The sequence below is a fragment of the Microbacterium gawkjiense genome (genome assembly GCF_031932225.1).
In the GTDB taxonomy this organism is placed as follows: domain Bacteria; phylum Actinomycetota; class Actinomycetes; order Actinomycetales; family Microbacteriaceae; genus Microbacterium; species Microbacterium gawkjiense.
The window spans coordinates 280,993-337,056 of record NZ_JAUZVV010000002.1; the positions used below are offsets into that span (position 1 = coordinate 280,993).

The 56,064-nt window shown below is 70.1% G+C and carries 50 protein-coding genes and 4 tRNA genes (2 of these 54 cut by a window edge); 34 read left to right on the forward strand and 20 right to left on the reverse strand.

Annotated features, from left to right (window positions below; genetic code table 11):
* The 4 genes in view from glnA (Q9S71_RS09475) to Q9S71_RS09490 are tightly spaced (at most 48 nt apart) and all read left to right on the forward strand, a layout consistent with a single transcriptional unit that may run on beyond the window.
* Window positions 1-631 carry the 3' portion of a type I glutamate--ammonia ligase gene (gene glnA / locus Q9S71_RS09475; protein WP_064002148.1) on the forward strand. The gene continues 707 nt to the left of window position 1, outside the view, so only the last 631 of its 1,338 coding nucleotides appear in the window; its start codon lies beyond the left edge, outside the window; it ends in the stop codon at window positions 629-631.
* 4 nt (window positions 632-635) lie between these two features.
* Window positions 636-3,617: a bifunctional [glutamine synthetase] adenylyltransferase/[glutamine synthetase]-adenylyl-L-tyrosine phosphorylase gene (locus Q9S71_RS09480; protein ID WP_311862000.1), complete on the forward strand. Its 2,982-nt coding sequence runs from the start codon at window positions 636-638 to the stop codon at window positions 3,615-3,617.
* Window positions 3,618-3,644: 27 nt separating this feature from the next.
* Entirely contained in the window at window positions 3,645-4,553 is a 909-nt protein-coding gene (locus Q9S71_RS09485; protein ID WP_311862001.1) for a DUF808 domain-containing protein, read from the forward strand.
* A 48-nt stretch (window positions 4,554-4,601) separates the two neighbouring features.
* Window positions 4,602-4,868, forward strand: coding sequence for a hypothetical protein (locus Q9S71_RS09490; protein ID WP_311862002.1), 267 nt, complete (start codon window positions 4,602-4,604; stop codon window positions 4,866-4,868).
* 63 nt (window positions 4,869-4,931) lie between these two features.
* On the opposite strand, the gene glnA (Q9S71_RS09495) is transcribed toward Q9S71_RS09490, so the two are convergent.
* Window positions 4,932-6,356 (reverse strand): type I glutamate--ammonia ligase, encoded by a 1,425-nt coding sequence (gene glnA, locus Q9S71_RS09495; RefSeq protein ID WP_217531724.1) that lies wholly within the window; start codon window positions 6,354-6,356, stop codon window positions 4,932-4,934.
* A gap of 131 nt (window positions 6,357-6,487) precedes the next feature.
* Between glnA (Q9S71_RS09495) and Q9S71_RS09500 the strand changes: the two genes are divergently transcribed.
* Window positions 6,488-6,916, forward strand: coding sequence for an RDD family protein (locus Q9S71_RS09500; RefSeq protein ID WP_422880352.1), 429 nt, complete (start codon window positions 6,488-6,490; stop codon window positions 6,914-6,916).
* Between the two features lie 9 nt (window positions 6,917-6,925).
* Here the strand turns inward: Q9S71_RS09500 and Q9S71_RS09505 are convergent, their stop codons facing one another.
* A complete protein-coding gene (locus Q9S71_RS09505; protein ID WP_217531720.1) occupies window positions 6,926-7,636 on the reverse strand; it encodes a DUF4191 domain-containing protein in 711 nt (236 codons plus the stop codon).
* Window positions 7,637-7,753: 117 nt separating this feature from the next.
* Here Q9S71_RS09505 and Q9S71_RS09510 point away from each other — a divergent pair, with 117 nt between their 5' ends.
* Complete coding sequence (locus Q9S71_RS09510) at window positions 7,754-9,028, forward strand: hypothetical protein (RefSeq protein ID WP_311862004.1); 1,275 nt, start codon at window positions 7,754-7,756, stop codon at window positions 9,026-9,028.
* 14 nt (window positions 9,029-9,042) lie between these two features.
* On the opposite strand, the gene sucB is transcribed toward Q9S71_RS09510, so the two are convergent.
* The 3 genes from sucB to Q9S71_RS09525 form a co-directional block, all read right to left on the reverse strand.
* Entirely contained in the window at window positions 9,043-10,779 is a 1,737-nt protein-coding gene (sucB, locus tag Q9S71_RS09515; RefSeq protein WP_311862005.1) for a 2-oxoglutarate dehydrogenase, E2 component, dihydrolipoamide succinyltransferase, read from the reverse strand.
* A gap of 63 nt (window positions 10,780-10,842) precedes the next feature.
* Window positions 10,843-12,213, reverse strand: coding sequence for a dihydrolipoyl dehydrogenase (lpdA, locus tag Q9S71_RS09520; protein ID WP_311862006.1), 1,371 nt, complete (start codon window positions 12,211-12,213; stop codon window positions 10,843-10,845).
* Window positions 12,210-13,682, reverse strand: a complete 1,473-nt coding sequence (locus Q9S71_RS09525; protein WP_311862007.1) for a leucyl aminopeptidase — start codon at window positions 13,680-13,682, stop codon at window positions 12,210-12,212. The genes lpdA and Q9S71_RS09525 overlap by 4 nt, the downstream gene beginning before the upstream one ends.
* A gap of 85 nt (window positions 13,683-13,767) precedes the next feature.
* Between Q9S71_RS09525 and Q9S71_RS09530 the strand changes: the two genes are divergently transcribed.
* The 5 genes from Q9S71_RS09530 to Q9S71_RS09550 all read left to right on the forward strand — a co-directional run bounded on the left by Q9S71_RS09530 (window position 13,768) and on the right by Q9S71_RS09550 (window position 19,003).
* Entirely contained in the window at window positions 13,768-14,697 is a 930-nt protein-coding gene (locus tag Q9S71_RS09530) for a proteasome assembly chaperone family protein (RefSeq protein ID WP_064002137.1), read from the forward strand.
* Window positions 14,698-14,919: 222 nt separating this feature from the next.
* The gene (locus Q9S71_RS09535) at window positions 14,920-16,239 is read left to right on the forward strand and encodes an RNA polymerase sigma factor (RefSeq protein ID WP_064002136.1); all 1,320 of its coding nucleotides are present in this window, start codon (window positions 14,920-14,922) and stop codon (window positions 16,237-16,239) included.
* Window positions 16,236-16,940, forward strand: coding sequence for a coenzyme F420-0:L-glutamate ligase (locus Q9S71_RS09540; RefSeq protein WP_064002135.1), 705 nt, complete (start codon window positions 16,236-16,238; stop codon window positions 16,938-16,940). The genes Q9S71_RS09535 and Q9S71_RS09540 overlap by 4 nt, the downstream gene beginning before the upstream one ends.
* A gap of 11 nt (window positions 16,941-16,951) precedes the next feature.
* Window positions 16,952-17,965, forward strand: coding sequence for a sugar-transfer associated ATP-grasp domain-containing protein (locus Q9S71_RS09545; RefSeq protein ID WP_311862009.1), 1,014 nt, complete (start codon window positions 16,952-16,954; stop codon window positions 17,963-17,965).
* A gap of 24 nt (window positions 17,966-17,989) precedes the next feature.
* Complete coding sequence (locus tag Q9S71_RS09550) at window positions 17,990-19,003, forward strand: sugar-transfer associated ATP-grasp domain-containing protein (RefSeq protein WP_311862010.1); 1,014 nt, start codon at window positions 17,990-17,992, stop codon at window positions 19,001-19,003.
* Between the two features lie 61 nt (window positions 19,004-19,064).
* On the opposite strand, the gene Q9S71_RS09555 is transcribed toward Q9S71_RS09550, so the two are convergent.
* Complete coding sequence (locus tag Q9S71_RS09555) at window positions 19,065-19,286, reverse strand: DUF7455 domain-containing protein (RefSeq protein ID WP_018186680.1); 222 nt, start codon at window positions 19,284-19,286, stop codon at window positions 19,065-19,067.
* Between the two features lie 194 nt (window positions 19,287-19,480).
* On the opposite strand from Q9S71_RS09555, the gene Q9S71_RS09560 reads away from it, so the two are divergent.
* Both Q9S71_RS09560 and Q9S71_RS09565 read left to right on the forward strand, forming a co-directional pair.
* Window positions 19,481-21,553: a DNA gyrase/topoisomerase IV subunit B gene (locus Q9S71_RS09560; protein WP_422880353.1), complete on the forward strand. Its 2,073-nt coding sequence runs from the start codon at window positions 19,481-19,483 to the stop codon at window positions 21,551-21,553.
* 31 nt (window positions 21,554-21,584) lie between these two features.
* Window positions 21,585-21,833: a DUF4287 domain-containing protein gene (locus Q9S71_RS09565; protein WP_311862011.1), complete on the forward strand. Its 249-nt coding sequence runs from the start codon at window positions 21,585-21,587 to the stop codon at window positions 21,831-21,833.
* A gap of 1 nt (window position 21,834) precedes the next feature.
* Here the strand turns inward: Q9S71_RS09565 and Q9S71_RS09570 are convergent, their stop codons facing one another.
* From Q9S71_RS09570 to Q9S71_RS09580, 3 genes are read right to left on the reverse strand one after another with little or no spacing between them, the layout of a single operon-like run.
* Entirely contained in the window at window positions 21,835-22,503 is a 669-nt protein-coding gene (locus tag Q9S71_RS09570) for a DUF4166 domain-containing protein (RefSeq protein WP_311862012.1), read from the reverse strand.
* Window positions 22,500-23,108 (reverse strand): SRPBCC family protein, encoded by a 609-nt coding sequence (locus tag Q9S71_RS09575; RefSeq protein ID WP_311862014.1) that lies wholly within the window; start codon window positions 23,106-23,108, stop codon window positions 22,500-22,502. The genes Q9S71_RS09570 and Q9S71_RS09575 overlap by 4 nt, the downstream gene beginning before the upstream one ends.
* A gap of 11 nt (window positions 23,109-23,119) precedes the next feature.
* Window positions 23,120-25,573, reverse strand: a complete 2,454-nt coding sequence (locus Q9S71_RS09580) for a DNA gyrase/topoisomerase IV subunit A (RefSeq protein ID WP_311862015.1) — start codon at window positions 25,571-25,573, stop codon at window positions 23,120-23,122.
* 75 nt (window positions 25,574-25,648) lie between these two features.
* Here Q9S71_RS09580 and Q9S71_RS09585 point away from each other — a divergent pair, with 75 nt between their 5' ends.
* A complete protein-coding gene (locus Q9S71_RS09585; protein WP_311862016.1) occupies window positions 25,649-26,779 on the forward strand; it encodes an alkaline phosphatase family protein in 1,131 nt (376 codons plus the stop codon).
* A gap of 3 nt (window positions 26,780-26,782) precedes the next feature.
* Here the strand turns inward: Q9S71_RS09585 and sepH are convergent, their stop codons facing one another.
* Window positions 26,783-27,805, reverse strand: coding sequence for a septation protein SepH (gene sepH, locus Q9S71_RS09590; protein ID WP_217531700.1), 1,023 nt, complete (start codon window positions 27,803-27,805; stop codon window positions 26,783-26,785).
* A gap of 218 nt (window positions 27,806-28,023) precedes the next feature.
* On the opposite strand from sepH, the gene Q9S71_RS09595 reads away from it, so the two are divergent.
* Window positions 28,024-28,317 carry a DUF4193 domain-containing protein gene (locus tag Q9S71_RS09595; protein ID WP_018186686.1) on the forward strand — a complete coding sequence of 98 codons (294 nt, stop codon included), beginning with the start codon at window positions 28,024-28,026 and terminating at the stop codon, window positions 28,315-28,317.
* Window positions 28,318-28,337: 20 nt separating this feature from the next.
* Here the strand turns inward: Q9S71_RS09595 and Q9S71_RS09600 are convergent, their stop codons facing one another.
* Window positions 28,338-28,808: a DUF3093 domain-containing protein gene (locus Q9S71_RS09600; RefSeq protein ID WP_311862017.1), complete on the reverse strand. Its 471-nt coding sequence runs from the start codon at window positions 28,806-28,808 to the stop codon at window positions 28,338-28,340.
* 12 nt (window positions 28,809-28,820) lie between these two features.
* Between Q9S71_RS09600 and dut the strand changes: the two genes are divergently transcribed.
* The 7 genes from dut (at window position 28,821) to pepN (ending at window position 38,919) form a co-directional block, all read left to right on the forward strand.
* Window positions 28,821-29,270 (forward strand): dUTP diphosphatase, encoded by a 450-nt coding sequence (gene dut, locus Q9S71_RS09605; RefSeq protein WP_311862018.1) that lies wholly within the window; start codon window positions 28,821-28,823, stop codon window positions 29,268-29,270.
* Entirely contained in the window at window positions 29,267-29,851 is a 585-nt protein-coding gene (locus Q9S71_RS09610) for a DUF3710 domain-containing protein (RefSeq protein WP_064002126.1), read from the forward strand. The genes dut and Q9S71_RS09610 overlap by 4 nt, the downstream gene beginning before the upstream one ends.
* A complete protein-coding gene (locus tag Q9S71_RS09615; protein ID WP_217531696.1) occupies window positions 29,848-30,627 on the forward strand; it encodes a DUF3159 domain-containing protein in 780 nt (259 codons plus the stop codon). Before Q9S71_RS09610 ends, Q9S71_RS09615 begins: the two co-directional genes overlap by 4 nt.
* Window positions 30,628-30,669: 42 nt before the next feature.
* Window positions 30,670-31,311: an LON peptidase substrate-binding domain-containing protein gene (locus tag Q9S71_RS09620; protein ID WP_311862019.1), complete on the forward strand. Its 642-nt coding sequence runs from the start codon at window positions 30,670-30,672 to the stop codon at window positions 31,309-31,311.
* A gap of 150 nt (window positions 31,312-31,461) precedes the next feature.
* The gene (locus Q9S71_RS09625; RefSeq protein ID WP_311862021.1) at window positions 31,462-34,326 is read left to right on the forward strand and encodes an aconitate hydratase; all 2,865 of its coding nucleotides are present in this window, start codon (window positions 31,462-31,464) and stop codon (window positions 34,324-34,326) included.
* Window positions 34,327-34,400: 74 nt separating this feature from the next.
* Window positions 34,401-36,368: a 1-deoxy-D-xylulose-5-phosphate synthase gene (gene dxs / locus Q9S71_RS09630; RefSeq protein WP_311862023.1), complete on the forward strand. Its 1,968-nt coding sequence runs from the start codon at window positions 34,401-34,403 to the stop codon at window positions 36,366-36,368.
* 28 nt (window positions 36,369-36,396) lie between these two features.
* Complete coding sequence (pepN, locus tag Q9S71_RS09635; protein WP_311862025.1) at window positions 36,397-38,919, forward strand: aminopeptidase N; 2,523 nt, start codon at window positions 36,397-36,399, stop codon at window positions 38,917-38,919.
* Between the two features lie 56 nt (window positions 38,920-38,975).
* Here the strand turns inward: pepN and Q9S71_RS09640 are convergent, their stop codons facing one another.
* The 4 genes from Q9S71_RS09640 to Q9S71_RS09655 all read right to left on the reverse strand — a co-directional run bounded on the left by Q9S71_RS09640 (window position 38,976) and on the right by Q9S71_RS09655 (window position 44,177).
* Window positions 38,976-41,117 carry a 3-hydroxyacyl-CoA dehydrogenase NAD-binding domain-containing protein gene (locus tag Q9S71_RS09640; protein WP_311862026.1) on the reverse strand — a complete coding sequence of 714 codons (2,142 nt, stop codon included), beginning with the start codon at window positions 41,115-41,117 and terminating at the stop codon, window positions 38,976-38,978.
* A gap of 11 nt (window positions 41,118-41,128) precedes the next feature.
* Window positions 41,129-42,334: a thiolase family protein gene (locus Q9S71_RS09645; RefSeq protein ID WP_064002119.1), complete on the reverse strand. Its 1,206-nt coding sequence runs from the start codon at window positions 42,332-42,334 to the stop codon at window positions 41,129-41,131.
* 72 nt (window positions 42,335-42,406) lie between these two features.
* Window positions 42,407-43,603: a ribonuclease D gene (locus tag Q9S71_RS09650; RefSeq protein WP_311862027.1), complete on the reverse strand. Its 1,197-nt coding sequence runs from the start codon at window positions 43,601-43,603 to the stop codon at window positions 42,407-42,409.
* The gene (locus tag Q9S71_RS09655; RefSeq protein ID WP_311862028.1) at window positions 43,596-44,177 is read right to left on the reverse strand and encodes a DUF3000 domain-containing protein; all 582 of its coding nucleotides are present in this window, start codon (window positions 44,175-44,177) and stop codon (window positions 43,596-43,598) included. The genes Q9S71_RS09650 and Q9S71_RS09655 overlap by 8 nt, the downstream gene beginning before the upstream one ends.
* 25 nt (window positions 44,178-44,202) lie before the next feature.
* Here Q9S71_RS09655 and Q9S71_RS09660 point away from each other — a divergent pair, with 25 nt between their 5' ends.
* Complete coding sequence (locus Q9S71_RS09660) at window positions 44,203-45,423, forward strand: alpha/beta hydrolase family protein (RefSeq protein ID WP_311862029.1); 1,221 nt, start codon at window positions 44,203-44,205, stop codon at window positions 45,421-45,423.
* On the opposite strand, the gene Q9S71_RS09665 is transcribed toward Q9S71_RS09660, so the two are convergent.
* Window positions 45,395-46,099, reverse strand: coding sequence for a dihydrofolate reductase family protein (locus tag Q9S71_RS09665; protein ID WP_311862030.1), 705 nt, complete (start codon window positions 46,097-46,099; stop codon window positions 45,395-45,397). The genes Q9S71_RS09660 and Q9S71_RS09665 overlap by 29 nt on opposite strands.
* A gap of 64 nt (window positions 46,100-46,163) precedes the next feature.
* Here Q9S71_RS09665 and zapE point away from each other — a divergent pair, with 64 nt between their 5' ends.
* The 4 genes from zapE to Q9S71_RS09685 all read left to right on the forward strand — a co-directional run bounded on the left by zapE (window position 46,164) and on the right by Q9S71_RS09685 (window position 49,948).
* Window positions 46,164-47,195, forward strand: a complete 1,032-nt coding sequence (zapE, locus tag Q9S71_RS09670) for a cell division protein ZapE (RefSeq protein ID WP_253034612.1) — start codon at window positions 46,164-46,166, stop codon at window positions 47,193-47,195.
* A gap of 166 nt (window positions 47,196-47,361) precedes the next feature.
* Window positions 47,362-48,630: an ammonium transporter gene (locus tag Q9S71_RS09675; protein ID WP_311862031.1), complete on the forward strand. Its 1,269-nt coding sequence runs from the start codon at window positions 47,362-47,364 to the stop codon at window positions 48,628-48,630.
* 122 nt (window positions 48,631-48,752) lie between these two features.
* Window positions 48,753-49,199 carry a DUF6098 family protein gene (locus Q9S71_RS09680; RefSeq protein ID WP_311862033.1) on the forward strand — a complete coding sequence of 149 codons (447 nt, stop codon included), beginning with the start codon at window positions 48,753-48,755 and terminating at the stop codon, window positions 49,197-49,199.
* Window positions 49,196-49,948 carry an MBL fold metallo-hydrolase gene (locus Q9S71_RS09685; RefSeq protein ID WP_311862034.1) on the forward strand — a complete coding sequence of 251 codons (753 nt, stop codon included), beginning with the start codon at window positions 49,196-49,198 and terminating at the stop codon, window positions 49,946-49,948. The genes Q9S71_RS09680 and Q9S71_RS09685 overlap by 4 nt, the downstream gene beginning before the upstream one ends.
* A gap of 68 nt (window positions 49,949-50,016) precedes the next feature.
* Here the strand turns inward: Q9S71_RS09685 and Q9S71_RS09690 are convergent.
* Window positions 50,017-50,089, reverse strand: a tRNA-Val gene (locus Q9S71_RS09690).
* A 160-nt stretch (window positions 50,090-50,249) separates the two neighbouring features.
* Here Q9S71_RS09690 and Q9S71_RS09695 point away from each other — a divergent pair.
* The 3 genes from Q9S71_RS09695 (at window position 50,250) to Q9S71_RS09705 (ending at window position 50,546) form a co-directional block, all read left to right on the forward strand.
* A tRNA-Gly gene (locus Q9S71_RS09695) sits at window positions 50,250-50,321 on the forward strand.
* A 55-nt stretch (window positions 50,322-50,376) separates the two neighbouring features.
* A tRNA-Cys gene (locus Q9S71_RS09700) sits at window positions 50,377-50,450 on the forward strand.
* Window positions 50,451-50,474: 24 nt separating this feature from the next.
* Window positions 50,475-50,546: transfer RNA gene (locus tag Q9S71_RS09705), tRNA-Val, on the forward strand.
* Window positions 50,547-50,636: 90 nt separating this feature from the next.
* On the opposite strand, the gene Q9S71_RS09710 is transcribed toward Q9S71_RS09705, so the two are convergent.
* Window positions 50,637-50,951 (reverse strand): DUF7882 family protein, encoded by a 315-nt coding sequence (locus Q9S71_RS09710; RefSeq protein ID WP_311283709.1) that lies wholly within the window; start codon window positions 50,949-50,951, stop codon window positions 50,637-50,639.
* A 136-nt stretch (window positions 50,952-51,087) separates the two neighbouring features.
* On the opposite strand from Q9S71_RS09710, the gene Q9S71_RS09715 reads away from it, so the two are divergent.
* The gene (locus Q9S71_RS09715; protein WP_311862036.1) at window positions 51,088-51,438 is read left to right on the forward strand and encodes a YnfA family protein; all 351 of its coding nucleotides are present in this window, start codon (window positions 51,088-51,090) and stop codon (window positions 51,436-51,438) included.
* An 18-nt stretch (window positions 51,439-51,456) separates the two neighbouring features.
* Here the strand turns inward: Q9S71_RS09715 and Q9S71_RS09720 are convergent, their stop codons facing one another.
* The gene (locus Q9S71_RS09720) at window positions 51,457-52,500 is read right to left on the reverse strand and encodes an NAD(P)-dependent alcohol dehydrogenase (protein WP_311862037.1); all 1,044 of its coding nucleotides are present in this window, start codon (window positions 52,498-52,500) and stop codon (window positions 51,457-51,459) included.
* A gap of 76 nt (window positions 52,501-52,576) precedes the next feature.
* Between Q9S71_RS09720 and Q9S71_RS09725 the strand changes: the two genes are divergently transcribed.
* Window positions 52,577-53,089: a glycine cleavage system transcriptional repressor gene (locus Q9S71_RS09725; protein WP_311862038.1), complete on the forward strand. Its 513-nt coding sequence runs from the start codon at window positions 52,577-52,579 to the stop codon at window positions 53,087-53,089.
* 1 nt (window position 53,090) lies between these two features.
* Window positions 53,091-53,747: a DNA alkylation repair protein gene (locus Q9S71_RS09730; protein WP_311862039.1), complete on the forward strand. Its 657-nt coding sequence runs from the start codon at window positions 53,091-53,093 to the stop codon at window positions 53,745-53,747.
* Between the two features lie 2 nt (window positions 53,748-53,749).
* Here Q9S71_RS09730 and Q9S71_RS09735 read toward each other — a convergent pair whose 3' ends face one another.
* A complete protein-coding gene (locus Q9S71_RS09735) occupies window positions 53,750-54,916 on the reverse strand; it encodes an SLC13 family permease (RefSeq protein ID WP_311862040.1) in 1,167 nt (388 codons plus the stop codon).
* A 155-nt stretch (window positions 54,917-55,071) separates the two neighbouring features.
* On the opposite strand from Q9S71_RS09735, the gene thrS reads away from it, so the two are divergent.
* Window positions 55,072-56,064, forward strand: the beginning of a protein-coding gene (gene thrS, locus Q9S71_RS09740) for a threonine--tRNA ligase (RefSeq protein WP_311862041.1). It continues 1,017 nt past the right edge of the window; only the first 993 of its 2,010 coding nucleotides appear in the window; it begins with the start codon at window positions 55,072-55,074; its stop codon lies off the right edge, out of view.

Consider the following 56,064-nt stretch of genomic DNA (forward strand, 5'->3'; position numbering starts at 1 on the left):
CAAGCCGGGCAGCGGCATGCACACGCACATGTCCCTGTTCGAGGGCGACATGAACGCGTTCTACGAGGAGGGCGCGCAGTACCAGCTCTCCAAGACCGGCCGCCAGTTCATCGCCGGCCTCCTGCGCCACGCGAACGAGATCTCGGCCGTCACGAACCAGTTCGTGAACTCCTACAAGCGCCTCTGGGGCGGGGACGAGGCGCCGAGCTTCATCTGCTGGGGCCACAACAACCGCTCCGCGCTCGTGCGGGTGCCGATGTACAAGCCCAACAAGGGCCAGTCGACGCGCGTCGAGTACCGCGCGCTGGACTCCGCCGCCAACCCGTACCTCGCGTACGCGCTCATGCTCGCCGCCGGCCTCAAGGGCATCGAGGAGGAGTACGAGCTCCCGCCCGAGGCCGAGGACAACGTGTGGTCGTTGACGGATGCCGAGCGCCGGGCCCTCGGCTACGGCCCGCTTCCCTCGAGCCTCGACCACGCCCTGGAGTACATGGAGGAGTCCGAGCTCGTCGCCGAGACTCTCGGCGAGCAGGTGTTCAACTACGTGCTGCTGAACAAGCGCCGCGAGTGGCAGGAGTACCGGTCGCAGGTCACCCCGTTCGAGCTGCAGAAGAACCTCGAGATGCTCTGAGGCGATGGCCTCCACCGAGCGACGCGCAGCACTCACCGATCTGGCCCGTGCGGGCTTCTCCGACCTCGAGACATCCTCCGACGCCCTCGACGAGCTGAGCTCCCTCACCGGGATCGACCGCGGCCACCTCGTCGAGAGCGCCCAGCGAGCGGCGGATCCCGACGGCGCGGTGCAGGCCTGCGTGCGGATCGGCCGGCGCGATGCCGCCGCCCTGCGCACCGCCATGGACGACGCGGGCGCGGTGCTGTGGTCGCTGCTCGGTGCCTCGTCGGGGTTCGCGGACTTCTTCCTCCGCCACCCCGAGGAGCTCACCCACCTCGTCGGGGCCGGTCGCATGCTCCCCTCGCCGCAGGCGATGCGGGAGGGGCTGCTCGAGGCGATCGGAGCGGATGCCGACGGTTTCGCGGCGGCATCCGATGAATCCGCGTGGGTCGCCCTGCGCGTCCGCTACCGGCGGATCGTCGCCCTCATCGCGGCGTACGATCTCGCCGCGGACGACGCGACCGACGTCCTGCCCGAGGTCGCGGCCGCTCTCGCCGACGCCGCCGGCGCCGCCCTGGACGCCTCGCTGTGCGCGGCGCGGACGCGCGCGGCGCTCGCGATGTTCCCGCGCGAGCAGGTCGCGGCGACGCGGCTGGCCGTCATCGGGATGGGCAAGACCGGGGCCCGCGAACTGAACTACGTGAGCGACGTCGACGTGATCTTCGTCGCGGGTGTCGTCGACGGCGCCGACCTGGCGGAGGGGCGCGCGATCGACATCGCGACCCGTCTCGCCACCCTCACGATGCGCGGCATCTCGGACGTCGAGATCGAACCGCCGCTGTGGGAGGTCGACCCCAACCTGCGCCCCGAGGGCAAGCAGGGTGCGCTCGTGCGGACCCTCGACTCGCACCTGTCCTACTACGCCCGGTGGGCGAAGAGCTGGGAGTTCCAGGCCCTCCTCAAGGCGCGCCCGCTCGCGGGCGACCTGGCGCTGGGGGAGGAGTACTGCGCGGCCGTGCAGCCGCAGGTGTGGACGAGCAGCGCGCGCGAGAACTTCGTCGACAGCGTGCAGCGGATGCGCGAACGCGTGACGGATCACATCCCCGCCGACGAGGTCGCGCGGCAGTTGAAGCTCGGGCCGGGCGGCATCCGCGACATCGAGTTCACGGTTCAGCTGCTGCAACTGGTCCACGGTCTCGCCGACGAGGGGATCCGGCAGCAGAGCACGCTCGGGGCCCTCGTCGCGCTCGTCGGGGAGGGGTACATCGGACGGACGGATGCCGCGGCCTTCGGCCAGCACTACCGCACCCTCCGGGTCATGGAGCACCGACTGCAGCTGCGCCGCCTGCAGCGCACGCACCTCATGCCGACCACGGACGACGAGCTGCGCGTCCTGGCGCGCGCCACGGGCCTCGCCACCGACGCGGCGGGCATCGGTGCGGTCTGGGAGCGGATCAAGCAGCAGGTACGCGAGATCCACATCCGTCTGTTCTACCGGCCGCTGCTGTCGGCCGTGGCGGCCCTCCCGGCCGAGGAGCAGGGGGCGCTGTCGTCCACGCAGGCGCACGATCGTCTCGCGGCCATCGGCTTCCGCGATCCCGCCGGCACGCTCCGCCACATCGGCGCACTGACGAGCGGACTCAGCCGCAAGGCCACCATCCAACGGCACCTCATGCCGGTGATGATCCGGTGGTTCGCCGACGGCGTCGACCCCGACTACGGGATGATCTCGTTCCGCCGCATCAGCGAACGCCTCGGCGACACGCCGTGGTTCCTCCGCATGCTCCGGGACTCGTCGGGTGCGGCCGAACGGCTCACCCACGTGCTCTCCGGCTCCCGCTATGCCGCCGACCTCATGGAGTGGATCCCCGAGGCGGTCGCGTGGCTGGACTCGTCCGAACAGCTGCGCCCGAGGTCCGGCTTCGCCCTGCAGCAGGAGGCTCGCGCCATCCAGGCCCGTCACGAGTCGATCGGCGACGCGATGCGGTCGGTCCGTGCGCTGCGACGCCGGGAACTGCTGCGTCTCGCCCTCGGCGGCCTGCTCGGCGAGTTGACGATGGCCGAGCTCGCCGACGGTCTCACGTCCATCAGCGAGGTGACGATCCAGGCGACACTGCGGGCCGTCTGGCGGGAGGTCGTGCCCCCCGAGGACGATTCGCTCGATTTCGCGGTGATCGCGATGGGGCGCTTCGGTGGCGGCGAGCTGGGCTTCGGATCGGATGCCGACGTCATGTTCGTCTACGATCCCAACGGTGTGCCGCCCCAGCGCGCCCACGATCTCGCGCTGAAGATCGTGCAGGGTCTGCGCACGCATTCCGAGGACCATCGCGCGCCGTTCGACCTCGACGCGGGGCTGCGGCCCGAGGGCCGGAACGGGCCCATGGCGCGCTCGATCGACGCCTATGCCGAGTACTACCGGCGCTGGTCCCTGTCGTGGGAGGCTCAGGCCCTGCTGCGGGCGAGGGGCGTCGCCGGCAGCGTCAAGCTGATCGCGCGGTTCATGGCGTTGGCGGACGAGGTCCGTTATCCGCTCGATCCCGATCCGCAGGGCCTGCGCGAGATCAAACGCATCAAGGCGCGCGTCGAGAACGAGCGGCTGCCGCAGGGGGCCGACCGGTCGCGTCATCTGAAGCTCGGCCCCGGCGGCCTCAGCGACGTCGAATGGCTCGTGCAGCTGCTCCAGTTGCAGCACGCCGCGCAGGTCGAGGGTCTTCGGACGACGTCAACGACGCAGGCACTCGCGGCAGCGCAGGGCGCCGGATTGATCCCGGATGCCGCAGCCGAGAGGCTGTCGTCCGCCTGGTGGCTCGCGAGTCGCCTCCGTTCGGCGAACACGCTCCTGTCCGGTCAGACGAGCGACGTGCTGCCGAGCGACCGTGGCAAACTCGACGGGATCGGCCGCCTCCTGGAGTATGAACCGCGCTCGGCCACGCAGGTGGAGGAGGATTGGCTGCGGACCGCGCGGCGAGCCCGCCGCGCCTTCGAGAATCTCTTCTACGGCTGAGCGCCGACCCACCGAAAGGCTTCCCCCATGTCCGTTGGACTGCTGGCCGTCGTCGACGACATCCTGAGCGCCGCCCTGAAGGCGTCGTCCAAGACTGCGGGCGTCGTCATCGACGACGCCGCGGTGACCCCGCAGTACGTGCAGGGTGTGACCCCGGCCCGTGAACTGCCGATCGTCGGCAAGATCGCCCTCGGCTCGTTGATCAACAAGTTCCTGATCATCATCCCGATCGCCCTCGTACTGACCGCTTTCGCACCGTGGGTGCTGCCCTACCTCCTGATCCTGGGCGGCGCCTTCCTCTGCTTCGAGGGTGCGGAGAAGGTCCTCGAGTGGTTCGGGTTTCACCTCCACGCGGAGGAGGAGGCGGAGCGCGACGAGAAGAAGCTCGTGCTGGGCGCCGTCCGCACCGACCTCATCCTCTCGAGCGAGATCATGCTCATCTCGCTGGACAGCCTGGAGGAAGGGCTCGGGATCTGGCAGACCCTCGCCATCCTGGCCGTCATCGGATTCATGATGACGCTGCTCGTCTACGGGGCCGTCGCCCTGCTCGTGAAGATCGATGACATCGGTCTGCGGATGGCGAAGAGCCCGGTCAAGCGCGTCCGCCACAACGGCGCCCGCATCGTGCGGTCCATGCCCGCCGTCTTCCGCGGGATCAGCATCCTGGGGACCGTGGCGATGCTGTGGGTCGGTGGACACCTCGTCCTCGAGAACGTGGGCAAGGTCGGATGGCACTGGACGACCGACCTCCTGCACGGCGTCGAGCACCTGCTCGAGGCTGCCGGTCCGGTCGTGGTCTGGGTCGGCGAGACGCTGGTCTCCGCGATCGCCGGCCTTCTCCTCGGCCTCGTGATCGTCGGGGTGATCATGCTCGTCGGCCGGCTCCGCGGAGGCCACAAGGAGCACCGCGACAGTTCGTCCGCTTCCGTTCACTGACCTGTCAAGGGGTCCGGCGGCTGCCGTGCGGGGCCGTACCGTCCAGACATGACGAACGATCAGAACTCCGCTCCGGTCGATCCCACCGAGGCCACCGACACCGCCCACTCGCAGGACGACCAGATCGATCACGACACCGCGTACAGCCCCGGCAGCGAGACCGAGACGCAGCAGAAGCAGGACGAGCACGTCTCCGACGAGGTGGCGGGCGACATCGACGAGGATCAGGTGCAGGTCGCACCGGGCACCGGGGGACCCGACGACGTCGGCGAGGTCGAGGTCGACCCCAAGGACATCAACCTCCCCGGGTTCTGACCCGAGACCGCAGACGCGAAAGGCCCGCCGGCGCGATGCCGGCGGGCCTTCACAGTCGGGAGATCAGACCCCGAAGTACAGCTCGTACTCGAACGGGTGCGGACGCGCCGCGATCGGCTTGATCTCGTTCTCGATCTTGTACTCGATCCACGTCTCGATGAGCTCGGGGGTGAACACGTTGCCCCGCGTCAGGAACTCGTGGTCGGCGCGCAGCGCCTCGAGCGAGTCGAGGAGCGAGTTCGGGACCTGCGGGATGTTCTTGGCTTCCTCAGGGGGAAGCTCGTACAGGTCCTTGTCGACCGGCTCGTGCGGCTCGATGCGGTTGATGATGCCGTCGAGGCCGGCCATCATCTGCGCGGCGAAGGCGAGGTACGGGTTACCGGAGGCATCCGGTGCGCGGAACTCGATGCGCTTGGCCTTCGGGTTCGACCCGGTGATCGGGATGCGGATGGCCGCCGAGCGGTTGCCGGCCGAGTAGACCAGGTTGACCGGCGCCTCGTAGCCCTTGACCAGTCGCTTGTACGAGTTGATCGTCGGGTTGGTGAACGCGAGGACCGCGGGGGCGTGCGCCAGCAGGCCGCCGATGTACCAGCGGGCGGTGTCCGACAGTCCGCCGTAGCCCTTCTCGTCGTAGAAGAGCGGCTTGCCGTCGAGCCACAGCGACTGGTGCGTGTGCATGCCGGAGCCGTTGTCGCCGAAGAGCGGCTTGGGCATGAAGGTCGCGACCTTGCCCCACTGCTCGCAGGTGTTCTTGACGATGTACTTGAACTTCAGGATGTCGTCCGCCGAGTGCACCATGGTGTCGAAGCGGTAGTTGATCTCCTGCTGGCCGCCGGTGCCCACCTCGTGGTGCGAGCGCTCGAGGACGAAACCGGCCTCGATCAGCTTCAGGGTGATGTCGTCACGCAGGTCGGCGGTCTTGTCGACCGGGCTGACCGGGAAGTATCCGCCCTTGTACGGCGTCTTGTTGGCGAGGTTGCCGCCCTCTTCGGCGCGGCCGGTGTTCCAGGCGCCCTCTTCGGAGTCGACGGAGTAGAAGCTCGAGTTCTGCTTCACCTCGTAGCGGACGTCGTCGAAGATGTAGAACTCCGCCTCGGGGGCGAAGAACGCGGTGTCGGCGATGCCGGTCGACGCGAGGTACTTCTCCGCCTTCTTGGCGACCTGACGCGGGTCCTTGTGGTAGATCTCGCCGGTGCGCGGGTTGTAGATGTCGAAGATCATGACGAGCGTCTTCGCCTCGCGGAACTGGTCGAGGTAGGCCGTCGTGACATCCGGGATGAGCTGCATGTCCGACTCGTGGATGTTCGCGAAGCCGCGGATCGAGGAGCCGTCGAAGAGCTGGCCGACCGTGAAGAACTCCTCGTCGACGGTCGAGGCCGGGATGTTGAAGTGCTGCTGCACACCAGGGAGGTCCGTGAAACGGATGTCGAGGAACTTGACGTCCTCGTCCTTGATGAACGCGAGCACCTCGGAAGAATCTTTGAACATGGAGTCTCCAAGATCGGGTGCGTTGTCGTCGCCCGTCGGATCAGGCGCTCCTCGAACCTATCGGGGTGCAGTTGCCCGGCAGTGTCCCCGATGTTTCGAGGATGTTACGCGGTCCGGATTACGCTGAGACGGTGTCATCGACCCTGCCCGACTACCCCGGCGAACGGCTCGGCCGTCCCGCCACCGGCCGCGGCAGCATCGGTCGGCCCGGGCGACGCATCGGCGCCCTGTTCATCGACTACGCGGCGGCGACGGTCCTGGCGACCGCGTTCTTCGGATACGACCAGTTCGCCCTGCCCGAGAAGGCCGGCTGGACGCTGTTCGCGCCGATGATCGTGTTCGCCGCCCTGCAGATCCTGTTCATCCCCACGATCGGCGGGAGTCCGGGTCACCGGATCCTCGGGATGCGGGTGGAGCTGGCGCGGGGCGGATGGCCCGGCCTCTGGCGTCCGATCGTCCGCACAGCACTGCTCGTCGTCGTGCTGCCCGCGGTGATCTGGGACGCCGACCAGCGTGGCCTCCACGACAAGGCGGTCGGAACCGTCCTCGTCCGCGGCTGACGCAGCGGCTTACCGGGGTCGCGGAGCGCGGGCGCGCGTCGGGTCGATGCCCTTGGGGATCGGCAGCGACGTCACCGACTGCGACACCGAGTCGATGCGCTTGACGACGGCCGCGAGGGTGGCGCGATCGACGGTCTTGGGCAGCGCCTTGATGGTCTTGGCGAGCTTGGAGATGTGGACGTCACCCTCGCCGTCGCCGACGTAAAGGACCTCGATGTTGATGCCCGAGGCGACCCGCGCGACCTTCTTGCGCTCGTCGTTCACGAGGCGCGTCAGTCGCCCACGCGCACCCTCTCCGATGATGACGACCCCGCCGCGACCGACGGCCCGGTAGACGGCGTCCTGCGTCCGCGGGTTGACACCCACGGGCATGTCGGACGTCACCCAGCTCCGACCGAGACCGGTCGAGAGGATGTGCCCGGTGGCACCCGGCATCCCGTCGAGCTTCTTGTACATGACCCGGGTCGACAGGCGCGTCAGCAGGATCATCGCGAAGAGGAAGCCCATGAGCAGGCCGCTGACACCCCAGAGGATGACGCTCCAGATCTCCACCGGCGGCACGAGGAAGCCGAGGCCGACGCCCAGGGCGACACCGAGGAGCAGGGCACCGATCAAGGCCCACGGCAACCACCGGAACTCGCTCCGGGTGAACGTGTACAGCGAGCGGATCTGGGAGAAGAATCCGGGGCGCTTCTCAGGTGCGGTACTGCGGGATGCCATGTGCTCAGCCTACCTTCGCGGCCCGCGGACTTCTTCACACGTCGTCGGGCGCGGGCGGCTGTCCACCGGTCGTCGGGGCGCAGCCGATGATGGTGGGCGCGGGCGGAGGGTGGAGGAATGGAACCCGTCGCTCTGGACATCCCGCCGGCGCTGCGCGAGCTCACCGCGGCCGAGGCCCCGTTCGCCGGGGTACTGCGCGCCGGTGACCCGCCGACCGTGTGGGTGGACGCCGCTGCCTTCGGTGCCTCGCCCGCGTGGGCGGCGCACGGGGCCGAGCACCTCCTCGCCCCGATGGACGCCGCGGGGACGCCGGAAGGTTCCCGTGTCGTCCTGCCGCACTGTCCCGTCAGGCTCGACGGGGTGCTGACGGACGGCTCGCCTCCGCCGGGTGTCCTCGTCACGCTGGCGGTCAGCGCCCTCCGAGGCGCACGCGAGGCGGACGGACTCGGTGCCGAGGCCGGACGATGGTGGGTCACAACAGAGGGCAGACCCGTCCTCGCGTTGACCGGCACGCTCGCCTGGCGCGAGGACACCGTCGACCTCCTCCGGCGGGTGGATGCCGCAGACCCGGCGCTGCAGCGAGCACTCGAGAGCGCCGCAGCGGCGATCGGCGACCCCCGGCTTCTGCGGAGAGAGGGCGAAGCGATCGAAGGCGCGTTGTTCGCCGCGGCGGATCCCGAACCGCTTCCGACGGAACGGCGCGAGGACGGGCACCTGCCCAAGAGACGCGAACGCGCCGTGGCTCCTCCGCACGCGAGTGGGAGCGTCGCCGGCACCGTGCGGGACCTGCTCGCGCGCTTGGTGGACGTGGGGGTCGCCGAGCGGGTCGGGCGCGCGTGGGCCGCGGTCGTCCGTCGCACCCGTGCGACGCCGCGCGCGGGTGATCGGCAGGCAGACCGGCCCACGGGGGGACGGCGCCGTGTCCTCCTCGTCGCGGCAGCCGTGGCCACGGCGGTCATCGTCGGGGGCGCCCTGTGGCCGTCAGGGGAGGGGGAGCGCCCGGCAGCGGCGGCCGGCGGGTCCGCTGATCCGACGCGCGCGGCGGCGCCGTCGGCATCCGCCTCTCCGGTGCGCGACGAGGATCCTGCGACGGAGGACGCCGCCCGGTCCGATGAGGGGCCGGCGGAGATCGTCGACGCGGCTCGCGGCCTGGTGGACGCGCTGGCTGCCTGTGGTGACGACGCGTGTCTCGAAAAGCTCTGGGAGGAGCCCGGATCGGCCCGACCGATCGACGCCGCGGGTGGGGACTACGCGGTGGAGGTGGTCGACGAGTACGGCGGTGCCGCGGCCGTCCGGATCGTGACGGCCGAGGTGACCCAGGTGCTCGTCATGGTGCGGGTGGAAAAGCGATGGCTGGTCCGCGAGGTGTACGACCTCGCGGACCAGCCATGATCCCGCTGGGGGTGTCAGACGCCGAGCTGACCCTCGAACTGCGCCGCCTCGAGGCGAGCCTTCACCGCGCTGAGGAAGCGCGCGGCGTCGGCACCGTCGATGACGCGGTGGTCGTAGGACAGCGCCAGGTAGACGTAGGAGCGGACGCTGATCGCGTCCTTCCCGTCGACCGAGACGACTCCGGGACGCTTCACGACGACGCCCGTGCCCAGGATGGCCGACTGCGGCAGGAACACCACGGGGGTGTCGAACAGCGCGCCACGCGAACCGGTGTTGGTGAGCGTGAACGTGCCACCGGCGAGCTCGTCGGGCTTCAGCTTGTTGTTGCGCGTGCGGTCGGCGAGATCAGCGATCTCGTGCGCGATCTGAGCGATGTTCTTGTCGCCCGCGTCACGCAGGACGGGCGTCAGCAGACCCCGCTCGGTGTCGACCGCGATCGAGAGGTTCTCGCTCGCCGGGTAGACGATCTGGTCGCCGTCGACGGTCGCGTTGATGATCGGGAACGCCTTGAGGGCTTCGGCGGCCGCCAGCGCGAAGAACGGCAGGAACGACAGCTTGTCGCCGGTCTTCTCGAGGAACGAGTTCTTCACCGAGTCGCGGTAGTTCGCGAGCTTCGTGACGTCGACCTCGACGACCGTCGTCAGCTGAGCGGTCTGCTGCATCGACTCGACGGCACGGCTGGCGAGCACCTTGCGCAGACGCGACATCGCCTGGGTGGTGCCGCGCAGCGGCGAGACCTCGACGGCGGCGGGCGCCGGCGCGGCGGCAGCGGCCGGTGCGGACTCGGCCTTGGGGGCCTCGGCGGCCTTGAGGACGTCCTCCTTGCGGATGCGTCCACCGACGCCGCTGCCACGCACGTTCGACAGGTCGACGCCGTGCTGCTGGGCGAGCTTGCGCACGAGAGGGGTCACGTAGGTGACGCCCTCGTCGTCCGACGCCGACTCGGCCGGCGCCGGTGCGGCCGGAGCGGGCTGCTCGGCCTTGGGCTGCTCAGCCTTCGGCTCCTCAGCCTTCGGCTCCTCGGCCTTGGACTGCTCGGCGGCGGGCGCCTCGCTCTGGGGCGCCGGGGCCTCGGGGGCCTTCTCCTCGGCGGGTGCCGCGGGGGCCGATTCAGCGGGTGCCGCGGCGGCGCCGGATCCGACGCGGGCCAGGACGGCGCCGACCTCGACGGTCTCGTCCTCCTGGACCAGGATCTCGGTCAGCGTGCCGGCGATGGGCGAGGGGATCTCGGTGTCGACCTTGTCGGTCGAGATCTCGAGGAGGGGCTCGTCGACCGCGACGTCGTCGCCGACCTGCTTGAGCCAGCGCGTGACGGTGCCCTCGGTGACGCTCTCACCGAGCTCGGGGAGGACGACGTCCTTCGCGTCACCGGATGCCGCCGGTGCCGGTGCGGACTCGGCGGGAGTCTCCTGCGGGGCGGGCTCGGCGGGTGCGGACTGCTCGGGCGCGGACTGCTCAGGTGCGGACTCGGCCGGAGCGGACTCGGCGGGCTCGGACTCGGCCGGCGCGGACGAGCCGTCACCGATCTTCGCGAGCACGGCGCCGATCTCGACGGTCTCGTCCTCCTGCACGAGGATCTCCTCGATGACGCCGCTGACGGGCGAGGGGATCTCGGTGTCGACCTTGTCGGTCGAGATCTCCAGGAGTCCTTCATCGGCCTGGACGGAATCACCGACCTTCTTGAGCCAGCGGGTGACCGTTCCCTCGGTGACGCTCTCACCGAGCGCGGGGAGGACCACGGATGTGCTCATGACTGTGTCTCCTTCAAGAAAGTGCGATGTGCTGTCTAGCTTAGTGTCGCCCGTGCGACGGGGTCAGACGGTATGGAGGGGCTTGCCCGCGAGCGCGAGGAACGCCTCGCCGAGGGCTTCGCTCTGGGTCGGATGCGCGTGGACGAACGGTGCGATGTCCTCGGGGTGGGCTTCCCATCCGATCGCGAGCTGCCCCTCGGTGATGAGCTCGCCGACGCGGTCGCCGACGAGGTGCACGCCCACGACGGGGCCGTCGACGATGCGGACGACCTTGGCGAAGCCCGCAGTCCCGAGGATCTCGCTCTTCGCGTTGCCGGCGAGGTTGAACTCGTAGGCCGCGACGCGATCCCCGTGCGCGGCGCGCGCCTGCTCCTCGGTGAGGCCGACCGAGGCGACCTCCGGGTGGGAGTACGACACGCGCGGGATGGTCGATTCGGGGACGGCGACCGGCGCGAGACCGGCGATCCGCTCCGCAACGAAGATGCCCTGCTGGAAGCTGCGGTGCGCGAGCTGGAGCCCGGGGACGATGTCGCCCACGGCCCACACGTGGGGGACCGAGGTCTGCAGGTCGTCGCCCACGACGACGAACCCCCGGTCGCGGGTGACACCTGCCTCGTCCAGGCCCAGGCCGTCGGTGACGGGACCTCGTCCGACCGCCACGAGGACGTAGTCCGCCTCGACGACGGCTCCGTCCGAGAGCGTGACGGCCACGCCGTCCTCGCGCTGCGAGACGCCCTCGCAGCGGGTCGAGAGGGCGGTCCGGATGCCGCGCTTGCGGTACGCGCGTTCGAGGGCCTTGCTCGATGCGGCATCCTCTGCCGGGAGCAGCCGGTCGAGGGCCTCGACGATGAGGACGTCGACGCCGAGCGAACGCCACGCGCTCGCGAACTCGACCCCGATGACCCCGCCGCCCAGGACGACCACCGAGCCGGGGACGGTGTCGAGCGTCAGCGCGGTCTCGCTCGTGAGCACCCGCCCGCCGACCTCGATCCCCGGGAGCGACCTCGTCTGCGAGCCCGTCGCGAGGATGACGTCCGCACCCGCGTACTCGTCCTCGCCGACGATCACGGACCGGTCCGCGCTCAGCCGGCCCTCGCCGGCGACCACGGTGATGCCGCGCGTGGACAGCAGGCTCTGCAGGCCGCGGTACTTCTTGGCGACGATGCCTTCGCGGTAAGCGGTCATCCGCGCCGGATCGAACCCCGTCAGCGAGGCGTTGACGCCGACCGCGGCGGCTTCCCGCACGTGGTCAGCGATCTCCGCGGTGTGGAGGAGCGCCTTGGTCGGCACGCAGCCGCGGTGCAGGCAGGTTCCCCCGACTTTGTCCTTCTCGATGAGGGCGACCTTCTTGCCCAGCTCGCTCGCGCGGATCGCGGCGGCGTACCCGCCGCTGCCGCCGCCCAGGACGACGACGTCGAACTCGTGGCGGCTCATCGGATCTCCGCCTCGAGGAAGGCGAGCAGCGAACGGACCGTCGCCGCCGTGGGTCCCTTGTCGGTCGGGCCGAAGGGCGAGGCCTTGTTCTCGCCGCTGCCCGCGATGTCGAGGTGCACCCACGGGATGCGGGGGGCGTCGGCATCCTCTCCCGTGCGTCCGACGAAGCGGCGCAGGAAGAGTCCGGCGAACATCGTGCCGCCCGCCGGGTCGCCGACCTTGGCGTTGCGGAGGTCCGCGATGGGGGAGTCGAGTTCGTCCTCCATGTGGTCGGGGAGCGGCAGCTGCCATGCGGCCTCACCGGCGGATGCTGCCGCCTCGAGGTAGCGCGCCACGGTCGCGTCGTCGCCCATGACCCCCGTGTGGCGGTTGCCGAGCGCGACGATCACGGCACCCGTGAGCGTCGCGACGTCGACGATGACATCGGGTCGCGTCCGGCTCGCCGCGACGAGCCCGTCGGCGAGGACGAGGCGACCCTCGGCATCCGTGTTGAGGACCTCGACACTCGTCCCGTCGAGCATCCGCAGGACGTCGCCGGGGCGGGTCGCGCGCCCGGAGGGCATGTTGTCGGCGATGCACAGCCACGCGGTCACCGCGATCGGCAGTTCGCGCTGCGCGGCGGCGCGCACCACCGCGAGCGCGGTCGCCGCGCCCGCCATGTCGAACTTCATCCCGACCATGGATGCCGGTGGCTTCAGCGAGAGTCCGCCGGTGTCGAACGTGATCCCCTTGCCCACCAGGGCGATGTGGCGGTCGGCGCCCGCGGGGGCGTAAGTCAGGCGGACGAGGCGCGGCGGACGGTCGGACCCCTTGCCGACGCCCAGGATGCCGCCGTAGCCCTCCGCCGCGAGCTCGGTCTCGTCGAGCACCTCGACGTCGACGGGGAGCCCCGCGACGGCCTCGATGGCGCGCTCGGCGAGATCGGCGGGTCCGAGCCACTCCGCGGGCACGTTGACGAGGTCCTTGACGAGGGCGACGGCGGACCCGGTGACGTCGACCGCGCGCAGATCCTCCGGGTCGACGTCGGCCGACAGGTGCAGGACGACGTGGGAGGCGCGGGTCTTCGCGGACTCGGAGGACTTGTATCCCTCGAAGCGGTATCCGCCGAGGACCGCGCCTTCGGCCGCGGCGCGCCAGTGCGCTTCGGCGTGCGGGAGGGCGACGGCGAGCCGGACGAATCCCGTCGTCGTGCGCACGGCGGCACCGACGGCATCCCGGATCGCCTCGGCCGAGGGCGCAGAGCCGGTCCCCACGACGAAGAGGGGGAGCGCGGTGGACGCGGGGGCGAAGACCCGGGTCGTCGTCCCGGGGGTGCCGCTGAATCCGATGCCGCGGAGGACCTCCTCGACACCCGGCCAGTCCGCGAGGACCGACGCCGCGTCGTCGAGCGGCGGGAGGGCGAGGATGATTGCGTCGGCACCGCCGTCGCGTGCAGGAGAAGTGGACACGGTCAGCTCGGGGTACGGCATGGACTCCATCCTATGGACGGGGCGTTCGCTCAGAGCGGGACGGGTGGCGCGCCGCCTGCTTCGGGCGTGCTCCTACAGTGGAGACATGCCCCTGTCTGGTCCCCTCTACGAGCGCATCACGACGGCGCCGCCCGTGCCCGCGGGCCTTCCGCTGGTCGTCGCGTTGACCGGCTTCACGGATGCCGGTTCCGCGGTCACCCGCGTCGTCGACCACCTCCACACCGAGCTCGACCCGCAACCGGTCATCACCTTCAACCCGGACGTGCTGTTCGACTACCGCGCCCGCCGGCCCCTCATCACCTTCAACGGCGACCACCTCGAGGACTACCAGCCTCCCCGTCTCGACCTCGCGCTGGTCCACGACTCGCTGGGTCAGCCCTTCGTCCTGCTGTCCGGCTACGAGCCCGACTTCGCCTGGGAGGCCTTCGTCGACACCGTCGTCGGACTCGCCGAGGGGCTGCAGGTCCGGTCGGTCACGTGGGTGCACGCGATCCCGATGCCGGTGCCCCACACGCGGCCGCTGGGGACGACGGTCAGCGGCAACCGCGCCGACCTCACCGAGGCGCACTCCGTGTGGAAGCCCCGCACCCAGGTCCCCTCGACCGCCGGGCACCTCCTCGAGTACCGGCTCTCGGATGCCGGTGTCTCGGTGTCCGGGTTCGCCCTGCTGGTGCCGCACTACCTCGCGGAGACGGACTTCCCCGCGGCGGCGATCGCCGCGCTCGACAGCGTCTCCGTCGCGACCGGTCTCGTCTTCGACAGCGACACCCTCCGTGAGGAGAACCGGGAGTACCTCGAGAAGGTGGACGACCAGGTCGCGGCCAGTGAGGAACTAACCGCCATGCTCGGCAACCTCGAGAACCGTTACGACGCTTACATGGCGGGCTCGACGCAGGCCCAGCCGATCATCCACACCGGCGATCTGCCGTCCGCCGACGAGCTGGCCGCCGAGCTCGAGCGGTTCCTCGCGAACCGTCCCTCCGGCGACGACGACCGGCGCCCCGGGCTCGGCTGAGTCGCACCCCGCGCCGCCGTGACAGCATTCCGCCGGGGAATGCGCACAACGTATTCGGTGTTGACACGGGTACGTCCTTCATGCATCCAAGACGTATGAGAGAATGGACGAAATGACCCGTTGTCGGGCCCGTGGAGTCGCTTCCGTGCGAGTCCGGCGGACTTGACAAGGGTCTTACTAGTGTCCGAAACCCGGCGGAGTGCCGTCGGTGAAAGGCGAAACGTGACTTCGAGCACGAGGACCACCCGTACACGCGCGGCCGACACGGTCGACGACGCCGAAGCGGTCGAGCCCGAGGCGGCGACCACCCCGGCGAAGAAGGCTCCGGCTCGCAAGGCCGCGGCGAAGAAGCCGGCCGCGACGAAGGCGTCCCCGGCCAAGGCACGCGCCAAGAAGGCAGCCGACGACGAGGACGAAGACGAAGAAGTCGACGAGGTCGAGATCGACGTCGACGCCGCCGACGACGCCTCGGACGACGACACGAAGAAGGATGCCGAGAAGGCGGACGGCGAGGACGAGGACGAGCCCGCGAAGCCTGCCTTCACCGAGCCGCTCCCGACGGGCGCGATCGTCATCTCGTCCTCGGACGACGACGAGGTCCCGGTCTACTCGACGCAGATCACCGGTGCGACCGCCGACCCGGTCAAGGACTACCTGAAGCAGATCGGTAAGGTCCCGCTCCTCAACGCGGCCGAAGAGGTCGAGCTCGCGATGCGGATCGAGGCGGGCCTGTTCGCCGAGGAGAAGCTGTCGCACATGACGGCGGCCGAGAAGTCGTCGCAGCTCGGTCTCGACCTGCAGTGGGTCGCCCGTGACGGGCAGCGCGCCAAGAGCCACCTGCTCGGCGCGAACCTGCGACTGGTCGTCTCGTTGGCCAAGCGCTACACCGGTCGCGGCATGCAGTTCCTGGACCTCATCCAGGAGGGCAACCTCGGCCTCATCCGTGCCGTCGAGAAGTTCGACTACACCAAGGGCTTCAAGTTCTCGACCTACGCCACCTGGTGGATCCGTCAGGCGATCACCCGCGCGATGGCCGACCAGGCGCGCACGATCCGCATCCCCGTCCATATGGTCGAGGTCATCAACAAGTTGGCCCGCGTGCAGCGGCAGATGCTCCAGGACCTGGGTCGCGAGCCCACGCCCGAGGAGCTCAGCCGCGAGCTCGACATGACGCCCGAGAAGGTCATCGAGGTCCAGAAGTACGGCCGCGAGCCCATCTCGCTCCACACGCCCCTCGGTGAGGACGGCGACAGCGAGTTCGGTGACCTCATCGAGGACACCGAGGCCGTGGTCCCCGCCGACGCCGTCGGGTTCACGATGCTGCAGCGTCAGCTGGAGTCCCTGCTCGACTCGCTCAGCGAGCGCGAGGCGGGCGTCATCCGGATGCGGTTCGGCCTCGGCGACGGTCAGCCCAAGACGCTCGACCAGATCGGCGACACGTTCGGCGTCACGCGGGAGCGGATCCGTCAGATCGAGTCCAAGACGATGGCGAAGCTGCGGCACCCGTCGCGGTCGCAGTCGCTGCGGGACTACCTCGAATGAGCGGCGCCGCGAACGAGGGCAAGGAGCTCACGCGAGCGGTCGACGGCGCGACGTACGCCCGGATCCCGATCCGGACGCACGTCGTCATGCCGGGCGAGGACATCGACGAGATCGTCGCGACCTACGCCTCGCCCGAGCTGCAGCCCGGTGATCTGCTGTTCGTGACGGAGAAGATCGTCGCGATCACGCAGGGCAGGTCGTACCTCGTCGAGGACATCGCGCCGCGCCCGCTCGCGCGTTTCCTCTCGCGTTACGTCGTCAAGACGAAGTACGGCATCGGCCTGGGCATGCCCGAGACGATGGAGATGGCGCTGCGCGAATGCGGGACGCCCCGCATCCTGTTCGCCGCCGGCGTCGCCGCGATCACGAAGCTGTTCGGACGACGCGGTGACTTCTACCGGATCGCCGGCGACAAGGCGCGCTCGATCGACGGCCCGACTCCGCACACGATCCCGCCGTACAACAAGGCGGTCGTGCTCGGTCCGAAGGAGCCGGCCGCCGTGGCCGCGCGCCTGAAGTCCCGTCTCGGCGGCGCGTTCGAGGTGGCGGTCGTCGACATCAACGACATCGGCGGCAACATCCTCGGGTCGACGCTCGACAAGGCGGGGGAGCAGCGGCTCGTTCGCATCCTCTCGGACAACCCGCTCGGCCAGGGACACCAGTCCACGCCGCTCGGCATCATCCGTCCGTCGAAGGGCTGACCGTGGGCGCCGTGAACAGGCTCTACCGCCGTGCCCGCTTCTTCGTGCGCCGGGTGGTCAACTTCGACACCGAGCGTGTGCTGCAGTTCGCCCGTCAGTCCGCGCGGCTGTCGAAGGCGCCGCTGTGGTGGGTCGTCGCCGACATGGCCTGGTGCTCGGTGCGCTACGAGACGACGTTCGAGAACTACTCGGAGTGGGACTTCCGCATCCTCAAGGGTCGTGAGCGTAAGACGTACATGACCGACCCCAAGTCGTTCCACCTCTCGCGACGCCTCAACGACAACGCGCAGCGGGCGATCTTCGACGACAAGCTCCAGTTCGCCACCCGTTTCGGGCTCGAGTTGGGTCGTCAGTGGCTCGACCTCGGTGAGTCGGATGCCGCGACCTTCGCCGCCTTCGTCGCCCGCCACCCGCGCATCATCGCCAAGAACCCCGGCGGCGTGGGCGGCAACGGGATCACGCTCGTCGACTCCGCCGACATCGGGGACGTCGACGCCTTCCGCGATCGGCTGCTCGCCGACGGTCAGACGCTCGTCGAGGAGGTGCTCGTGCAGCATCCCGACATGGCGGCGCTGTACCCCGGGAGCGTCAACTCGCTCCGGATGGTGTCCTACCTCGATCCCGACGGCGAGGTGCACGTCCTCGCGGGTGTGCTAAAGATCGGCAACGGCGGCGTCATCGACAACTTCAGCAACGGCGGCATGTACACGATGCTCGACGAGCAGGGTCGTGCCCTCCACGCCGCCAGCGACGAGGAGGGGCGCCCCTTCGCCGAGCACCCCGCGACGGGAACACCCATCACGGGGTTCCAGGTGCCGCTCTACGACGAGGTGCTCGAGCTCGTCGACCGGCTCGCGCGTCGCGTGCCGGCCTTCCCGTACATCGGGTGGGACATCGCCATCACGCCCGACGGCCCCGTCGTCATCGAGGGCAACCACAACTCCGGCGTCTTCCAGTCGAAGCCCTCGGTCTCCGGCATCCGTCGCGGTCTGCTGCCCCGCTACCGCGCTGCGATGCGCTTCTGACCGACCCCAACCGAAGGGACCGACATGCGCCGCATCCGCGTCCGCCTGCAGTACCTGATCCGTCGCGCACGCAAGCTCCGCCCGGGCAACCTCGTCGAGTTCGCGCGTACCGTCCAGCGGGTGTCGAAGGCGCCGCTGCCGGTGATCATCGCGGACATGCTGTGGTGCTCGGTGCGCTACGACATGGCGTTCCGCGACTACGCGGTGTGGGACATCCGGCTCCTGAACGCGCGTGAGCGGAAGACGTGGATGACGCATCCGAAATCCTTCCGGATCACGAAGATGTACAACACGCCCGAGGGGCGCTCGAAGCTCGAGGACAAGCGCCGGTTCGCCCGCGAGTACGCCGATCTGCTCGGTCGCGAGACGATCGATCTGCGGGACGTCGACGACGCGCAGCTGGCGGCGTTCCTCTCCCGGCACCCGCGTGTGCTGGCCAAGCCCAACGAGGGTCACGGCGGCGGGGGGATCGAGCTCCACGAGGTCGGCCCCGACGTCGACCCGGCGCGGTTCCGGGCCGAGGTGACCGCCCAGGGCCAGACGGTGCTCGACGAGTTCATCATGCAGCACCCCGAGATGTCGGCGCTGTACCCGGACGCGGTCAACACCGTCCGGCTCATCACGTTCCTCGACAAAGACGACCGTGTGCACCTGCTGGCGGCCGTGCTGCGCATCGGCAACGGCGACGTCATCGACAACTTCGCCTCGGGCGGGATGTTCACGATGCTCGACGACGAGGGCGTCGCGCTGTACCCCGGTGTCGACAAGAACAGCAACGTCTACCGCGAGCACCCCGTGACGGGAACGCCGATCGTCGGGTTCCGGGTGCCGCTCTACAGCGAGGTCCTCGATCTGGTCGCCGCCCTCGCCCGACGGACGCCCGAGGCGCCCTACGTGGGCTGGGACATCGCGATCACCGCGAACGGTCCCGTCGTCATCGAGGGCAACCACAACTCCAGCGTCTTCCAGCCGAAGCCGTCGGCGTCGGGTGTGCGGACGGGCCTCCTCCCGGTGTACCAGGCGGCCGTCGGGTTCTGACCTGCAACGCGAAAGCCCCCTGCATCGCAGGGGGCTTTCGTCGTGATCGGGATGCCGCGGCTCAGACCGACTCGGTCAGGCGGGCGGTCTCGTCGTGCCACGAGGTGGCGACGGCGCGGAGTTTCTCCTCGTACTTGCGGCCGTGGTGGGCGCAGAACAGGAGTTCGCTCCCGTTGACCTCGGCGGCGATGTAGGCCTGGGCTCCGCAGGAGTCGCAGCGATCCATCGCCGTCAGGCGGTGTTCGAGGACGGCTCCGGGCTCGGTGGTGGTCGACGTGCTCATGTCAGGTGCCTCCTCGTACTGCTCATGACGGGTGAACTGTCACGCAATACAACCACGCCGATGTTGCGGGTATGCCGCCATTGCATGACATTTCGCTGTGCGCGTACGGTATGCGCCCGCTGTGCGTGTCGACCTCGTGACGGCGTGTGTGTCGGTCGGCGTCGTGTCGGGGGTGCCGCATACGATGGGAGATCGTGACAGCCGAGTATTCCGCCCATCATCTCCAGGTCCTGGAAGGGCTCGAGGCCGTGCGCAAGCGGCCCGGTATGTACATCGGCTCGACCGACTCCCGCGGACTCATGCACTGCCTCTGGGAGATCATCGACAACTCAGTCGACGAAGCCCTCGGCGGACACGGCGACCGCATCGAGATCATCCTGCACGCCGACGGCAGCGTCGAGGTCCGTGACCGGGCGCGCGGCATCCCGGTGGACGTCGAACCGCGCACCGGCTTGACGGGTGTCGAGGTCGTCTTCACCAAGCTGCACGCGGGTGGCAAGTTCGGCGGTGGGTCGTACGCGGCATCCGGTGGGCTCCACGGTGTCGGCGCGTCCGTCGTCAACGCCCTCTCGGAGCGGCTCGACGTCGAAGTCGACCGGGCCGGCAAGACGTACGCCATGTCGTTCCACCGGGGTGAGCCCGGCATCTTCGAGGGCGCTTCCCCGTCATCCGGATTCCGGCCGTTCGAGAAGTCCAGCGAGCTGCGCGTCGTCGGCAAGGCGGCGAAGGGTGTCACGGGTACCCGCATCCGCTACTGGGCGGACCGGCAGATCTTCACGAAGGACGCAGCGTTCGATCTCAGCGAGCTGGAGCAGCGCGCGCGTCAGACCGCGTTCCTCGTCCCCGGTCTCGAGATCGTCATCGTCGACCAGCGGACAGCGGACACCGTCGAGACGAGCTATCGCTTCGACGGAGGCATCTCGGAGTTCGCCGATTTCCTCGCCCCGGATGCGCCGATCACGGACACGTGGCGTCTGACCGGCACCGGCACGTTCACCGAGACGGTGCCCGTCCTGCAGGCCTCCGGAGCCATGGTCCCCACCGAGGTGCAGCGCGAGTGCGAGGTCGACATCGCGCTGCGGTGGGGGACGGGCTACGAGACGGTCACCCGCTCGTTCGTGAACATCATCGCGACGCCGAAGGGCGGCACGCACCAGCAGGGCTTCGAGCAGGGCCTCATGAAGACGCTGCGCGGGCAGATCGAGTCGAATGCCCGCAAGCTCAAGGTCGGTGCGAACGACAAGATCGAGAAGGACGACATCCTCGCGGGACTGTCGGCGGTGCTGACCGTCCGCCTGCCGGAGCCCCAGTTCGAGGGCCAGACGAAGGAGATCCTGGGCACGCCGGCGGTCCGCAACATCGTGACCTCGGTGGTCTCGAAAGAGCTCGCCGCCAAATTCGCCTCGACGAAGCGGGACGACAAGGCGCAGACCGCCCTGCTGCTCGAGAAGGTCGTCTCCGAGATGAAAGCCCGGATCTCGGCGCGCACGCACAAGGAGACCCAGCGCCGGAAGAACGCGCTCGAGTCGTCCTCGCTGCCGACGAAGCTCGCCGACTGCCGGACGAACGACGTCGCCGAGTCGGAACTGTTCATCGTCGAGGGGGACTCGGCCCTCGGGACGGCCAAGCACGCCCGCAACAGCGAGTACCAGGCGCTGCTGCCGATCCGCGGCAAGATCCTCAACGTCCAGAAGGCGTCGATCAGCGACATGCTCTCGAACGCCGAGTGCGCCGCGATCATCCAGGTGATCGGTGCCGGTTCGGGCCGCTCCTTCGACCTCGAGGCCGCCCGCTACGGCAAGATCATCCTGATGAGCGACGCCGACGTCGACGGCGCACACATCCGCACGCTGTTGCTCACCCTCTTCTTCCGGTACATGCGGCCCCTCATCGAAGAGGGTCGGGTGTACGCCGCCGTGCCGCCGCTGCACCGCGTCGTCGTCATGAACCCCGGCTCCAAGCCCAACGAGACGATCTACACCTACAGCGAGCAGGAACTCCACACGCTGCTTGCGAAGCTGACGAAGTCGGGCAAGCGGTGGCAGGAGCCGGTGCAGCGCTACAAGGGCCTCGGCGAGATGGACGCGGACCAGCTCGCGACGACGACGATGGACCGCGCGGGACGCACTCTCCGCCGCGTCCGGGTGCAGGACGCCGAAGTCGCTTCCACCGTGTTCGAGCTGCTCATGGGATCCGAGGTGGCGCCCCGCCGGGACTTCATCGTCACCTCGAGCGAACGGCTGGATCGCGAGCGGATCGACGCCTGACCCGGCGCCTCCTCGGGTCTACCCTGGGCTCATGACCTCCCACCGCGTCGTCGCTCCCGTGATCGCCCCCGGCGACAAGCCGAAGGGGCCGGCGTCGTACTTCCCGAGCATCGAGAAGACGTATGGGCAGCCCGTGCAGCACTGGCTCGACATCGCGGCCGACGCGCTCGACACGAGGACGCATATGGAGACGGTGGGGCTCCTCAAGGAGGAGCACGGCCTCGGCCACGGCCACGCGAACGCGATCGTCGCCTACGTCAAGGCGAAGCTGACCGCCTGACTCAGAGGCGCCGCTCGTGGCGACGCGGCTTCAGATGAGCCGGGGCGTCGGATGCCGGCATCCACTCGCACGTGAAGGACCCTCGGTAGCCGAAGAGGTACCCGAAGCGGTCGTTGTCGACGCGGAGGTCGACGTGGAACCGTCCGTCGGTCTCGTCGAACCGCTCGCGGAGAGTCGCGCGGCCGCTGAACAGCATCGGGAAGCGGAAGGCGACCGGCCCCTCGTAGAAGCGCTGCGCGCCGCTCCGCAGGAGGAGTGACCCGTCGGGCTCCGCCGACACGTCGAGGTCGACCGCGAGGTGCTGGTGGGTCCCCAGGTAGTCGACGATCCCGTCGTGCCCTGCCACCATCGTCGCGTCGAACCGGCGCCTCCTGCCGCGGACCCGGTACTCGCGCACGAAGGTGACCGTCTCCCGTCCGTACGGATCGAGGTAGGGGTAGTTGGCGATGGTGAAGGGGACGTCGGCGCCCACGTCGGGGACGAGGATGTTGCGAAGGCGCCCGATCTGCAGGAACGGCACCGTCCACCACGGGCCGCGCGTGATCTGCCTCATGACCCCGCGTCCCACGCAAGCCATGCCGCCCGTCAGCCCGACGTCGAAACGACGCTGGAGCTGCGGGTGCAGACGATCGAAGTCCGCTCCCATCGTGGTGCGGAAGAGCGAGGTCATGTCGGCTCCCGAAGGCCGACGAGGGTTGCCGGCGCATCGTCGAGGGCGTGCCGGCCGGCGGGTCGACGACCGCACCGCGCCGCGCGAGGTCGGTCGGCGCGCCACCAGGCCAAGACGGAGACGAGGCCCCAGCGCTCCGGTGCGACCCCCGTCTCGGCCCAGATGCGCAGCCGGTCGAAGCTCCACGCCGTCGCCCAGCCGAGGAGCGGACGCACGAGGACGTCGGCGGGGCCCCACCCGGGGTCGTAATCGTACCCCGTCACGAATCGCACCCTGCCGTCGCGCAGGGGGATGTACCGCCAGTACCCCCGTCCGCGGCGTATCGGAGAGAGTCGATCGGTCGTCGAGAAACGCAGCGCCGACGTCCGGGCGCGGTCGGGCCGCAGGCGCTCGCCCAGGCTGACACCCGTGCCCCGCACCGTGTGGAGCGGCGTCCGGCGTTCGTACGTGAACCGCTGCCTCCCGGACGCGTCGGTGCCCGTCGGCTGGATGCGCGAGAACCGGACGTCCCAGCGCGGGTGCAGCTCGGGGTCCTGGGTGAGCGCCCAGAGGTGCTCCATCGGCGCGGCGATGTCGATCTCCACATGGATGCCGCGCCGAGCCACGCCGTGCCGCCTCAGGAGACCGCGGTGCCGATGGCGCCGATGACGGCGTCGAGGACCTGACCGGAGGCGTCGCGTTTCGCACCCGGTTCGGGCAGCTGCCGGACCGAGCCGTCCGCACCCACGGCGCGGGGGCCATCGCCCACCCAGGCGAGGATGAGCGCGTCCTCGCCGCGCAGGAATCGCTGCGCGCGTACGCCGCCGGTCGCACGCCCCTTGGCGGGGAACTCGGTGAACGCGGAGACCTTCGCGGATCCGGCATCCGTCCCCGGCAGGGCCGCGGTGGATCCGGCGACGGTCGCGACGACGGTGTCGTTGCTCGCGGCCACGGCAGTGAAGGCGATCACGCGGGCGTCGCCTGTGAGACGGATGCCGGCCATGCCGCCCGCCGAGCGGCCCTGGGGACGCACGGCCGCGGCATCGAACCGCAGCAGCTGAGCATCGGTCGTGACGAAGACGAGTTCGGTCCCGTCCGCCGCGAGCGCCGCCCCGACGACGGTGTCGCCGGGCTTGAGCGCGATGATCTCGACGTCCGGCTTACCGGCCGGGAGCTCGGTCGCCGCGACCCGCTTGACGACGCCCTGCGCCGTGCCCAGCGCGATCGGCGCGTCGGCCGTCAACGGGACGAGGGCGAGCACGTGCTCGTTCGCGCCCAGCCCGAGGTACTGCGCGGCGCGCGTGCCGGCCGCCAGCTGTACCGAGTTCGCCGGGACCGAGGGGAGGTCGACGGGGGTGAACCGGACGAGGCGTCCGAGCGTGGTCACCGCGCCCAGGTCGCCGCGGGTCGTCGTGTCGACCGCCGACCGGATGGCGTCGTGCTTGGACCGGCGTGCCGGCGGCACGATGCCGCCTCCCGGTGCGTCGGGTACCAACTCTGCGCGCACCATGCGGCCGGTCGCGGAGAGGAAGACGCGGCACGGGGCGTCGGCGATCTGCAGATCGGCGGGGGCAGCGGCGCGGCCGCGCGGGGTGACCGGTCCGCCGTTCATGAGCAGGGTGCGGCGCGGCGTGCCGAAGGCCTCGGCCGCGGCATCCAGCTCCTTCGCGACCTGACGGCGCAGGAGCACGTCGCTGGCCAGCAGCTCCTCCAGCGCGGCGATGTCGGCCTTCAGGGTGTCGCGCTCGCTCTCGAGCTCCACACGCGAGAACTTCGTCAGCCGGCGCAGGCGCAGTTCGAGGATGTACTCGGCCTGCGGCTGCGACAGGTCGAACACGTCCATGAGTCGCGTGCGGGCCTGATCGCTGTCGTCCGAGGTCCGGATCACCTGGATGACCTCGTCGATGTCGAGGATCGCGATGAGGAGGCCCTCGACGAGGTGGAGGCGTTCCTGCTTGCGGGCGAGCCGGTAGCGGCTGCGCCGCGTGACGACCTGGATGCGGTGGTCCAGGTACACCCGCAGGAGGTCCTTCAGCCCGAGCGTCTGCGGCTGACCCGCGACGAGGGCGACGTTGTTGATGCCGAACGAGTCCTCGAGCGGCGTCAGGCGGTACAGCTGCTCGAGCACGGCGTTCGGGTCGAAGCCCGTCTTGATGCCGATCACGAGCCGCAGACCGTTGTTGCGGTCGGTGAGGTCGGTCAGGTCCGAGATGCCGGTGAGCTTCTTCGCGGTGACGGCGTCGCGGATCTTCTCCATCACCCGCTCGGGGCCGACCATGTAGGGGAGCTCGGTGACGACGATGCCGGTGCGGCGCGGGCCGAGCGATTCGATCGACGTCTTCGCGCGGGTGCGGAAGGAGCCGCGACCGGTCTCGTACGCCTCCTTGATGCCGTCGAGTCCGACGATGACGCCGCCGCCGGGGAGGTCGGGACCCGGCACGAACTCCATGAGCTCGTCGAGGGTCGCGTCGGGGTGCTCGAGCAGGTGGACGGCGGCCGAGACGACCTCGATGAGGTTGTGCGGCGCCATGTTGGTCGCCATGCCGACGGCGATGCCGGTCGCGCCGTTGACGAGGAGGTTCGGGAAGGCGGCCGACAGCACCTCGGGCTGCTGGAACTGGCCGTCGTAGTTCGGGATGAAGTCAACGACGTCCTCGTCGAGGTTCTCGGTGAGTGCGAGGGCGGATGCCGCGAGTCGGACCTCCGTGTACCGCGCCGCGGCGGGGCCGTCGTCGAGCGAGCCGAAGTTGCCGTGGCCGTCGACGAGCGGGACGCGCAGGGCGAAGTCCTGGGCGAGACGCACGAGCGCGTCGTAGATCGCGGAGTCTCCGTGCGGGTGGAGCTTTCCCATGACGTCGCCGACGACGCGCGCGCTCTTGACGTGCCCGCGGTCGGGGCGCAGCCCCATCTCCGACATCTGAAAGAGGATGCGGCGCTGCACCGGCTTCAGGCCGTCCCGCGCGTCGGGCAGGGCGCGCGAGTAGATGACCGAGTAGGCGTACTCCAGGAAGGACCCCTGCATCTCGTCGGCGAGATCGACGTCCTCGATGCGTTCAACGGCGGGAGGGGGAGGGGGAGTGCGCGATGCCATGGCCTCGATCGGTCTTCGGGAGATGCTGCCAGGGGTCAGGACGGCGGCGGGGCACCGTGTGGAAGACTGACCCGGATGACTGCCAGCCTACCCGCGGACCCGCCCACGGCCCGGAGCCTCACCGGTGTCGTGCCGCAGATCCTGGCGTCGCTGCAGGGGCGCGGCGAGTGGTTCGCGCCGGCGCGATCGGCGATCGTCGTCATGGTCGACGGACTCGGTCGATCGAACCTCACCGCCCGCGCCGGGTACGCCCGTTTCCTCGCCGGACGCATGACGAAGAAGGATGCCGCGCGCACCGTCTTCCCCGCGACGACCGCAGCGGCGCTGACGAGTCTGCTCACCGGAGAGTCGCCGGGCCGGCACGGCCTCGTCGGCTACCGCGTGCGGGTGCCGGGCACCGACCTGGCACCGAATCAGCTCAAGGGTTGGGAGACCGACGGTCTCGATCCGCTCACGTGGCAGCGCTGCGCGCCGATACTCGAACGCGAGACCGCAGCCGGGCGACCCTGCTTCGTCGTCTCGTCGCCGCGGTACGCCGCGACCGGGTTCACCCGCGCGCTGCAGCGCGGCGCGGAGTTCATCGGGGCCACGACCATCGCCGAGCGCATGGAGCGCTCCGCGGATCTCGCGTTGCGGCATCCTGGCGCCCTCGTCTACACCTACATCCCCGAGCTCGACACGATCGCGCACGCGCGCGGGTGGGAGAGCGACGAATGGTCGGCCGCGCTGGAGACCGTCGACGTGGCGGCGCGCGATCTCGACACGGCGATGGGCGCCCATGCGGGTGCCATCGTCACGGCCGACCACGGGGTGGTCGACGTCCCGCGGCACCGTCACCTGCTCCTGCAGGACGGCGATCCGCTGGTCGACGACGTCCGCATCGTGGGCGGCGAGCCGCGCATGCTCCATCTCTACGCGGAGGAGGGACGCGCGGACGACGTCTTGCGTCGGTGGCACGAGGCCGAGTCCGGAAGGTCCTGGGTGCTGTCGCGCGACGAGGCGGTCGTGGCGGGCCTGTTCGGCGAGGTCGTGGACGCGGAGGTGCTCCCTCGCATCGGCGACGTCCTGGTGGCCGCCCGCTCAGCGGTCGCGTACTACGACGACCGGGAGTCGGACAAGCGGCCGCAGAGCATGATCGGGCAGCACGGATCACTCACCGATCAGGAGCGCGTCGTCCCGATGGTGCGACTGGGGTCGTTCGCCTGACGCTCAGCCGTCCTCGGTGCGGGCGCCGAAGACGATCTCGTCCCACGACGGCATCGACGTGCGTCCGCGGCGGCGCGTCTGCTCGGCCGGAGCCTCGCTCGCCTCGGTCTCGGTGGGTGCCGGCTCGTCGGGGGCGGACTCCTCGGGCGTCTCGAGCGCGTCGAACAGGGCGACCGGGCTCGACGACCGCTGTTCGGTCTGCTCCGTCGGCATCGGCTCGCGCTGTCCGCGGCGGCGGCGGAGCGCCTCGAGGAGGTCGGCCGTCTCCGCGGAGGTCACCGGGGCGTCCGGGGCACGCTTGATCGCGGCCTGCTGTACAGCCGCCGAGGAGGAGGGGCGATCGTCGGTCGCTTCGGCCGCGCCGTCGGGGGCGACGAGCCCGCGGGGACCGAACGATCCGCTGTCGAACCGCGAGGCATCCTTCTGCGGAGCGGTGTCGAGGGCGCGCAGGCGAGGGATGAGGCCCTCCGGGAGGGAGCCTTGCCGGGAGAGCTGCGTCGCGTCGGAGTTCTGGGGTGCGAGCGAGGATCGGCGGGGGTCGAACGACCACCGCGCGTCGTGCTCGACCTCGCCGACGGTGAACTCGAGCTTCACGGTCCAGCCGTTCTGGTCCTTCCAGCTCGTCCACCGTTCGCCGGTCGCGCCCGCCTCGGCGAGCTTCGCGCGCACGGCGTTGCCGAACGTGGGCTGCGCCCCGGGGTCGAGCTCGCCGCCGATCAGCACGGTCACGGCGAGGGCCTGGTCGACGACGTGCTCGCGCTCGGCGAGGACGGGCCCTTCGAAACGCTGGACGTCCTCGACGCGGACTCCGAGCAGCTGGGCGACGTCCTCAGCCGACATCCCGGCACGGATGTGCGCCTGGATGTCGCGGGGGTTGGGGCGGGCGAGTCGAGGTTCGGCGTCGCGCTGCAGGCGGCGCAACTGCGTGCGCAGCGCCTCGTCGACGGCGAGCGAGAAGCGGTCACCGGCGTCGGTCGCGAGCATGAGGCGACCGTCCTCGGTGCCGATCACTTTGAGCTGTTCCATGCGGACGTCCTCCAGATCCAGCGTGTGCGCCCATGGTGTCACGGCGGGCGCCCGGCGACGGGAATATCCCGGGCGTGCCGCGAGTTTGCGGTGAGGCCCCTCCGAAAGGCGGCGGTGACCCGGCGGCCCATTTGCGATTCACGGGTGCGTGATGCAAACTATGGCCGCCCGAACGGGCCGTACCCACTGCAACACCCCGAAAGTTGAGACGTTCTCGCATGGCCACGGATTACGACGCCCCCCGCAAGACCGAAGACGACAGCGAGTCGATCGAGGCTCTGAAGGAACGCGTCCCGGACAAGATGTCCGGCTCGGTCGACGTCGAGGACTCCGACAACCCGAGCGGTTTCGAACTGCCCGGCGCCGACCTCTCCGACGTCGACCTCGACGTCGTCGTCCTGCCTCCGCAGGAGGACGAGTTCACCTGTGTTGAGTGCTTCCTCGTGAAGCACCGCACCCAGATCGACCACCAGACCTCGATCGGTGCCATCTGCACCGAGTGCGCGGCCTGACCGGCCCCGACCTTCAGGTCTCAGCGACCCCGCTGCGCGCGGGTGATCATCGCCGCCACCCTCTCGGGGGTGCGGGACGAGAACACCCACCGCGCCGTGGGGTCGTCTTCGTCTGCGACGGGAACGCGGACGACACCGTCGATGCCTCCGCGCAGGAGGTGCCAGTCGTCGCGGCGGAGGTCGCTGCCGCGGGCGGCCCGCGCGGCCTCGCCGGCGAGGATCTCGGGCTCACCGAGGTCGCTGACGGCGATGTGCGCGCGGCCCACGCGGAGCTCGCCGTCGCTCACCGAGATGACCGGAGCGCCGGCGATGAGTGCCGAGACGAGGCCCACGCCGACGGCCAGACCGACCACGAGCGCGAGGGTCGTGTCGATCGGCGCGAAGGTCACCGCGGCCATCGGTGCGCACACCGCGGCACTGACCAGCAGCCACAGCGACGGGCTCAGCCGCTCGCGGTACGAGGGGGGAGCGGAGCGGTCGGTGTTGTGCATTAGCCTCGGGGGGTGATGGATACCGTGGACGTTCCCATTATCTCGGCTCAGGTCCCCGTCTACGCGCACCCGGGCGACGCGGGCGCCGACCTCGTCGCCACGGAGCGGGTCCGACTCGCCCCCGGGCAGCGCGCCCTGATCGGCACCGGCGTGCGCATCGCGTTGCCCGACGGCTACGTCGCCTTCGTCGTGCCGCGCAGCGGTCTCGCGGCGAAGCACGGCATCACGGTGGTCAACTCCCCGGGGACGGTGGATGCCGGCTACCGCGGCGAGATCAAGGTCACGCTGTTGAACACGGATGCCGCAGAGGCGTTCGACGTCGCGCCCGGCGACCGCATCGCCCAGCTCATCGTCATGCCCGTCTCGCGGGCGACCTTCCTCCCCGTCGACGCGCTTCCCAACAGTGTGCGCGGCGACGGGGGATTCGGATCCACCGGCTATACGACAGGACAACCCGCATGAGCGACGAGCTCGCCCCCAAGTCGGCACCGAGCGATCGTGCCAGCAACGGTCCCTTCGACGAGGCGGAAGCCAATCCCGTCCGTCCGTACATCGATCTCGGCGGCGTGAAGGTGCTGCCCCGCGAGGGCCTGAACCTGCGTCTCGAGGTCGAGGAGCAGACCAAGCGCATCGTGGCCGTCGGCCTCGACTACGCCGGCTCCACGCTGCAGGTCCAGCCCTTCGCCGCGCCGCGCTCGAGCGGCCTGTGGGAGGAGACGCGTGAGCAGATCCGACAGCAGGTGCGCCAGCAGGGCGGTCGCGTCGAGGAGCGCGAGGGCCCGCTCGGTCCCGAGCTGCTCGCCGAGGTCCCCGTCGCGGGAGCCGACGGCGCGGCCGGCAAGCGTCTCGCCCGGTTCGTGGGTGTCGACGGTCCCCGGTGGTTCCTGCGCGGCGTCATCGGCGGAGCCGCCGCGAGCGACATCGACGCTGCGGCGCAGGTCGAGGACCTCTTCCGATCGATCGTCGTGGTGCGGGGAGCGACCCCCATGCCGCCACGCGACCTGATCCCGCTGAAGATGCCCGCCTCTCCCGGCAGCGCATGACCGCGTCGCAGGACCAGGGCGGATCCGACGAGCCCTCGACGCCCCGCCCCGACCTCGTCCCCCCGGTCGCATCCGAGGGTGCGACGGCGTCCGAGCTGCTCGGGCAGGCCCTGGGCGGTGCGGCGAAGCGGGCCGGACTGGATCCGGCCGAGGATGCGACGACCGGTCACGTCGTCTGGCGGGCGATGGGGGGATGGCGCGGCATCGCCGAATCCGTCCTCCCCGGCCTTGTCTTCGTCGTCCTCTTCACGGTCACCGGGCAGGACCTCGTGCTGTCGCTCGTCGCGTCGGTCGGGCTCGCGGCCGTGTTCACGATCATCCGCCTCCTCCAGCGGTCGCCGGCGGCCGCCGCCTTCGGCGGTCTCGTCGCGACGGGCGTCGCTGCCGCGCTCGCGCTGTTCACCGGTCGCGGCGAGGACAACTTCGTCCCCGGGCTGATCACGAACGCCGCGTACGGCACCGGTCTGCTGATCTCGGCACTGATCGGCTGGTCGCTCATCGGACTCGCCGTCGGCTTCCTCATGAACGAGGGCACCGCGTGGCGCGCCGACCGGCGCAAGCGTCGTGCCTTCTTCTGGCTCACGATCGCGTGGGCGGCGTTGTTCTACGCCCGGCTGGCCGTGCAGCTCCCGTTGTACCTCGCGGGAGAGGTCGCAGCACTCGGCACGCTCAAACTCGTCATGGGTCTGCCGCTGTTCGCCCCGATGGTCGCCGTGACATGGCTCGCGGTCCGGGCGCTGTACCCCCCGCGTGTCCCGCGCCTCGACGAGAGCTGAGGAACCACCCCACCGGCGCCGCGGGGCTGATTGACTGAGCCCATGGACGCCGTGCCGATGTTCCCGCTGGGAAGCGTGCTGCTCCCGCACACGCCGCTTGCGCTGCGCGTCTTCGAGCCGCGGTACCTCACGATGATCGGGCGGCTGCTCGATGCCGACGACCCGTCGTTCGGGGTGGTCCTGATCGAGCGCGGATTCGAGGCCGGGGGCGGCGACGAGCGCGCGATGCTCGGAACCCTGGCGCGCATCGTCCGGGTCGAGGCGGGCGCCGAGGACCTGTTCGTGATCGCCGTGGGAGGGGAGCGGATCGCCGTCGACAGGTGGGGTGAGGACGACCCGCATCCCGTGGCGGACGTGTCACCCGTCGCGCCGCTCGCCTGGGACGAGGACCTCCTGCCGCTGCGCCGTGAGGTGGAGCGCGTCGTGCGTCGTGTCGCAACGTTGGCTGCGGTCCTCGACGAAGCGCGGTGGGACCCGGATGCCGAGGTGGCCGACGATCCCGTCGTCTCGACGTGGCAGCTGGCCGCCATGGCCCCGCTGGGGGAGTACGACCGGTTCCGCCTGCTGGGTTCTACGAGCATCGCGGATCTGCTCGAACGGCTGCGCGGGATGTGTCTCGAGGAGGAACCGGTCCTCGTCGCCCGGATCGCGGATGCGGCCGATACGGACGAGGAGGACGTCTGACACACGTGTCGGAGGCGTCCGTGAGGTATCTTGATATCAAGATAGATTTCGCCCGTCACGGTAAGGCAGACCTCACTAGCCGCCGGGACCGGGCGGGGCGAAGATGGGAGGGCCGGCTCACGCCGCGCCCGCCGACGAAGGAGAGCACACGTGTCCACTGTTGACAGCTTCGGTGCGAAGAGCACACTCACGGTCGGCGACACCGACTACGAGATCTTCCGCATCGACACCGTTCCCGGCTACGAGAAGCTTCCGTACAGCCTCAAGATCCTCCTCGAGAACCTGCTCCGCACCGAAGACGGTGCGAACGTCACGAAGGAGCAGATCGAGGCTCTCGGGAACTGGCAGCCCGACGCCGAGCCGAACACCGAGATCCAGTTCACGCCCGCACGCGTCGTGATGCAGGACTTCACCGGTGTCCCGTGCATCGTCGACCTCGCCACGATGCGCGAGGCCGTGACGGCCCTCGGCGGCGACCCCAACAAGATCAACCCGCTCTCGCCCGCCGAGATGGTCATCGACCACTCGGTCATCGCCGACCTCTTCGGCAGCGAGAACGCTCTCGAGCGCAACGTCGAGATCGAGTACGAGCGCAACGGCGAGCGGTACCAGTTCCTGCGCTGGGGCCAGACCGCCTTCGACGACTTCAAGGTCGTCCCGCCCGGCACCGGCATCGTCCACCAGGTCAACATCGAGCACCTGGCCAAGGTCGTCTACGACCGCACCGTCGACGGTGTGCTGCGCGCCTACCCCGACACCTGTGTCGGCACCGACTCGCACACCACGATGGTCAACGGCCTGGGCGTGCTCGGCTGGGGCGTCGGCGGCATCGAGGCCGAGGCCGCGATGCTCGGCCAGCCCGTCTCCATGCTGATCCCGCGCGTCGTTGGCTTCAAGCTGACCGGTGAGATCCCCGCCGGCGTGACCGCCACGGACGTCGTCCTCACGATCACCGACATGCTCCGCAAGCACGGCGTCGTCGGCAAGTTCGTCGAGTTCTACGGCGAGGGCGTCGCCCAGGTGCCGCTCGCCAACCGCGCCACCATCGGCAACATGAGCCCCGAGTTCGGCTCGACCGCCGCCATGTTCCCCGTCGACGACGTCACGCTCGACTACCTGCGTCTGACCGGTCGCGACGAGCAGACCGTCGCGCTCGTCGAGGCGTACGCGAAGGCGCAGTCGCTCTGGCACGACCCGGCGCGCGACCTCAGCTTCAGCGAGTTCATGGAGCTCGACCTCTCGACGGTCGTCCCCTCCATCGCCGGCCCGAAGCGCCCGCAGGACCGCATCCTGCTCTCCGAGGCGAAGAGTCAGTTCGAGAAGGACATCCTCAACTACGCGGATGCCGCCGAGGAGGACTCGGTCGAGATCGAGGGCACGTTCCCCGCCTCCGACCCGGGTACCGCCCCGGGTGTCGAGCACGAGACGGTTTCGGCCGAGGGCGTCTCGCACCAGCACGACCACGAGCACGTCCCCTCGATAATCTCGAGCGGTGCCCGCCACGCGGCATCCAAGCCGGTCAAGGTCACGACGCCCGACGGGCAGTCCTACCTCCTCGACAACGGCGCGGTGACCCTCGCGGCCATCACCTCGTGCACGAACACGTCGAACCCGTCGGTCATGATCGCGGCGGGCCTGCTCGCCAAGAAAGCCACCGACAAGGGCCTGAAGCGCAAGCCGTGGGTCAAGACGACGCTCGGCCCCGGCTCGAAGGTCGTCACGGACTACTACGAGAAGTCCGGGCTCGACAAGGCGCTCGAGGCGCTCGACTTCTACACCGTCGGCTACGGCTGCACGATCTGCATCGGCAACTCGGGCCCGCTCATCGACGAGGTCTCGGCGGCCATCAACGAGAACGACCTGGCCGTCACCGCGGTGCTCTCGGGCAACCGCAACTTCGAGGGTCGCATCAGCCCCGACGTGAAGATGAACTACCTCGCGTCGCCGCCGCTGGTCGTCGCCTACGCCCTCGCCGGGTCGATGAACTTCGACTTCGAGACCGACGCTCTCGGAAAGGACGCGGACGGCAACGACGTGTTCCTGAAGGACATCTGGCCCTCGCCCGACGAGGTGCAGGAGGTCATCGACCACTCGATCTCCCGCGAGCAGTTCATCAAGCAGTACTCGACCGTCTTCGACGGCGACGAGCGCTGGAAGAACCTGCCCACGCCCACCGGTCCCGTCTTCGAATGGGACGAGGACTCGACGTACGTCCGCAAGGCGCCGTACTTCGACGGCATGGAGCGCACCCCCGCACCGGTCACCGACATCTCCGGCGCGCGCGTCATGGCGACGCTCGGCGACTCGGTCACGACCGACCACATCAGCCCGGCCGGGAACATCAAGGCGGGCACCCCCGCCGCGCAGTACCTGACCGAGCACGGGGTCGCGCAGAAGGACTTCAACTCCTACGGCTCGCGCCGCGGGAACCACGAGGTCATGATCCGCGGCACCTTTGCCAACATCCGCCTGAAGAACGAGCTCGTGGCCGCCGTCAACGACGGCAAGGTCGTCGAGGGCGGGTTCACCCGCGACTTCACGCAGCCGGGCGGCCCGCAGTCGTACATCTACGACGCGAGCCAGAACTACCAGGCGCAGGGCACCCCGCTCGTCGTCTTCGGCGGCAAGGAGTACGGCTCGGGCTCGTCGCGCGACTGGGCGGCCAAGGGCACCAGCCTGCTGGGCGTCAAGGCGGTCATCACCGAGAGCTTCGAGCGCATCCACCGCTCGAACCTCATCGGCATGGGTGTCGTGCCGCTCCAGTTCCCCGAGGGGGAGAGCTGGAAGTCGCTCGGCCTCGACGGCACCGAGATCGTCTCGATCACCGGTCTCGAGGAGCTGAACGAGGGCGTCACCCCCAAGACGGTGAAGGTCGTCGCCGAGCCCAGCGAGTTCTCGCCCGAGGGTAAGCAGACGATCGAGTTCGACGCGGTCGTCCGTATCGACACCCCCGGTGAGGCCGACTACTACCGCAACGGCGGCATCCTGCAGTACGTGCTGCGTTCGCTCGTCTGAGGTCCGTTGTCAAGAGGACCCCGGCTCCGCGTGGAGTCGGGGTCCTCTCGCGTAGGGCCACGTAGACTCTGGACATGAGTCTTCTCGAGGGAATTACCGGTCCACGTGACCTCGACCGATTCTCGAGCGAGGAGCTCCATATCCTCGCCGACGAGATCCGGACCTTCCTCGTCGAGAACGTCTCCCGCACCGGTGGCCACCTCGGCCCGAACCTGGGCGTCGTCGAGCTCACGATCGCGCTCCACCGTGTGTTCGACTCGCCGAACGACCCCATCATCTTCGACACGGGGCATCAGTCCTACGTCCACAAACTGCTGACCGGGCGACAGGACTTCTCGAAGCTCCGCTCCCGCGGCGGCCTCGCCGGCTACCCGCAGCGGTCGGAGAGCCCGCACGACGTCGTCGAGTCCTCGCATGCGTCGAGCTCGCTGAGCTGGGCCGACGGCGTCTCGCGTGCCCTCACCCGCACCGGGCGCAAGGACCGTCACGTCGTCGCCGTCGTCGGTGACGGATCGCTGACGGGCGGGATGACGTGGGAAGCGCTCAACAACATCTCCGACGACAACGACCGCAACCTCGTCATCGTCGTCAACGACAACGGCCGGTCGTACGCGCCGACCATCGGTGGCATGGCCCGCTACCTCAACCGCGTGCGCACCGCCGACAGCTACAAGACGCTCCGTCGCAGCTCCGCGCACGTCTCACGCCTGTTCGGCCCGGTCGGGCGCGCGGTCTACCGCGGTGTGCGCGGCGGCACCCACGGGTTCCTCTCCCGGTTCACGAACAACATCGCGCTCTACTCCAACCTCGACATCAAGTACCTCGGTCCCGTCGACGGGCACGACCTCGACGCGATGGAGGAGACCCTCCGCCTCGCGAAGGAGTACGGCGCCCCGGTCATCGTGCACGCGATCACCGACAAGGGGCGCGGCTTCGAGCCGGCCCGGCGTGACGAGGCCGACCAGTTCCACGCGGTCGGCAAGATCGACCCCGTCACGGGTGAGCCCATCGGAGCCTCGGATGCCGTGGCGTGGACCGACGTGTTCGCGGACGCCCTCGTCGACGCCGGCGACCGGCGCGAGGACATCATCGCGATGACCGCCGCGATGCTCCGCCCGACAGGTCTGCAACCGTTCGCGCAGCGGTTCCCCGACCGCGTGTACGACGTGGGCATCGCCGAGCAGCACGCGGTCGCCTCGGCCGCCGGTCTCGCGTTCGGCGGACTCCACCCCGTCGTTGCGATCTACGCAACCTTCATGAACCGCGCGTTCGACCAGGTCATGATGGACGTCGCCCTCCACAAGGCGGGCGTCACCTTCGTCCTCGACCGCTCGGGTGTCACCGGCCCCGACGGCCCCAGCCACCACGGCATCTGGGACCTCGCCATGCTGCAGCTCGTCCCCGGCATCCGCCTGGCGGCACCCCGCGACGGCGAGCGGCTGCGCGAACTGTTCGACGAGGCCATCACGGTCGAGGACGCCCCGACCGTCGTGCGCTTCCCGAAGGGGTCCGTACCCGACGCCCTCGAGGCGATCGAGCGGCTCGAGGACGGTACCGACGTCCTTTACCGCAGCGGTGCGGAGGACGTGCTCCTGGTCGGGATCGGACCCATGGCCCACCTCGCCGTCGACGTCGCCGAACGTCTGCGGGCGCAGGGCATCGGGTCGACCGTCGTGGATCCTCGATGGGCCGTGCCCATCCGCCCCGCGATCGTCGACCTGGCGGCATCCCACCGCCTCGTGATCACGATCGAGGACGGCATCCGCGTCGGCGGCGTCGGCACCCGCGTCCGGCAGGTGCTGCGCGAGGCCGGTGTGTCGACCGCGGTCGATGAGCTGGGGCTCCCCGACGAGTTCATCGACCACGCGAGTCGCGAGCAGATCCTCGCGGATGCGGGGCTCACGGCACCGAAGATCGCGCAGGACGTGGTCGCTCAGGTCCTCGGCACCCGCGTGCCGATCGCCCGGCAATCGACCGACGACGCGGTGTGGTCCTCGCAGGACGTCGAACTGCGCGGCCCCGCCGACTCCGCGTCGGACTGACGTCGCCCCTGCGTGACAGCATGGAGGGATGCAGACACCGCAGCATCCCGGCGATGAGAACCTGAGTCGAGAGGATGCCGCGGCCCGCGCATCCGTCGTCACGCTCGAGACGATCGAGGTCGACCTCGACGTGCGATCGGCGTCCGACCCGGCGCGCGAGGACTTCGAGACGCAGAGCATCCTCCGCTTCGACGCGGCGACCTCGGAGACCTGGGTGGACTTCCTGGGCGCGTCGGTCGACGAGGTGGAGATCAACGGGGAGACCCGAAAGGTCGACTGGGACGGGGCCCGCATCCGACTGACGGGCCTGGCCGAACGCAACACGGTGCGGATCCGCGCGCGCGGCCGGTACAGCCGGTCGGGTGAGGGTCTGCACCGCTTCACCGACCCGGTCGACGGCGCGGTGTACCTCTACACGCAGTACGAGCCCGCCGACAGCCGCCGGGTCTACCCCTGCTTCGAGCAGCCCGATCTGAAGGCGCGGTGGACTTTCCACGTTACGGCCGCGGGCGACGGCGTCATCCTCTCCGGCGGTGCGGAGACCGGGCGCACCGACGTCGACGGCGGCGTCCGGGTCTCGTTCGCCGAGACACCGCCGCTCTCGAGCTACGTCACCGCGGTCGCGGTGGGCCCGTACCACCGTGTGGACGGTGTGTGGCGAGGCGAACGCCAGAGCGTCGACCTCGGGGTGCTCTGTCGTGCCTCGCTCGCGGAGCACCTCGACGCGGACGAAATCCTCGACATCACCCGTCGCGGTCTGGACTTCTTCACGAGCGCGTTCGACCAGGACTACCCGTGGGGCAAGTACGACCAGATCTTCGTCCCGGAGTATAACCTCGGCGCGATGGAGAACCCCGGGCTGGTGACCTTCACCGAGGCGTACGTCTTCCGGGGAGCGGCGACGGCGGCCCAGCGCGAAGCCAGGTCGAACACGATCCTGCACGAGATGGCCCACATGTGGTTCGGCGACCTCGTGACGATGCGGTGGTGGGACGACCTGTGGCTCAAGGAGTCGTTCGCCGACTTCATGGGGACCCACGCGAACGTCGCGACGGGGCTCCACCCGGATGCCTGGGTCACCTTCGCGAGCCGGCGGAAGGGCTGGGCGTACGTGCAGGACCAGCTGCCGACGACGCATCCGATCGTCGCCGACATCCCCGATCTCGAGGCGGCCAAGCTCAACTTCGACGGGATCACCTACGCCAAGGGCGCCTCGGTCCTGAAGCAGCTCGTGGGCTTCGTCGGCGAGGAGGCGTTCTTCCGCGGAGCGCGCCGCTACTTCGCGGCGCACGCCTACGGCAACACGACGCTGGAGGACCTCCTGGCGGCTCTCGAAGAGGCCTCGGGCCGCGACCTGCGGTCGTGGAGCGCCGCGTGGCTCGAGACGACGGGTCTGCCCACCCTCACGACCGAGCGTGCCCCCCTCGCGGTCGCGCAGGACGTCGCGAGGCCCCATGCCGTCCGCGTCGGGCTCTGGAACGACGAGGGCGGGCGGCTCGTGGCCCGCGGCGACGTCGCCGTCGACCTGTTCGAGGAGCGGACGGTCGTGACCGCCCCCGTCCTCCCCGACGCCGCTGTGGTCGTGGCGAACGTCGACGACCGGTCGTACGCGAAGGTGCGGCTCGACGACCGGTCGCTCGAGGCGGTCCAGGAGGGTCTGTCGACCATGCCGGATGCGGTCGCGCGGGGCGTCGTCTGGGCTGCGCTGTGGAACGCCGTCCGGGACGGCGAGCTCGCGGCATCCGTCTACCTCGCCATCGCGGCGCGGCATGCGCCGCAGGAACCGCACCCCGCCCTGCTCGCGGACGTCCTCGCCCACGCGGCCTTCGCGGTCCGCCACTACGTCCCGGACGCCGCCCGTGCCGCGGCGGCGGATGCGTGGCTCGACACCGCCGGGGCCGCGATGGACGCCGCGGCCCCCGGTTCGGACGCGCAGCTCATCTGGGCGCGTGCCGTCGGGGTGGCCGCTGAGCTGTCGGACGGTCGCGCCGAGCTGATGACGGCGATCCTCGACGGTCGGGCCCCGACTCCCGAGGGGCTCGCGCTCGACCCCGACCTGCGCTGGGGGTGGGTGTTCGGACTCGCCGCCTCGGGCCGGGCGGACGCGACGCGGATCGAGGAGGAGGCGGCGCGGGATGCCACATCGTCGGGCCGTACGGCGCGGCTGGCCGCTCTCGCGGCTCGGCCCGAGGCATCCGTCCGTGCCGATGCGTGGCGCGCGGCGTGGGACGACCCGACGCTGACGAACGATCATCTGGACGCGGTCATCCGGGGCGTCCGGGCGGGCCGGAGCCGGTCGCTCGTCGCGGCGTTCGACGACGATCACTTCGCCCGCATCCTGCCGGTCTGGCGCTCGCGCAGCATCGAGATCGCGGCGCGTCTGGTGCGGGGGCTGTTCCCCGCCACGGAGGACACCGCGGCGGTCGACGCGTGGCTGGCCGAACATCCGGACGCGCCGGGCTCGCTCCGCCGCATCGTCCTGGAGGAGCGCGACCACCTGGCGCGCGACCTGCGGGTCCGTGCGGCCCAGGCGGTGCTCGAGGCACGCTGACGCACGGGAGCGGCCCCGGGGATCCACCCCGGGGCCGCTCCCGTCCTGCCGTCCGATCAGGCGATGCCGCGGATCGGCGGGTGGTGGAACGTGTCACCGAACACCCGCTCGCTGGCTCCCTCGCGGTCGAGGTACGGCGTGGCGCCACCGTCGATGAAGGGCCAACCCGCGCCGAGGATGAGGCAGAGGTCGATGTCCTCGACCTCGGGCACGACGCCCTCGTCGAGCATCAGCTTGATCTCCTGCGCGAGGCCGTCCTGCACCCGGCGGAGGATCTCCTGAGCGGATGCCGGTGTCGATCCGGTCGCCTTCTTCGCGACCTTCTCGGCGGCCTTCGTGAAGCCGGTCACCCGGCCCCCCTTGTCCTTCTCGACGACCGCGTCGAGCGCGGCGAGCTCGTGGAAGTTCTCGTTCGCGTAGAAGCGGTCGGGGAAGGCGCGAACCATCGTGTCCTGCACGTGAGCGGCGACCTTCCAGCCGACGAGGTCGATCAGCTGGAACGGACCCATGGGCAGGCCCAGCGGAGCGAACGCCTTCTCGACATCGGCGACGGGTGTGCCCTCGTAGACGGCGCGGGCCGCCTCGCCCATGACCTTGGCGAGCAGTCGGTTCACGACGAAGCCGGGCGCATCGGCAGTGAGGACCGCGTTCTTGCCGAGGCCCTTCGCGACGACGAACGCGGTCGACAGGGCGGCATCCGAGGTCTTCGGCGTCTTCACGACCTCGATGAGCGGCATGACCGCGACCGGGTTGAAGAAGTGGAAGCCGACGAGCCGCTCGGGGTGCGCGAGCTTCGCGCCGATCTCCTCGACCGACAGCGACGAGGTGTTCGTCGCGAGGATGGCGTCCTCGGCCACCACGGCCTCGATCTCGGCGAAGACGGCCTGTTTGACGCCGACCTCTTCGAAGACGGCTTCGATGACGAAGTCGCAGTCCGCGTACGCGGACTTGTCCGTCGTCCCGGTCACGAGGGCGCGCAGCTTGTTGGCGGTGTCGCCGTCGAGCCGGCCCTTCGCCTCGAGCTTGCCGATCTCGTCGTGGATGTACGCGACACCCTTGTCGACGCGCGCCTGGTCGAGGTCCGTGATGAGCACGGGCACCTGCAGCTTGCGCACGAACAGCAGCGCGAACTGGCTGGCCATGAGTCCCGCACCGATGACGCCGACCTTCGTGACCTTCTTCGCGAGAGCCTTGTCGGGCGCACCGACCGGCCGCTTCGCGCGCTTCTGCACGAGGTCGAACGCGTACATGGATGCCGCGAACTGGTCGCCCGTGACGAGCGAGGCGAGCGCCTCATCCTCCCGCGCGAAGCCCTCGGCCTTGGTGCCGCTCTTGGCCTTGTCGAGCAGGTCGAGAGCCACGTACGGCGACCGGGGCACCGTTCCGATCTTCGACTCGAGCATGCCGCGGGCCATCTTGATCGCGATGGGCCACTTGGTGAGGCGCTCGATCTTGCCGGGGGCGTTCTTACGCTCGACCTTGACGGCGCCGGTGAGGACGTCGTCGGCCCAGCGCAGCGACGATTCGAGGTAGCTCGAGGCGGGGAAGATCGCGTCCATGATGCCGAGGTCGTACGCCTGCTGCGGCTTGAGCACCCGGTTCTGCTTCAGCGGGTTCGAGATGACGACCTCGAGGGCGTTCTCGATGCCGATGAGGTTCGGCAGCAGGTACGCGCCGCCCCAGCCGGGGATGATCCCGAGGAAGACCTCCGGGAGGGCGATCGCCGCAGCCGAGGCATCCACCGTCCGGTAGGTCGAGTTCAGCGCGATCTCGAGGCCGCCGCCGAGCGCGAGCCCGTTCACGAACGCGAACGAGGGCACGCCGAGGTCGGACAGCTTGCCGAGCACGTGATGGCCGAGCTGGGCGATGAGTCGCGCGTTCTCCACCGAACCGACGTTGCTGACCTCGCTGAGGTCGGCGCCGGCGGCCAGGATGTACTGCTTGCCGGTGATGCCGACGGCGTCGATCTCGCCCGCGGCCGCGCGCGTCGCCAGGGTGTCGAGCGTCGCGCCGAGCTCGGTGAGCGTCGCCGGACCCAGCGTGTTGGGGCGGGTGTGGTCGCGGCCGTTGTCGAGCGTGATGAGGGCGAGGACCTTGCCGCTGGCGAGCGTGATGTCGCGGACGGGGGAGTGGGTCACGACCTCGCTGTCGGAGAGGGCGAGAAGGGGCGAGAAGTCGATCCGGTCGTAGTTCGTCATGGTCGGCTGCCTCACTTCTTCTTCTTGCCGTTGTAGTGCGGGTTCTCCCAGATGACGGAGCCTCCCTGTCCGAGGCCGACGCACATCGCGGTGAGGCCGTAACGGACGTCGGGTCGCTCCGCGAAGTGCGCCGCCAGCTGGATCATGAGGCGGACACCGGATGCCGCCAGCGGGTGCCCGAGCGCGATCGCGCCGCCCCAGGGGTTCACGCGCGGATCGTCGTCGGCGATGCCGAAATGGTCGAGCAGCGAGATGACCTGCACGGCGAAGGCCTCGTTCAGCTCGAACAGGCCGATGTCGTCGATCGTGAGGCCCGCCTTCTTCAGCGCCTTCTCGGTCGAGGGGATCGGGCCGATGCCCATGATCTCGGGCTGGACGCCCGCGAAGGCGAACGAGACCATCCGCATCTTCGGGGTGAGCCCCAGTTCCTTGACCGCGCCGCCGCCGGCGAGGAGCGACATGGTCGCGCCGTCGGTAAGGGGGGAGGATGTGCCGGCCGTCACGCGACCGTGCGGGCGGAACGGCGTCTTGAGGGCGGCGAGGTCCGCCATCGTCGTCTGCGGACGACGGCCCTCATCCTCGGTCGCCAGTCCCCACGCGCCTTCGGCATCCTTCACCGCGACGGGCACGAGGTCGGGCTGGAACTTGCCGGCTTCGTAGGCGGCCTGGGCCTTGTGCTGGCTCAGCATGCCGAACCGGTCGGAGCGCTCCTTCGTGAGCTGCGGGAACCGGTCGAAGATGCGCTCCGCCGTGACTCCCATGTTGAGGGCGCCGGGATCGACCATCTTCTCGGCGACGAACCGCGGGTTGGGGTCGGCGTTGCCCCCGATCGGGTAGTGCCCCATGTGCTCCACACCGCCCGCGAGCGCGACGTCGTACATGCCGACGCCGATCGCCCCGGCCATCGTGGTGACGCTCGTCATGGCGCCCGCGCACATCCGGTCGATGGCGAAGCCGGGGACCGTCTGCGGAAGCCCCGCGAGGATCGCCACCGACCGCCCCAGGGTCAGCCCCTGCTCGCCGGTCTGGCTCGTCGCGGCGATCGCGACGTCGTCGACGCGCTCAGCCGGGACGTCGGGGTTCCGTTCCATGAGGCCGATCGTCGCCTTGACGGCGAGGTCGTCGGCGCGCGTGTTCCAATACATGCCCTTTTCGCCCGCACGCCCGAACGGGGTGCGCATTCCGTCGACGAAATAGACGTCCGAAAGCTCGGCCACACTGCCTCCAATGATTGGGTTCCCACCCAGCCTAAGGAGGCCGCGATACCGCGAAAATCGGTTGGGTCGAACCTACGAAGCGGTCTCGGATGCCGCGTCGGGCACCTGCACGGAATCGACAAAGGCCGTGGCGATCACCTGTGCAGTCTGTGCAATCTGCCAGGGGCGCGCGCCCAGCTCGCCGAGGGCGTCGCCGATCGACTCGGCCGTCACTTCGGCCGGCGGATGCCAGGCCACACGGCGGAGCAGGTCGGGCGTCAGGAGGTTCTCCGTCGGCATCCCCAGCTCTTCGGCGCGCGCCTCCACGAGAGGCCGGGCGGCCTTCAGGCGCGCGTCCGCCGCGGGGTTGCGGTCGGCCCATGCGCGAGGCGGCGGCATTCCGTCACCCGGGCCCCGCTCGGCGGGCAGGGCGGGATCTGCGCGCCCCGCCTCGATGGCCGCCCACCAGCGGTCCAGCTGGCTGCGGCTCGCGCGTCCCGTGAACTCCTTCACTCGGGCGAGGTCCTGCTTGGTCGCGGGGTCTGCGATGACGGCCGCGACCAGCGCGCGGTCGGGCACGAGCCGTCCCGGGGAGACGTCCTCTTCGCGGGCGTAGTCCTCGCGGGCCTGCCACAGCGAACGGGCGACGGCGAGCGCGCGGCGACCGCGCACCGTGTGGAGCCCGCTCAGCCGGCGCCACGGCTCTTCGCGCGGCGGCTTGGGGGCGCGGGTGCGCACTGCCTCGAACTCCTCCTGGGCGAAGGCGGTCTTGCCCTGTTCATTGAGTTCGGTCGCCAGGGCGTCGCGGACGTCGATCAGGTGCAGCACGTCCAGCGCGGCGTACTCGAGCCACCCCTGGGGGAGCGGCCGCGTCGACCAGTCCGCGGCCGAGTGCGCCTTGGCCAGGGTGATGCCGAGCGTGTCCTCGACGACGGCGCCCAGACCCACCCGGTCGTGACCGAGCAGTCGGGCGGCGAGTTCGGTGTCGAAGATGCGGGGCGGCTCGAGTCCGGCCTCGCGCAGCGACGGCAGATCCTGGCTGGCGGCGTGCAGCACCCACTCCTCGTCGCCGATCGCCGCCTGCAGGGCGGAGAGGTCGCCGATCGCGGGCGGGTCGAACAGGAACACCTCGCTGCCGCGCCGGTAGACCTGGATGAGGTAGGCGCGTTGCGAGTAGCGGAAGCCCGACGCCCGCTCGACGTCGACGGCCACGGGACCGTGACCGGCCGCCAGGCGCGACGCTGCGGCCGCCGCCGCATCCAGATCGGCGATGACCTCGTATTCAGCCACGTGTACTCCGCTGTCCGCCGAACACGGCGATGTTCTCCGAACCCGGGGGGAGCCCTGCCAACATGCAGACCAGCTCGCCCCAGGCGTCCATGTGACCGGTCGGATCCCCATCGGGGGACCACGACGCGCGGAGTTCGATCTGCGCACCGTCGCCCTCGGCGGCCAGCGTTCCGAAACCCTTCGAGAGGGTCTTGGTCGCTGTGCCGGATGCCGCGTGGAACGTCGCTCCACGCGCTGCGAGGGCATCGACCAGCCATGACCAGGCTACGTCGGCCAGCAGCGGATCGGTGCCGATCTCGGGTTCGAGAGGGGCCTGCGCGAAGCAGACGATCCGCCAGGGGCCGCCCCAGGCATCCGGTTCCGAGGCGTCGTGGAGGATGACGATCCGGCCCGTCCCGTAAGGGGATTCACCGTCGTTGTCCGGACGCACGTCGCCCGCGAAGGCGATGGCCTCGGGAGCGAGGGATGCCGGTGCGGCGATCTCGCGCACGACGAAGTCCTCGCGGAAGTGCAGGGCGCGCAACGCGTCGCTCACAGCGAGGAACTCCGGCGTCCCGGTCGGGGGTTCGGTCACGGCGACAGACTAGAGTGAGGGCACCATGAAGGCTTCCAGGCGCGCCGTCCCCGACGCGGCCCGACCCGGGACCGTTCCCACGATGCGCAGCACGGTCGTCGCGCTCACCACGGCGCTCGTCAGTACGACGGGACTGCTGGCCCTCCTCGCCGGTCGCGTCGCGCGGCGCGTCGTGACGCTCTCCGCTCGGGTGCCGGACACGACCCTCGTCGACGTCGACGTCGCCGCGCAGACCATCACGCTCTCGCGCTCGGCGGACACCGTCCTGCCGGGGCGTTACGGCCTGTTCACCACCGGGACGCAGAGTTACATCAAGCTCGGCACCGTGCTCGCCGCGGGGAGGGACACCGTCACCCGGAAGCTCCTCACCCAGATCGACGAGTCGGATCGCCTCGACGCCGCCGCAGCCTTCAGCGGGTGGTACTTCGCCGATCCCGCCGAATTGCATCTCCCGTTCGAGGAGGTCTCGGTCAGCACTTCGCTCGGGTCGTGCCCCGCGTGGGTGTTCCCCGCGGACGGCGGGAGCGACGTCTGGGCGGTGCACATCCACGGACGCGGCACGACGCGTGCGGAGACCCTGCGTGCCGTGCCGGTCTTCCATGCCGCGGGGATCACCTCGATGCTCACCTCCTACCGCAACGATGCCGACGCCCCGCGCAGCCGCGGAGGGAGTTCGGCACTGGGCGCGACCGAGTGGCGCGACGTCGACCGCGCGATCGGCTACGCCCGTCGCGCCGGGGCGCGGCGCATCATCCTCATGGGGTGGTCGATGGGCGGCGCGATCGCGCTGCAGCTGGCGGCGGGATCCGCCCACCGCGACCTCATCGTCGGCGTCATCCTCGACTCGCCCGTCGTCGACTGGCGCCGCGTGCTGACGCATCACGCCGACCTCACCCGCATCCCGCGCCCGCTGACGCATCTCGCCCTCGACGCGCTGACCCGCCCGTGGGCGTCGTCGCTGACGGGGGCGGGCGACCCGATCCCGTGGGACCGTCTCGACGTTCTCGCCCGGGCGGACGAGCTCGTCGCGCCGATCCTGATCCTGCACAGCGCGGCGGACGACTTCGTGCCGCCGGCGGCCTCCCGTGCGCTGCGGGATCGACGTCCCGACCTCGTCACGCTCGATGAGTTCGAGGGGGCCCGGCACACGAAGCTGTGGAACTACGACGAGGAGCGCTGGACCTCGGACATCCGCGACTGGCTGTCGGCGCGGGGCCTCACCGGCGACGCAGACGCAGGTAACTGAATCCGTCGTCGTCGACGAGCACGCCCGCGGGTGTCGTGTCGACGGCGTCCGCCAGCGGCAGGAACGGTCCGGCGCTCGGGACCAACCGGGGCGCTGTCGTGATGCAGTACTCGTCGACGACGTCGGCCGCGGCGAACTGTCCGGCCAACGACGGGCCGCCCTCGCAGACGATGCGTCGGATGCCGCGGTCGGCGAGTGCGGAGAGGATGCCGGGCACCGGCATCCGTCCGTCGTCCAGCGTGACGCGGACGATGGTGACACCGGGCACGGGGCGCGGGATCGGCGCGTCCGGGGGCAGCAGGAGGAGCGCCTGGTCTTCGGGTCCGTCGGCGGCGGGTTCGAGTCGGTGCCCGGCGAGGTCACCCGCTCGCGACACGACCACGAGGCGGGAGCGACGGGGGAGGACGTACCCCTCGGCTCGCACGGTCTGCGCTCCCACGACGACGGCGTCCGCGCCCGCGCGGATGACGCCCAGGATCGCGCGGTCGGCGCGGTTCGTGAGGGTGTCGCTCGTGCCGTCCGGGCCGACGGCCGACCCCGTCAAGGAGGTGATCATGTTGAGGCGGACCCAGGCGTCCGCGGCCGGCGCGTACCGGTCGGCCAACCATGCGCGCCCCTCGGGCGTCGCGGCATCCACCCGCTCCCCGGTCGACGGCAGCACCTCGGTCACCCACACGCCGCCATCCTCGCACGCGCTGCGGGCCGCGAACGGGACTGCGCCCGGCGGCTAGGCTGGTCGGGTGCCCCTCACCTCCTCCGGAACCACGCACCTGAGCGAACGCGATCCGAAGGTGAGCGGTGCCGAGATGGTCGCCGCTCTCGTGCCGCCGCCGCAGTTCGACGGGGCCACCTTCGAGACCTACCGCGCCGACGAGGCCTATCCCTCGCAGCAGGAGGCCAAGGACCTGCTCGAGGTCTTCAGCTCGGGTCGTGGGGCACCCGCCGCGCGGGGAGGGTTCTTCCGACGCGCCAAGCGCGAAGCGCCGATGAAGCCGGGCGTGTACCTCGACGGCGGCTTCGGTGTCGGCAAGACCCACCTGCTCGCCGCGATCTACCACGCGATGCCGGCACGCCGGAAGTACTTCGGCTCGTTCATCGAGTACACCGCGCTGGTCGGGGCGCTGGGCTATCAGAAGACCGTCGAACTCTTCCGTGGCGCGGACCTGCTGTGCATCGACGAGTTCGAGCTCGACGATCCGGGCGACACGATGGTGATGACGCGACTCATCGCTGAGCTCGTCCCCACCGGCACGAAGCTCGCCGCCACCTCCAACACCCCGCCGAACGCCCTCGGTGAGGGTCGGTTCGCCGCGCAGGACTTCCTGCGCGAGATCCACGCGATGGCGGAGCACTTCCAGACCATCCGGATCGACGGCACCGACTACCGGCAGCGCGCCGTCGACGGTCACGCGGTCGTCCTCGACGACGTCGCCTACGAGAGCGCGATGACGGATGCCGCGGCATCCGCTCTCGTCTCCGATGACGACTTCGGGGCGTTCATCCGCCACCTCGCCTCGGTGCACCCGTCGCGGTACATCCGCCTCATCGAGGGGATCGGGACCATCGGCTTGCGGAACGTGGTCGGATTCGACGACCAGTCCGCCGCCCTGCGCTTCGTGGCGTTCGTCGACCGCGCGTACGACGCGCAGATCCCGATCCGCGCCACCGGGACTCCACTCGATTCCGTGTTCCGCGAGGACATGCTCGCGGGCGGATACCGCAAGAAGTACCTCCGCGCCGTCTCGCGCCTGGTGGCTCTCACCCACTCGTAAGGCGCAGGACGCCTCACTCGCAGAGGCGGGAAACGTGATGTTTACCTGATCGGCACCCTCGTAACCGACCCGAAACACACCTGGACCGCCGGGCGAAACTGCGGGCCCCGACACTGGGGGCACCCGACGCTACACCTGCGTCCCTGCAGAGAGGTTCCCTTTCGAGATGGATCAAGGCAACACCGCATTCATACTCATCGCGGCGGCACTAGTCCTGCTGATGACTCCCGGTCTGGCGTTCTTCTACGGCGGCCTCGTCAAGGCGAAGAGCGTCATCAGCATGATGATGATGTCCTTCGGCGCTCTCGGCCTCATCGGCGTTCTGTGGGTCATCTACGGCTACGCGATCGCCTTCCCCGGTGCTGACGGCACGCTCGCGCCGTGGTCCATCGACGCAGGCGCCGTCGGACTCACCAACGTCCTCGAGCCGGGCGAAGGTGCCGCGTACCCGCCGCTCGCCTTCGTCGCGTTCCAGGCCACGTTCGCGATCATCACCGTCGCCCTCGTCTCCGGCGCGATCGCCGACCGTGCGAAGTTCGGTGCGTGGATGGTCTTCGCGGCCGTCTGGGCCACGGTCGTCTACTTCCCCGTCGCCAGTTGGGTCTTCAACTTCGGCCTCGCCGAGGACGGTTCGTTCGCGTACGGCGGCTGGATCACCCACGGCCTTCAGGACGTCTTCGGGGTCGGCGCGATCGACTTCGCCGGCGGCACGGCCGTCCACATCAACGCGGGTGCCGCGGCCCTGGCCCTCGCGCTCGTCCTCGGCAAGCGGGTCGGCTTCCAGAAGGGCGTGCACGTCCCGCACAACCCGCCGTTCGTCCTCCTGGGCGCAGGGCTCCTGTGGTTCGGCTGGTTCGGCTTCAACGCGGGCTCCGAGCTCGCCGCCGACAACACGGCTGCGCTGGCGTTCGTGAACACGATCGCCGCACCGGCGGCCGCGCTGCTCGCCTGGCTCCTGGTGGAGAAGATCAAGGACGGCAAGCCGACCTCGGTTGGTGCCGCGTCCGGGGCCGTCGCCGGTCTCGTCGCGATCACGCCGGCGTGCGGTTCGCTCGACCCGATCTGGGCCATCGTGCTCGGCCTGATCGCCGGTGCCGTCTGCGCCCTCGCGATCGAGCTGAAGTTCAAGCTCGGGTTCGACGACTCGCTCGACGTGGTCGGCATCCACCTCGTCGGCGGCCTCATCGGCACGCTCTACCTCGGCTTCTTCGCACGCGGCACCGGCCTGTTCATGGGTGGGGATGCCTCGCAGCTCATCGTCCAGGCGATCGCGGCCTTCGCGGTGCTGGCGTACTCGTTCGTGCTGGCCTACATCATCGGTCTCGTGATCGAGAAGACGATCGGCTTCCGCGTCAAGAACGAGGACGAGATCGCCGGCATCGACACGGTCATCCACGGTGAGGCCGGCTACGTCCTCGCCGACGCCAAGAGCTGACCCGACCACCTGGTCACCCCGAGGGGGCGTCGCGGAGATATCCGCGGCGCCCCCTGTCGTGTGCAGCGGCACGCGTGTCAAGGCCCTCCGAGGGGTGGTTCCGCCTCCCTACGTTGCGTTGCATGTCGAGCGACGCAGATCAGACGCCCCCAGCCCTCCCGGTCGTCCGCCGCCTGGCGGAGCTGGCCGCGCTCGTCCGTGCGCGCCCCGGCCTGCACGTGCGCTGGTCGGAAGGACCCGCACGGGATGCCGAGCGCACGAGCGTCGACGCGGAGAGCGGCCTGCGGCTACCGGGTCTGTCGGTCAACCCGCTGGACGCCGAGGGCTGGTGGTCCCGTCCTCTCGAGGACTGGCTGGCGCGTCAGCTGTCGCAGTATCGACATCTGCAGGACGAGAACCCCGATCGCTTCGCCTGGGTCCTGACCGGCGAGCACGCGGGCAGGGGGCCGGATTGCGAGCCGCTGCTCGCGGACGCGCGCCCCGTCGCGGTACTCGACGAGCAGCTCCTCCAGGAGGCGGAGCGCCGCTACCGGAGTGAGTTCGACGCCGGCCGAGGGTCGGAGGGATGACGATGCCGGCTCCGTGGGTCGAGGATCGTCCCGGCTTCTTCCGGATCACCGTGGCCGCCACCAACTGCTACCTGGTCCTCGCGGCCGACGGCGTCACCCTCGTCGACGCCGGCCTGCCTGCGTCGCGGAAGGTGCTCGACGCGCTCCTCAAGCATCTGGGGCTGCGGGTGCAGGACATCGATGCGGTCCTCCTCACCCACGGGCACTTCGATCACGTCGGCGTCGCGCGGTCCTTGCACGCGTCGGGCGTTCCGGTGCGCGTCCACACGGCGGATCGCCGGCTCGCGCGGCATCCATATCGGTACCGCCCCGCGGTCGCGCGTGTGCCGTACCTCCTGACGCATCCGAGCGGGATGCCGATCATCGGGCGGATGGCGGCCGCCGGAGCGCTCGCGGTGCGCGGCGTCGACGCGGAGGCATCCGTCCCGCCCTCGGGCGTGATGGACGTCCCGGGGCGTCCCACCGTCGTGCACACGCCCGGCCACACCGACGGGCACTGCGCCTTCTTCTTCCGGGCCCACGGCATCCTGCTGTCGGGGGACGCGCTCGTCACGCTGGACCCGTACACGGGCGTGCGCGGTCCGCAGATCGTCGCGAACGCCGCGACGAAGGATGCTGCGCAGTCACTGCGCTCCCTCGACGCCCTGGAGTCCACCGGGGCCGCTGTCGTCCTCCCCGGTCACGGCGATCCCTGGACGACGGGCGTCGCGGCCGCTGTGCAGCGGGCCCGGATCGTGGGGGAGCACTGACGTGCGGAACCATCGGTCCCGGGAACCACGAAGCCCCGGTGATCGGGGATCTACCGGGGCTTGTTCGGTGGGCGATGCCGGACTCGAACCGACGACCTCTTCCGTGTGAAGGAAGCGCGCTACCAACTGCGCCAATCGCCCGAATGACACTCGGGCCGGTGTCCGAGCATACCGGATCGGAAGGCTCGGACCGAACCGGCGCGGGGGTGCGGGGGATGACACGCGCGGGGCGTGCTCGGTTTTGCACTGGGCCCGGAATCGTCTACTGTTTAACGAGTGCCGGAGAGATCCGGAACGAAATGCGGATGTAGCGCAGTGGTAGCGCATCACCTTGCCAAGGTGAGGGTCGCGAGTTCGAATCTCGTCATCCGCTCGAGTGTGGGGATCTTCCTCCGGGGAGATCGCGTCACGTGGGTCAAACCACACACGGTGGCGTGGCCGAGTGGCTAGGCAGCGGCCTGCAAAGCCGTCCACACGGGTTCGAATCCCGTCGCCACCTCCACTCACAACTCAACAGCCTTCACAGGCGCGATTGGCGCAGCGGTAGCGCGCTTCCCTGACACGGAAGAGGTCACTGGTTCGATCCCAGTATCGCGCACAGACAAACCCCCGGTTATCCGGGGGTTTTTTGTTGTGCGCGGGCGGCGCTGCGCGGGCCCGAGGCGTCCCGGACCCGCGCAGCGAGGGGTCAGCCCACGGCTGCGACCTGCTCCGTCTCGGGCAGCTCGTGAAGTCCGGCGGGGGAGTTCGCGGCAGCCATCAGGCGCTCGACCCACTCGTGGTTGAGCGGGATGCGGGTGTCGCCCCGCCGGCGGAAGGCGAGGCTCGACGCCCGGTTCATCCACACGGTCGTGCGGCCGGTGCCTTCACCCGCGGCCCGCGACCACGTGAAGAGGAAGGCTTCGCCGCGGCGGAGCTTGGCGTAGATGACGGCTTCGAGGTGCGCGAGAGTGCGATCGTCGATATCGAAGCGTGTGGTGCTGTTGTAGGCGAGGAGTCCCATGGAACCGACCCTGGTCGAGGCGTACAGAAGGGCGGAGCTGCGGTCTCCGCGGTCATCCTCTCACCCGCGCGGGCCATCCCCGCGCACCGGCCGGACGTGTCGCACGGTCGTCACAGGTCGCTGAGACAATGCGGACATGACCACCGCCCGGATCATCGTCCTGTTCGTCCTCGCCGCCGTCGCCGAGATCGGCGGCGCCTGGTTGATCTGGCAGGCCGTGAGGGAGAACCGAGGATGGTGGTTCGCGCTGCTCGGGATCGTCGCCCTCGGCGCCTACGGCTTCATCGCCGCCCTGCAGCCCGACGCTCATTTCGGACGGGTGCTCGCCGCGTACGGCGGAGTGTTCGTCGCGGGATCCTTGGCTTGGGGGATCGTCGTCGACGGGTTCCGCCCCACCGTGTGGGACTATGTGGGCTCCGGTGTCGCCCTGGTTGGGGCCGCGATCATCATCTTCGCGCCGGTGGTGACCGACGCCGTCGACGGATGATCGCGACCCCGCGGCCGATCAGGGGACGATGACCGCGCGCCCCCGCACCTTCCCGGCCGCGAGCGCCTCATAGGCCTTCGGGCCGTCGTCGAGGGAGTACCGCTGCACCTCGACCGACACCTGACCCGATCGTGCGAGGTCGAGCACCTCGATCAACTCACTGCGCGATCCCCAGTACGGGATGCGGACGGCGGCGTCGTAGGCGATGGATCCGAAGCCCACATGAGCCGTGCCCCCGCCGATCCCGACGATGGTGACGTCGGCGTCGACGGCCGCTGCGCCGACCGCGGTGGCGATGGTCCGTTCCGCACCGACGAAGTCGAACACCGCATTCGCACCCAGGCCGCCGGTGAGGTCGCGGATGGCGTCGACGGCGTTCTCATCGCTCAGCACGGCGTGATGCGCGCCGACCTCGCGCGCGAGCGCCAGCTTCTCGTCGTTCACGTCCAACGCGATGACCGTCGTCGCCGACACCGCACGCAGGATCTGGATCGCGACGTGCCCGAGACCGCCCGTCCCGATCACCACGGCGGTCGTGCCGGCGCCGAGCTTCGGCAGCGAGGTCTTGATCGCGTGATACGGGGTGAGCCCGGCATCCGTCAGGGAGACGTTCTTCACGGGGTCCAGATCGCCGAGCGGAACGAGGTGACGGGCGCTGTCGACGATCATGTACTCGGCCATCGATCCGGGTGCGCCGAGGCCGGGAGGCATGATCCCTTCGGACTGCGCGTTCGTGCAGTAGTTCTCCTTGCCCTGCGCGCAGTTGCGGCAGCGCCCGCATCCCCACGGACCGTACACCGCGACGGCGTCCCCGACCTGCAGGTGCTCGACGCCCTCGCCGAGCTCTTCGACGATGCCCGCCCCCTCGTGACCGAGGGTCAACGGCAGGGGGTACCCCGCGGCGGTGTACTCCTCCTCGCTCAGCCCCATGACGAACTCGTCCGAGTGGCAGACGCCCGCCGCGGTGACCTTGAGCAGCACCTGCCCGGGACCTGGAGTCGGCTTCTCGATCTCGACGACCTCGGGGTGTGAACCAATGCGCGTGTACTGGAGTGCCTTCATGAGCGGCACGCTACGCCGTACGCGTCTCGCGGCGCATGCCCCTGCGCCGCAGCATCCCGACCGATAGGATCCCGCCATGGCCCACCTCGTGCTCACTGTGGTCGGCGACGACCGTCCCGGACTCGTCAACGCCCTCGCCGAGCAGGTCTCGGCCGCGGGAGGCAACTGGGAGCGCAGCGAGCTCGCCGAGCTGGCCGGCGCCTTCGCCGGCATCGTGCTCGTCTCGATCGACGACGACCGTGAGGCCGACCTCGTCACGGCGCTCGAAGGACTCGACGGGATGCTGCGCGTCACCGTCCACGGCGGACGCGTGGCCTCGGTGACCGAACCCGTCGAGCGTGCGATGGAGGTCACCGTCCTCGGCAACGACCGCCCCGGGATCGTGCGCGACGTGACCGCGGCGATCGCCGCCCATGCGCTCAGCATCGACACCTTCCGCAGTCGGACGCTCGACGCGCCGATGGCGGGCGGGACCCTCTTCGAGGCGACGGTCGCGTTCCGCGTGCCGGCCGGAGCGGATGCCGCGCCGGTGACGGCCGCGCTGGAGGAGCTCGCGGGCGAGATCCAGGTGGACCTCACCGTCGCCTGACGTGCACCGCGTCGACGAGATCCGCTCCCGCCTGCGGGCCGCAGCCGACCCGTCCCGCGCGGCCGGCCAGCAGGCGTACATGAAGTCCGACCTTCCGTTCCTGGGCGTGCGGGTGCCGGAGACGCGACGGATCGCGCGGGCGGCGGCCGCGGGGGAAACCGACCCCCTGCGCATCCTCGACGACGCGCGGGAGCTCTGGGATGCGGCATCCCATCGCGAGGAGCGGTACGCGGCCATGATGCTCCTGGCCGTGCCGCCCGCCCGCGCGGACCTGCGGATCGTCCCGCTCGTCGAGCACATGGTGCGGACGGGCCGCTGGTGGGATGTCACCGACGAGCTGAGCGGCCGCGTCCGCGAACTCCTCGACGAGCATCCCCGCGACGGAGACGCCCTCGTTCGCGGGTGGTGTGTGAGCGAGGAGCTGTGGCTGCGACGCCTCGCGATCCTCAGCCAGCTCGGTCGCCGCGAGCGGACGGACCTGCGCCTGCTGACCGACGCGCTCGAGCCGAACCTCCGCGACGGCGAGTTCTTCATCCGCAAAGCCATCGGCTGGGCGTTGCGCGACGCCGCCCGGGCGTACCCGGAGTGGGTGTCCGCCTACGTGGCCGCCCACGCGCTGAGTCCACTCAGCCGTCGCGAGGCGCTGAAGCACCTCTGAGGTCAGCGCAGCAGCAGCGGGACGGTCGCTGCGGCGACGACGAGGGGAGCCGCGACGAGACCCCACAGCATGAAGCGACGCCACGGCAGGTGCACCCCCGCCGCCACGAGCCGCTGATGCCAGAGGAGGGTGGCCAGCGACGCCCACGGCGTGATGAGCGGCCCGGCGTTCACGCCGATCAGCAGGGCGGCCAGGCGCTCCGGCGTGTCCGCCGTCGGTTCGAGCAGGAGATACGCGGGAAGGTTGTCGAGCGCATTCGCGGTCACGAGCGCCGTTCCCGACATCCGCAGCAGGTCGACCGGCGCCGACCCCGATCCGGCCACGGCCGTCGCCAGCTGTCCTGAGCCCCACGCCTCGAGGGCGGCGACGGCCGAGAAGAGTCCCGCGGCGAACACGAGCAGCGACCACGGCACGAGCCGCAGCCCCAGCGCCTTCGGCGAGCGCCACGCGAACAGACCGATCAGGGCGAGGGCCGCCACCGTCGCGGGGATCCACGGCTCGATCCCGCTCACGAGCAGCGGCAGCAGGGTGAGGACGATGACGGATGCCGCGACGAGCTGCACCCGGTCGCTCACCCGCGGCGGCGGGGCCACCGTGAACGAGCCGACCAGCGAGCGCCGATGGATGACCCATAGGAGGGCGACGGTCACCAGGACGGCGACGGCGGCGGACGGCCCGAGGAGGAGCACGAACGACGCCGGGTCGGCGGCCCCCGGCATCCGGGCCAGGGCGAGGAGGTTCGTGAGGTTCGACACCGGCAGCAGGAGCGACGCCGTGTTCGCCAGCCACACCGTCGCGAGGGCGAACGGCAGCGGCGGCAGCCCGTTCGCGCGTGCGACGGCGATCACGACGGGGGTGAGGAGGACGGCGGTCGTGTCGAGCGACAGGAACGCGGTGGTCACGATCGCGAGGGCCACGACGAGTGCCCAGAGCAGAGCGGTGCGTCCCCGGGACATCCGGGCCAGCCACGACGCGGTGACGTCGAAGACCCCGGCCTTCGCCGCGAGCTCCGCGACGACGGTGACCGCCACGACGAAGGCGAGGATCGGGAGGACACGCTCGGCGACCACGCCGAGCTCGGTGAGGGGCAGGATGCCGGTGGCGACGGCGACGATCGCGCCCACGAGCAGGACGACCCCCGCGAGAGCGAGCTTCACGGCATCCATCATCGCCCCTCCCGGCGGCCCAGTAGACTCGCATGATGCAGAACAGCCGGGTGTCCCACCTCGCCGGCACGCGAACGCCGCGGGCCTGAGCGGGCGGAGCGCGTACAGCGCTCGAAGCTGAGTCACCGTGATCCGAGCCACCTTCTGGAGATCTCCCCTTGTCTGATCCGATCGCCCCGGCGGATGTCGCCCTTCCCGCCGACGGTTTCGCCCTGTTCCCCGACCGCTCCGTCGTCGCGCTCCGCATCCGCGGCGAGCTGAAGGACCTCGCGACGGTCGTCGACTCTCTCGACGGCGTCGAGCCGGTCACCGTGTCGAGCCCCGACGGGCTGAACATCCTGCGCCACTCGACGGCCCACATCCTCGCGCAGGCCGTGCAGCGCGTCCGCCCGCAGGCGAACCTCGGGATCGGCCCGCCGATCACCGACGGCTTCTACTACGACTTCGGCGTCGAGGAGCCCTTCACCCCCGAGGACCTCAAGGCCATCAAGAAGGAGATGGAGCGCATCGTCCGTGAAGGACAGCGTTTCGTCCGCCGCGTGGTGACCGATGACGAGGCCCGCGCCGAGCTCGCCCATGAGCCGTTCAAGCTCGAGCTGATCGGGCTGAAGGGCGGGTCGCAGGAGGCGGCCGAGGGCGCGTCCGTCGAGGTGGGCGCCGGCGAACTCACCATCTACGACAACGTCACCCGCGACGGTGAGACCGCGTGGAAGGACCTCTGCCGAGGGCCCCACGTCCCGAGCACCCGCATCGCCGGCAACGGCTGGGACCTCACCCGCGTCGCCGGGGCCTACTGGCGCGGCAGCGAGAAGAACCCGCAGCTGCAGCGCATCTATGGCACCGCGTGGCCCACGAAGGACGAGCTGCGCGCCTACCAGCACCGACTCGAGGAGGCCGCCAAGCGCGACCACCGCAAGCTCGGCAAGGACCTCGACCTCTTCTCCTTCCCCGAGGAGATCGGGCCCGGCCTGTCGGTGTTCCACCCCAAGGGCGGGATCATCCGGTACGAGATCGAGCGTTACATGCGCGAGAGTCTCCTCGCCAACGGATACCAGGTCGTGAACACGCCCCACATCACCAAGGGTGACCTGTTCATGACGAGCGGTCACCTGCAGTGGTACGCCGACGGCATGTACCCCCCGATGGTGCTG

Excerpts from the sequence above, each read along its gene's own strand:
- Q9S71_RS09685 (WP_311862034.1), top strand. The coding sequence starts at position 49,196 with ATGACGATGCCGGCTCCGTGGGTCGAGGATCGTCCCGGCTTCTTCCGG.
- Q9S71_RS09555 (WP_018186680.1), bottom strand. The coding sequence starts at position 19,286 with ATGAGCACGTCGACCACCACCGAGCCCGGAGCCGTCCTCGAACACCGC.
- dxs (WP_311862023.1), top strand. The coding sequence starts at position 34,401 with ATGAGTCTTCTCGAGGGAATTACCGGTCCACGTGACCTCGACCGATTC.
- Q9S71_RS09610 (WP_064002126.1), top strand. The coding sequence starts at position 29,267 with ATGAGCGACGAGCTCGCCCCCAAGTCGGCACCGAGCGATCGTGCCAGC.
- Q9S71_RS09565 (WP_311862011.1), top strand. The coding sequence starts at position 21,585 with ATGACCTCCCACCGCGTCGTCGCTCCCGTGATCGCCCCCGGCGACAAG.
- Q9S71_RS09640 (WP_311862026.1), bottom strand. The coding sequence starts at position 41,117 with ATGACGAACTACGACCGGATCGACTTCTCGCCCCTTCTCGCCCTCTCC.
- Q9S71_RS09585 (WP_311862016.1), top strand. The coding sequence starts at position 25,649 with ATGACTGCCAGCCTACCCGCGGACCCGCCCACGGCCCGGAGCCTCACC.
- Q9S71_RS09480 (WP_311862000.1), top strand. The coding sequence starts at position 636 with ATGGCCTCCACCGAGCGACGCGCAGCACTCACCGATCTGGCCCGTGCG.
- Q9S71_RS09675 (WP_311862031.1), top strand. The coding sequence starts at position 47,362 with ATGGATCAAGGCAACACCGCATTCATACTCATCGCGGCGGCACTAGTC.
- Q9S71_RS09595 (WP_018186686.1), top strand. The coding sequence starts at position 28,024 with ATGGCCACGGATTACGACGCCCCCCGCAAGACCGAAGACGACAGCGAG.
- Q9S71_RS09490 (WP_311862002.1), top strand. The coding sequence starts at position 4,602 with ATGACGAACGATCAGAACTCCGCTCCGGTCGATCCCACCGAGGCCACC.
- Q9S71_RS09600 (WP_311862017.1), bottom strand. The coding sequence starts at position 28,808 with ATGCACAACACCGACCGCTCCGCTCCCCCCTCGTACCGCGAGCGGCTG.
- Q9S71_RS09715 (WP_311862036.1), top strand. The coding sequence starts at position 51,088 with ATGACCACCGCCCGGATCATCGTCCTGTTCGTCCTCGCCGCCGTCGCC.
- Q9S71_RS09510 (WP_311862004.1), top strand. The coding sequence starts at position 7,754 with ATGGAACCCGTCGCTCTGGACATCCCGCCGGCGCTGCGCGAGCTCACC.
- Q9S71_RS09735 (WP_311862040.1), bottom strand. The coding sequence starts at position 54,916 with ATGATGGATGCCGTGAAGCTCGCTCTCGCGGGGGTCGTCCTGCTCGTG.
- lpdA (WP_311862006.1), bottom strand. The coding sequence starts at position 12,213 with ATGAGCCGCCACGAGTTCGACGTCGTCGTCCTGGGCGGCGGCAGCGGC.
- glnA (WP_217531724.1), bottom strand. The coding sequence starts at position 6,356 with ATGTTCAAAGATTCTTCCGAGGTGCTCGCGTTCATCAAGGACGAGGAC.
- sucB (WP_311862005.1), bottom strand. The coding sequence starts at position 10,779 with ATGAGCACATCCGTGGTCCTCCCCGCGCTCGGTGAGAGCGTCACCGAG.
- Q9S71_RS09505 (WP_217531720.1), bottom strand. The coding sequence starts at position 7,636 with ATGGCATCCCGCAGTACCGCACCTGAGAAGCGCCCCGGATTCTTCTCC.
- Q9S71_RS09620 (WP_311862019.1), top strand. The coding sequence starts at position 30,670 with ATGGACGCCGTGCCGATGTTCCCGCTGGGAAGCGTGCTGCTCCCGCAC.
- Q9S71_RS09580 (WP_311862015.1), bottom strand. The coding sequence starts at position 25,573 with ATGGCATCGCGCACTCCCCCTCCCCCTCCCGCCGTTGAACGCATCGAG.
- Q9S71_RS09485 (WP_311862001.1), top strand. The coding sequence starts at position 3,645 with ATGTCCGTTGGACTGCTGGCCGTCGTCGACGACATCCTGAGCGCCGCC.
- Q9S71_RS09570 (WP_311862012.1), bottom strand. The coding sequence starts at position 22,503 with ATGACCTCGCTCTTCCGCACCACGATGGGAGCGGACTTCGATCGTCTG.
- sepH (WP_217531700.1), bottom strand. The coding sequence starts at position 27,805 with ATGGAACAGCTCAAAGTGATCGGCACCGAGGACGGTCGCCTCATGCTC.
- Q9S71_RS09550 (WP_311862010.1), top strand. The coding sequence starts at position 17,990 with ATGCGCCGCATCCGCGTCCGCCTGCAGTACCTGATCCGTCGCGCACGC.
- Q9S71_RS09725 (WP_311862038.1), top strand. The coding sequence starts at position 52,577 with ATGGCCCACCTCGTGCTCACTGTGGTCGGCGACGACCGTCCCGGACTC.
- Q9S71_RS09615 (WP_217531696.1), top strand. The coding sequence starts at position 29,848 with ATGACCGCGTCGCAGGACCAGGGCGGATCCGACGAGCCCTCGACGCCC.
- Q9S71_RS09525 (WP_311862007.1), bottom strand. The coding sequence starts at position 13,682 with ATGCCGTACCCCGAGCTGACCGTGTCCACTTCTCCTGCACGCGACGGC.
- Q9S71_RS09660 (WP_311862029.1), top strand. The coding sequence starts at position 44,203 with ATGAAGGCTTCCAGGCGCGCCGTCCCCGACGCGGCCCGACCCGGGACC.
- Q9S71_RS09530 (WP_064002137.1), top strand. The coding sequence starts at position 13,768 with ATGCCCCTGTCTGGTCCCCTCTACGAGCGCATCACGACGGCGCCGCCC.
- Q9S71_RS09710 (WP_311283709.1), bottom strand. The coding sequence starts at position 50,951 with ATGGGACTCCTCGCCTACAACAGCACCACACGCTTCGATATCGACGAT.
- Q9S71_RS09680 (WP_311862033.1), top strand. The coding sequence starts at position 48,753 with ATGTCGAGCGACGCAGATCAGACGCCCCCAGCCCTCCCGGTCGTCCGC.
- Q9S71_RS09540 (WP_064002135.1), top strand. The coding sequence starts at position 16,236 with ATGAGCGGCGCCGCGAACGAGGGCAAGGAGCTCACGCGAGCGGTCGAC.
- Q9S71_RS09720 (WP_311862037.1), bottom strand. The coding sequence starts at position 52,500 with ATGAAGGCACTCCAGTACACGCGCATTGGTTCACACCCCGAGGTCGTC.
- pepN (WP_311862025.1), top strand. The coding sequence starts at position 36,397 with ATGCAGACACCGCAGCATCCCGGCGATGAGAACCTGAGTCGAGAGGAT.